The organism is Streptomyces sp. NPDC000941 (assembly GCF_053599555.1).
Genome location: NZ_JBSFMM010000038.1, coordinates 1 through 54,579, shown reverse-complemented (window position 1 = coordinate 54,579; position 54,579 = coordinate 1). Strand labels below are relative to the sequence as shown.

Genomic DNA, 54,579 nt, shown 5'->3' with positions numbered 1-54,579 from the left:
ACTCCCGCACCGCAGAACAGCATCACCTTCCGAGCCGCGTTCACCTTCTCGGCCAGCGCCCGAACCTGTGTGTCCGGCGCGACAACCCGGCCGCGCTCAGTGACCAGGTCGCTGCTTCCCGTGGGATGAGTCGCCACATCGTGCGCGACATCGCCCGGTATCACCAGGACCGACACCGCGCTGTTGCCAAGAGCCCGCTGCATGGCGATCCGCAGAACCCGGGGCATCTGCCCAGGCGTGCTGATCATCTCGCAGTAGTCGCTGCACTCTGTGAACAGCCTTTCCGCGTGGGTCTCTTGGAAGAAGCCGGTGCCGATCTGGTGGGACGGGATGTGCGAGGCGAGCGCCAGCACGGGCGCACCGGAGCGGTGCGCGTCGTACAGTCCCTGGATCAGATGCGTGTTTCCAGGGCCACAGCTTCCGGCACACACCGCGAGCCTGCCGGTCAACTGTGCCTCAGCTGCCGCAGCGAAGGCAGCGGCCTCCTCATTCCGAACATGCACCCACTCGATGCCGTCGGTACGACGCACCGCGTCGACCACCGAGTTCAAGCTGTCACCCACCACGCCATAGATCCGCTCCACGCCCGCCTGGCGCAGAATGTCCACCATCTGCTGGGCCACGGTCAGCTTCCGCATCGCCGGACTTCCCCCCTCGGGCTGCACACCCACCTCATGACTCTCGACAGCCAATATAGTTGACGGATCCACCTTAAAGGCATGAGCGCCAGGGCTCTCCACTGGGGACGGCTCAGCCGCCAGACCTTGCCAAGTGCCCCAGAACCCGGGACGGCGGCAGAAGCCGAGAGCCTTCAGGTCCTTGCAAGGAGGTGGCAGTGACGACAGGCAGGCCGACCACCTTCTCGGCGGCGGGGATGGCGACAGATAGGGCATCTGGAAGCAGTCACTGAGCACCACCGCGTCGGCGCCGTGAATGTCGAGGTGGTCGGCGAACTCGGACAGTCTGGTCGGGTTGAGGCATCGGCGAATACCTGCGCGCACCCGACACCGCGCAGTCCGGGAGCAACGCGCCGTGTCGCATGCGTATCCAGGGCCCTTGACGATGTGGCCGCAGCCGACGACGAGCGCACATCCGCCAGAGCACGCTGGGGCTACGGCCAGGCCGGGTAGATCTTCGGGGTGCCAGTCGCCCGACTCGGCGGATCCTGCTGACGCTTAGACGCCACTTCACTTGGCCAGTCGGCGGTGGCATATGAGAGTCGCGGCGATGTCAGTGAAGGCAAGGAAGTGTTCCGGCTTGCGCTGGTAGCAGCGATGGAGGCGTCGGCAGCCGATCAAACCAGCATGTTGATGCTCTGCGAGCCCTGAGTGACATTTGTAATGGGAACTGGTGACAGCCCGCCATGGCGAATGCGGGGTGCCCAGGAGATCGTAGAGCCATGAGGAAGCACCGCACACCTGCAGGAAGGGCGGCTGGCCGTGGGGACGCGATAGCTGGTTCAAGGAGACCGAGACCATGGCCTTCCACGACCGGTACCTGGCGGGCAAGAAGCCCACAAATGCCTATCCCGCCTACGCGGTGCAGGACGACACCGGTGCCTGGCGCGGCCAGAAGGCGTGGCCGGCTGCGGACAAGCCCCGTCACGCCCAGCCTCGGCGGCGGCAGCCAGCCGGAATGGAACCTGGCGGCCGGATACCGCCTCGTAGTGGAGATCGGCTCCGTCGAGACCCGGGACTGGCTCGACACTTCGTCCAAGCATCCGCCTTCCACCGTCAGAGCACCCCACCGCCCAAGGAGAATCAATGCAGGACGAGATGCTGATCGTCGAGGATCTGCTGCTCACGCTGATGGACGACAAATCCGGGGCGATCGCTGGCGAGGGTACGCTGTACTACACGCTCGGAGGGGCCGTGCTGGCCGAGCTCGCCCTCCGCGGCAATGTGACGGTTACTGAAGGCGACACGGGACTGACCGGCCTCAAGGTGCACGCCGTTTCCGGCCATTCGGTCGCGGATCCGCTGCTCCAGGCCGCGTACCGGAAGACCGCCGAACGCACACGGGGCGTCCAGACGCTACTTGTCGAGATCGGCGGGGAGCTGCGCAGCACGGTCCTCGACCGACTCGTCGACCGGGGCATGGTGAGCCGGGAACGAAAGCGGAGGCTGGGCCTTTTCCACACGACTTCCCTATCTGTCGCGAATACCCGGCACAAGGCCGAAGTCCTGCGGGAGGTGCGCGCTGCTTTGGTGGACGGGAGGACGCCTGGCGATCGCACTGCGGTGCTGATCGGGCTCATCTCCGCCAGTGGCAGCCTGCCCAGCCTCCACCGCACCATTCCGTGGTCGGGGAAGGTCTACGAGCGCGCAAAGGAATTCGAGAAGGGAGCCTGGGGAGCGGACGCGGTCAACACCGCCGTGATGCGTACGTTGGTGGCGATCTCGGTAGGAAGCACCGTCGCCGTGACCAGCGCTGCCGGCTGAGGCAGGATTCCGGCGCGGCCGGAGGGACCGGTGGAGATGTGGCCTCGGTGATGAAAGCAGTCGACCCCGAAGCTCACATGGCCTGCGCGACACCAGCACGCAGAACTGCAGCAGCGGTGCGGAGAGGACTCTCTTCTCCTCAAATGACTCTCCCCCAAGCAGCAGCCCTGAGTCGCTCAGGCCGCGCAGCGGGAGCTCGGAACGTCCGGAGCCTAGATAGAGCATGGAGCCGGAGTCGAGAGGCACCCCGTCGACCTCGGTGGCCCCGGACATCGTCAGCACGGTGTACTCGAAGTCCGGCTCCACGGGCAGCCGTACGTTTGCGCCTTCGGCGAGTGCGAGGTCGGCGCTGACGAGAGGTGTGTACGTCGTGCCCGGCGAGACCGCGCCGTCCAGTCCGCCCAGGACGACGGTGGCCTTCAGTCCCGGGGCCGTGACGACGGGCAGGTCGGCGTGGTGCTCGCGCTGGGTACTCGGCTGGTCGATGGCTCCGCACATGCGGACGGAGCTGGTCATCGACGCGCTGCAGATGGCGGTGGCCGCCCGGGGCGGAGACGTGGCCGGTGTGGTGTTCCACTCGGACCGCGGATCGCAGTACACCTCGGCGGCGTTCGCGCAGGTCTGCGGCCGGTTCGGGGTCCGCAGGAGCATGGGCAGGGTCGGCTCGAGCTACGACAACGCGGAGGATGCTTCGGCAGCACGAGGCGAGTCTCCGGTGGCGCATCGGCCCGACCGGCTCCGACTCCTCCCTCGACAGACACTGTTCGCCGTCGTGGCCGTCGACGCGCCGTGGGCGCGTACCCTACGAGTCAGACGCCAGAACGCCCGGAGGCCGGGTCGGGCCGCTGAGGCCGCTCGCCGAGGACCCGCGCGAAGAGCGCCTCCCGCAGCGCCACTTCACGAGGATCGTCCCAGAGCCGAAATCCGGTGCGGTTCATCGCGTACGCGAAGCCCGTACCGGTGTCCGGGTCTGCGAAGGCGAACGACCCGCCCAGGCCCATCGTCCCGAAGGCCCGGTCCGACTCGGAGCCGAACCTGAACGCGGGGAACGGCTTGACGTACCCCAGGGAGAACCTCGTCTCGACGCGCAGCACCTCGTCGAACAGTCCGCCCGTCGGAGGTGTGGCAGCGACGCGCAACGCGTCCATCGTGGCATCGGTGAGGCCCAGGGCGGCGCCGCCGGTCGCCACCTCGCCGTAGAGCTTGGCGATCGACCGCACCTGGCCCACGCCGTTGGCCGCCGGAATCTCCGCGGCCTGCACATCCGGCCGGTTGAAGTTCTCCACGGCACCCAGCACCCGCGGATTGCCGAACGCCCGGGAGCTCAAACTCCGTGGGTTCGCGTATGCCCGGACGAATGATGCCGGCATCGCTCTCAGGTGCAGCAACATCTCCCAGGAGCGAAATCCGTGGATACGGGCGACCCGATCGCGATCAGCGTCCTGCGGCAGACCGAGGTGGAAGTCGAGGTCGAGCGGCGTCGCGACCTCGTCGGCGAAGAACCGGCCGATACGACGTTTCCCAGGGTCGATCCGACTGATGAGCTCACTCTCGTACCATCCCAACGACTGGCCGTGGTAGCCATGCCGGGTGCCCGGCTCCCATGCCGGACGCTGTTCGGCAAGGGCCGTGGCGAGGGTGCGAGAGCCAGCAAGGTCGCCGAGCTCGAGCGGCCGGTCGATCACCGCCAGCCCGGCCTGATGAGCGAGCAACTGGCGGACGGTGACATCGCCCTTACCGGCGGCGGCGAACTCAGGCCAGTATGTCGCCACGCGCTCGTCGTGGTCGAGCAGGCCACGTGCATGCAACACCGCGAGCGCCACTGCTGCCACACCCTTGGATGTCGAGAAGACCGGCACCATCGTTTCCGCCTCCCAGGGGACCCGATTGCGGCCGTCCCGATATCCGCCCCAGAGATCCACGACCTTCCGCCCGCCGTGGTAGACGACGCAGGCGGCGCCGATCTCGTTGCGTACGGCGAAGTTCTCGCGAAAGGCGTCGGCCACTGCGCCATAACCTTCATCCACGTCACCACGAACCATGCGGGCTGGTACATCGAGCTTGAAGACCACTGCTTTCCCTTCATGTCGACCGGCTCCTACCCTGGCGCGTCGGGTGACCGGCTGGGAGGGACTGGCGATCCCTCCCTATCGGGGACAGGATGAGCACGTGGATCGATCGAGACTGGCGGATTTCCTCCGGCGCCGCCGCGCCGCTCTGGTTCCGGACTGGCCGTCGGCTCGACGGGTTGTCGGCCTGCGTCGCGAGGAGGTCGCCGAGCGCGCCTTCATTTCCACGGACTACTACACGCGGCTCGAGCAACGTCGCGGACCACGCCCGTCCGAGCAGGTGACGGCTGCGCTCGCGAGCGCGCTCCAGCTCACCGCCGACGAGCGAGACCACCTGTTCGCACTGATCGGGCACAACCCACCGATCCGCGCCACCGGCATCGAGCAGATCGATCCGGCACTGGGGCTGGTTCTGGATTCACTGGATCACGGGGCGGCGGCGCTGGTGACATCCAACATCGGCCAGACCCTGCTGCAGAACCCATTGGCTCGAGCCCTGTTCGGCGACCAGACACAGTTCACCGGACTCGACCGCAGTGGCTACTACCGCTGGTTCGCCCGCCCCGAAGAGCGCGACATCTATCCCGCCGACGTCCACACCGCACAGAGCCAGACGTACGCGGCCAGCATCCGCGCGGCGATGGACATCGAGCCGGACGCCGCCGAGATGACCGCCACGGTGACAGCGTTGCTCACCGTCAGCGCCGAGTTCGCCGCGTTGTGGAGCCGTCACGAAGTGCATGTCTGCCAACAAGAAACCACCGCGGTCCTTCATCCGGTGGCCGGACGCATCAACCTTGACTGTCACGTCGTCTTCGGCGAAAGCCGCCGCCAGAAACTACTCGTGCTGAAGCCGCGGCGCGACATCGACCTTCGCAAGATCATGGGGCATCCAGCTGTACCTGAGTGAGTGCTCGAGATACTCACGGGCAGTGATGGTTACGGGTCCGCCTGTACTGGGCACAAGGCCCGGACACCCACGAACGTGGAACCAGCCGGCCGACTGGAGGCCACGCCGCCGGAGGCGGCAGATTCAACTGGTGATCGCAGCACCGGGTTTTTGGGACGAGTGGAGGTGGTCGTCGAGTGCGGCCGGGACTTCCATCCGAGCGGTCTGCGGCACCGGCAGCAACATCGACGCACTGTCCCCACACCGGCACCGCTTCCACAGCGACTGGAACTACACCATCCACCCCAAGCCTCACGACACTGCCCGCGCAGCGAAGAACGCCCGGTCGGCCGGCACCCCGTTTCCCGCAGCATCGTCACGGGTGTCTGCCACAACCCGGAGCTGGCCGACATGACCCCTCACGGGCGCTGGACGAACTGGTCGACCGACTGGCCCAGGAAGATGGGCGAGGCACGTGAGCAAGGCCGACTACAGCACTCTACCTGCGCAAACTCGGCACCCGAAGCCTGTTCGCCCAGCTCTTCGGAGTCAGCGGCGGCACCCTCACCAGGGCCGTCCACCTCGGTGTGGATCTCGCGGATCTCGGCCACCAGGGCGTCATCCGCCGCCTGCCGGGCGGCCCGCGCGTCCGCGCCGGCCAGCCACCGGTAGTAGCCCGAGCGGGAGAGGCGAAGCACCCGGCACAGCCGCTGAACGCCGAACTCGCCGACGTGTGCGGAGATGAAGTCCCAGCGGCGGGAGGTCACTTCATCTCCTTGGCAAAATACTGGGCCGCCCGGCGCAGGATCTCCCGTTCCAGCTGCCATTCCTTCTCGGCTTTCAGCAGCCGGGCGTTCTCGGCACGCAGCCGGGCCACCTCGGCCTCCTGGGACCCCGCCTGCCCTGAACCGCCCGCCGCGGCCTGGCCGCCGCCCTCGGCCGCTCGCACCCACAGCCGCAGCGTCTCGCGGGTGATGCCCAGGTCAGCGGCGATGGCCTTCATCGTCCGCTGTCCCGCCGAAGCCCGCCACAACGCCACCGCGTCCGCCCGGAACTCCGGGGTGTATATCCGCCCTGCCATGTGAACCATCTTCCCGGACCATCAAGATCCGCCATCAGAGTGTCCACACCGCGGGGGTCACCTCAGTCTTCGCCATCACCGACGCCTCGGGCGGTGCCTCGAAGGAAGCCCACGACATGGCCGTGCAGCGCATGATCCAGGCGGGCGTGGTACCGATTACCTGGATGGCCGTAGCGAGTGAGTGGCAGCGCGACTGGGCCCGCGAGAAGACCATCCCGGCCATGACCGAGGTCCAGCTTGAGCACGGGGGCGCCACTGGCGTCGCCTTCGGCTGGGAGATGCAGCTGCTCGCCGCAGGACGCGCTGGAAGCGACGTCTGACATGGCCGCGGAACAAGCTCCCGTCCGCATTGGGTACTGCCTGTCGCTGACCGGTCCCCTCGCGGACAACGGCCGGTCAGCCCGGCTCGCCCATGAGATCTGGCGCGAGGACATCAACGCTCGCGGTGGACTGCTCGGCCGTCCAGTCGAGTTCGTCCGCTACGACGACCAGGGAGACGCCTCCCTGGTTCCCGGGATATACGAACGGCTGATTGACGAGGACAGGGTTGACCTCGTCATCGGTGGATACGGCACCAACACTCTGCTGCCGGCCATGCCGTTGGTGATGGAGCGGCAGCGATTCTTCGTCGGGCTCATGGGCCTCGGAGTCAACAATGCGCTCGTCTATCCGAACTACTTCGCCATGATCCCGACCGGGCCGGATCCGAACGCCGCGCTCACCGATGGGTTCTTCGAACTCGCCGCGCAGCAGAATCCGCGGCCCGCGACCGTGACGCTCGTCTCCGCGGATGCCGAGTTCTCCCGCAATCCAGTTCTCGGCGCCGGGGCCAACGCCGAGAAGCGACTGCCACCAGCGGAAAGGCCTCAGCGCTCGCCCGTCCCCGGGCTGGATCCGCCGCACGGCCCGACGACGCTGCCACTCTTTGAACGTGTCCCGGTTCCCGTTACTCGCTCGGCTCCGCCGCGCAGGCGAGGTCCTGCGGCGGGCGTTGCCCAGTGGTCAGGAATGCCGTCACCGCGTCGTTCGCGCACGTGTTGGGGCCGAACGGATAGACGCCGTGCCCGCCCTGGTCGGCCGTCACCATCGTGGCCCGCTTCCCGAACGCGTTCCGTAGCTTCCGGGCGCCGGCCAGCGGTGTCCCCGGGTCGCGTTCGTTCTGCACCATGAGCACGTTCGACGGGCCCCGGTCACCGATGCGCACCGGCGGTTCGACCCGCTTGTCCGGCCAGAACGCGCATGGTCCGATGCTGGCCGTGGACCCGCCCAGCATCGGGTACTTCAGCCGGTCGACCGCGACGTTGCGCTGATAGTCCTGGACCATCCCCGGCCAGCGGGTATCACTGCATATCACTGAAAAGCGGGAGGCCATGCTGTTCTCTATGTTCTCCGGCAACGGCAGTGCGGGCGGCAGAGGCCGGTCCCCCTTGAGCGCTTGCCAGGTGGCGGCCAGCAGGGGCATGGTCGCATCGCTGTAGAGGTACTCGAACGTGAGCCCGCGGAACAACGTCCCGTCGATGCCCTGGACCGGCTTCGCCTCCAACCGCTTCGCGAGGTCGAAGAACTCCGCGGTCACCTGCTCCGGCGTGGTGCCCAGACCGTACTCGGGACGGGCGGCCGCGAACGCCGCGAAGTCCGGGAACCGGTCCTCCATTCCACGGGCGAACAACCGCATGGCCGTAACGTCGTAACCGCCCGGGCCCAGGTTGCTGTCGAGCACGACCCGGTCGCCGCGCTTGGGGAACATCGTCGCGTACACCGCACCGAGGTAGGTGCCGTACGAATGACCGAGGTACGAGAGCTTCGGCTCGCCCAGCGCCACCCGGATCCGGTCCATGTCGCGCGCGGTGTTCGCGGTGGTGGTGTGCGGCAGCATCCACGCCGTCCGCGAGGTGGCGCACTGCTCGGCGACGGTCCGCGCGTACCTCGCCTCCCGCGCGACATCGGCCGCGGTGTGCGCGTACGGCGGGAAGTTGCGGCGTGCCTGCTGTTCCGGCGTCAGATCGCAGGTCACCGGCGCGCTGCGACCGACGCCGCGCGGGTCGAAGCCGATCACGTCGTAGGAGTCCAGCACCTTCTGGGGCAGCCCTGAGCCGGCGAGAAGGGCCGGGTAGTCGAGTCCCGTACCGCCGGGGCCGCCTGGATCGGTCAGCAGCACGCCGCGGCGCTGCGAGGGGTTCTGGCTCGCCAGTCGCGAGATCGCGATCTCGATCTGCCGGCCGTCGGGATCCCGGTAGTCCAGGGGGACTTCGAGCGTCGAGCACTCAAGACGGGGCGAGGCGATGTCCTCCGGGCACGGGCCCCACCGCACGGTGTCCGGCGTCGTCGCCAACGACACTCCCGGAATCGCGGTCACCGCCACCGCGGTGGCGGCAAGGGCGAGGGAGAGTGTTCTGCGCATCTGATGTCCTCCTGAAGGGGCGCATGGGGACGCCGGAACGAGGGCTCGGAACGCCCGCCGTCAGGTCCTGCCGGCCCGTGGAGGCCGACCGGACAGGACCTGGCCGCGTGCCGGATTGCGTCAGGCCGTTTCTCGGCAGCGGATTTCCCCGGAATCACCGGCCCGCCCGGCGTCCGGTTCCCGGTGGGTGTGTGCCCAGCCACCGAGCACCATCGCGACGAGCGCGATGGATCCGAGAAGAGTCATCCGGCCGGCAAGGCCGCCCGGGACCCAGTCGAAGATGCCCCACAGCAGCTCGGAGTCCCGGTTGAGCAGACCGCGGATCACCGCTTGGGCGGCCAGGGCCGTGATCACCATCCCCACCGTCTCAAAGGCTCCGAAGCCACCCTCGCGCATCGCGCTTCTCCGTCTCGTGTCCGGTTGTCTCGGCACGTGAACGAGTCTGTCCGTGCGGCGCGGCCTCCACATCAGCCCGACGGCTCACAAGGCCCTCGACCACAGGCGAGACGGTCATTCGACTCTGGTCCAGGGCGTATCATCCCTCGGTCCGACTCACCGGACATACGGTGTCGCGATAATGACCAGGTGGACACGGACGTCGCACCATGGCTCGGATGGTGGCCGCATGCCTGGCGGCTGGCAGCGGCCGCCGCAGTGGGCATACCGGTCTGGCTCGCCACCGGTGTGCTGCTGAAGTGGCAGGCGGCCGGAACGGGCTCCTGGTTCCTGATCGGTGATCCGCTGGTGGCGCTCGGCTGCTTGACGGCGCTCGTGTGGCGGCGGCGGTTCCCGCTCGCCGTCGCCATGACGGTCGCGATCGCGTCGACCGCGTCGGCACTCGCCACCGGCGCCACGCTCGTGGCGCTGGGTTCGGTCTCCACCCGTCGCCATCCGGTGGAGATCGGGGTCGTCGGGCTGGCCTACGTGACCGCGTCACAGTTCGCCGTCGGGCTCTACCCCGTCCAGGGGCCGAGCCCGCCCGGCCCGTGGTGGGTCCAGCTCGCGTTCTCGGCACTGACCGCGGGCATCGCGGCGGCCGTGGGCATGGCCATCGGCGCGCGGCGTGCCGAAGTGCGGTCCCTGCGGGACCGGGCGGAGAGCGCGGAACGGGAACAGACCGCGCGAGCGGCGCAGGCACGGGCCCTGGAACGCAACCGGATCGCGCGCGAGATGCACGACGTGCTCGCGCACCGGATCTCCCTGGTCGCCATGCAGGCCGGGGTGCTGGACCACCGCGACGACCTCACAGCCGAGGAGAACCGCGTACTGGTCCGCTCCATCGCCGACGGCTCTCATCAAGCCCTGGAGGAACTACGGGATGTCCTCGGTGTGCTCCGGGCCGACCCGACCCGCCCGGAACCACCACAGCCCTCCCTCGACCGCATCCCCGAACTGGCAGCCGACGCCCGCGCATCCGGGCTGGACGTCACACTCACCACCAGCCTGACGGCAGATCCGCCCGACGTCGTAGGGCGAACCTGCTACCGGATCGTCCAAGAAGGACTGACCAACGCCGCCAAACACGCCCCGGGCGCACACATACACATCACCCTCGAAGGAACAGAAGGCGACCAACTAGAGGTCAATGTCCGCAACTCCCCAGCCATCACAAAAAACGTGCGACCGCCGGCGTCGGGATTTGGCCTGCTCGGCCTCGGCGAACGAATCACCCTCGCCGGCGGAACACTCGACCATCACCCCACACCCGACAACGGGTACGTCCTCACCGCACGACTACCCTGGCCGAACCCCACCCACGAAAAGAGAACATGAGTGGACAGCGAGCGGGAGCCGGTGCGCGTCGTCATCGTCGACGACGACCAGCTGGTGCGCGTGGTGCTGCGGCTTGTCATCGACGGCGAACCGGACCTGACCGTCGTCGCGGAGGCCGCCGACGGGGACGCCGCGATCACCGTGGTAGATGAGCAGCGGCCGGACGTCGTGCTGATGGACGTGCGGATGCCCGGCCGTGACGGTCTCAGCGCGACCCGGGAAATCCTCACCCGCCGGGCGCCACCCCGGGTGCTCATGCTGACCACGTTCGACTCCGATGCTCTGGTGCTCGGCGCGCTGGACGCAGGAGCACTCGGGTTCGTCCTCAAAGACACCCCACCGCCGCGGATTCTCGATGCGGTGCGGACCGTCGCGGAGGGCAACCCCGTACTGTCTCCAGCGGCCACGGCACGGGTGATCGCCGCAGCCACCGGTCCACGGTCCTCCTACGCTCGCGACTCGACCCGCGAAGCCGCACAGAAACGGCTGGCCGCGCTGACCGAACGAGAACTCGAAACCGCCCGGGCCATCGCGGACGGGCTGGGCAACCCGGAGATCGCCCGGAGGCTGCACATCAGCATCGCGACCGTCAAGGCACACACGGGCAACCTGTTCGCCAAGCTGGCGGTCGAGAACCGGGTACAGATCGCGCTCCTGGTCCGCGACGCGGAGGAATGACGGACCCCGCGACGGGGTGAACCTTGAGCGGGCGCAGCCCCTTTCAGCGGCAGGCCGAGTTGCTGGCCACCATTCCCGGGGTGAGCGCGCACACCGCCGAGGTGATCCTCGCCGAGATCGGCGCGGACATCGGCCGCTTCCCCTCGGCCGGCCACCTCGCCTCCTGGGCAGGGGGGTGTCCGGGCAACCACGAGTCCGCGGGCAAGAGCCCGTCGGGCCGCACCCGCCCCGGCGACCCGTGGCTCAAGGGCGTCCTCGGACAAGCGGCGATCTCCGCCTGCCGCACCAAGGACAGCTACCTCGCCTCCCGCTACCGGCGCCTGGTCGGACGCCGCGGCCGCCGACGGGCGCCGGCCGCCCTGCAGCACTCCATCCTGGTCTCGATCTGGCACATGTCCGCCCGCGACATCGAGTACGCCGACCTCGGTGGCGACTACCTCATCGAACGCACCGGCAAGACCCGCGCCACCCCCCGCCTGGTCAGCCTGTGGGTGCCGGAAACTGTGTCACCCGAGGTGACCTGCGGGTTCGGATCTGCCAGAGCGCAGGAAGCCGGCGAGTGCTGTGCGGCATCATGCTGGGTCGTGGCGATACGTCTGATCTATCAGCTCGCGTGTCAGCTCTTCCGATGGCTTGCGCTGCTGGCCCGGTCGAGTGCGGAGAAAGACGTCGAGATCTTGATGCTCCGGCACCAGCTCACCATCGCGCAACGCATCCAGCCACGACCTCAATTTTCCTGGAGCGATCGGGCTGTCATGGCAGCGCTGCTCCGGATGGTGAATAAGCACCATCGTGCACGGCTGGCGTTGCTGGTCACTCCACGGTCGGTCCTGCGCTGGCACGCACGCCTCGTCGCCCGGAAGTGGACCTGTCCACACCGCCGTCCAGGCCGACCACCGACGCCGGAAGCACTGCGGCAGCTGGTCCTGCGCCTCGCACGGGAGAACCCCGGGTGGGGATATCGACGGATCCACGGCGAACTACTCGGCCTGGGACGCAAAGTCGGCGCCTCGACCGTCTGGGAGATCTTGCAGAAGGCCGGGATCGACCCCGCACCCCAGCGCACCAGCCAGTCCTGGCCCGTCTTCCTCAAAGCCCAGGCCTCCGCCATCGTGGCCACCGACCTCTTCCACATCGACACGGTCTTCCTGCGGCGCTGGTTCGTGCTGTTCTTCATCGACCACGGCACCCGCCGCGTGCACATCGCCGGCGTCACCCGGCACCCGACCGGCCCCTGGATCACCCAGCAAGCGCGGAACTACCTCATGGACCTCGGTGACCGCGCAGAGTCGATCAGATTCCTCATCCGGGACCGCGGCGCCTACTTCACCGACAGCTTCGACGCCGCCTTCCAGGCGGCCGGCATACGCGTGATACCCACACTGCCCGCCGTGCCACGGATGAACGCCATCGCCGAACGCTGGATCGGATCATGCCGACGCGAGGCAACCGACCGCATCCTGATCACCGGAGAACGCCACCTACGCCTCGTCGTCGGCGAGTACGCGAAGCACCACAACAGACACCGGCCGCACCGATCCCTCGGACAACGGCCACCAGACCAACTCACCAGCCCCGAGCCGCCTATCGCCAGGGACAACACTCGCATTCGTCGACGCGACCGACTCGGCGGCCTTATCCACGAATACTCGCAGGTCGCATAGGGTGACACAGATTCCGGCACCCACAGGCCCCTGGCTACACGCTGCTGCGCATCGACTACCTGGGACGGCACCAGAGCCCCGTCACCATGGCCAACGACGGCTGGGTTCTTACCGCCTTCAGCCGCTACTGCCCCGACTGCCTGCGTGACACCGCCGACCTCCCCGGCGGCCCCGTCTGGGACGGCACCTGGCGCCTCCCGCACACCTTCCTGTGCGAGCGACACAACCGAATCCTGGCCTGGCGATGCCCCGCCTGCCACGCGCCAGCCTTCTCCAACGGTTACCGCGCCGACGGACGATGGCGCCCCACACAGCTCGTCCCTGCCCCTGCACAGCGCCTGCACCCCATCCGCTGTCGCCACCCACCGCCCCGGCACCGGCCGAGCTGCCGTCTGCGGCCAGGCGCTCGACCAGCCCGCCGGACCGCTCGTACGGCCCACGTCGGCCGTGGCACACGCGCATCAGCCGCTCGCCGATGCCGCCGCCGGGGCCGATCACGAGGTGACGAGCCTGGGGCAGCACGTGTCCGCCCAGTGGTTCTTCAACGATGTTCGCGCGACCGTCTCAGCCGTACGCGGAACCTGGCCCATGGCCGGCGACCTCATCGCCGAGTTCGGGCCGATGGACACCGGCGCTGCGCACGTCGAGGCTCTGCGCCGCCCGCGCCCGGAACGCACGACGGCGCTGGGCGACGGGCGGGTGGCCCGGACCTTCGGACACCCGCCCGCAGACCCGCTCGCGGCTGCAGACCTGATGGCCATCACCGTGGCCATCCTCGACGACCCGTCCGGACACCACACCCTCGCGCGCCTCCTGTCCGCCCTGCCCTCGACCAGCACCGCCCACATCCGTCTGCGTCATCACGCCCAGCACTGCTCACCTGCCATGACCGCGGTGATCCGCAGCAGTGTCCGTTTCCCCCGCAAGGCCGCCGGCCCGCCCGCCCTCTTCCCACAGCCCGCCACCCACCGCGGCCGACTCGACCCACGCACCATCTCCACGCCCCTGCCCGAACACTGGGCTGTTCCGCTCGACGAACTCGACGCACCGAGACCGCAACTGCGCAGGGACGCGGCCATCCGCCTCGTCCAGATGGCCATCGGTCGCTCCCGCCGCTCCGCGGCCCTCTACCTCGGGATCCTTCTCGGCTCACTGCACTCCGCCACCATCAGCATCCGCACCTGGCAGAAAGAACCGGGCAACGCCACGGCGTACCGGAGAGCTCTCCACCGCGTCGCCGAGATCGCCATCGCGCAAGGCCAGGCCGAGGGGGGGCGGTGCCGGAGGCGGGTGACAGCGCCGTTTGACGTTGGTCCCGCGGAGAGCCTTGGTCTTGAGCTGTGTCTCGGGGGTGAGGCCGATTTTCCGGCAGGGCTCGGCGCCTCAGGCCCGTCAAATGACACTCGCGCAGCGATGTCTCAGTGGAAGGCGGGAAGGGGTGCCTGCCCGATATTGCCCGCGAGCCGCACGACAGCGTCGAGATCCGGTTGGGCGTCGTTGTCCACGACGATGTGCCGGGCTCCGGACCAGGCGCAGTCCTGGGCCCCGAGCCGTTGCCAGAATGCGGGCCAGTCGGCCAGCTTGGCCCGGTCTCGTGGCAGACCTCGTTGCGTCAGTCTCGTACGAACGGTCTCCGCGGAGGCCCGCACCTCGACCACGACGACAGGTGTTCCCGCCGGCCAGGAGGCCCGGTCGGCGGAGACAGTCAAGAAGTCGGGGTTGCCGAGGTACGCCGCGAAAGGCGCGTCCAGGACGATGGGGAGGCCCAGCCGCAGGTTGTCGGCCGCTGTGGCGAACAGCGCCTTGTACTCGGCCGGCATCAGCCGTTCGATGTAGGTCGGGTCGTCTTCGCGGCCTCCGGCCCGCCGGCCGACCAGTTCGAGTGCGGCGTCCACGAGGTCGCCGGCCAGGGAGTCCTTGTCGAGGTAGACGGCGCGGAGCCGGCGTGCGAGCTCGCGGGCGACATGAGACTTTCCCGAGCCTGCTGGGCCGATCGCGACGAATACCGGTGGTGTCCCGGACGTGGGGGCCAGCGGGTCAGGCGCGGGCATTGGCCACCGCCTCGAGGAATGTCCGGGCCGCCGCGCGGACCGGGTGCTGCTCTGTGCTTTCTCGCTGCGCCGCCTTGGTGATGAAGCTTCCGACGCCGACCGCCGCGACTCCGGCATTGAACCACTCGTCCACGTTGTCCGGGGAGACGCCTCCGGCCGGGACCAGGGGGATGTGGCCGAGTGGTTCGAGTACTGCACGGGCGTAGTCGCGGTTGAGGACCGAGGAGGGGAACAGCTTGACGAGATCGGCTCCTGCCGTGGCCGCCTGGACGATCTCCGTGGGTGTTGCGGCTCCGCAGATGCTGACGGCCTGGTATCGGCCGGCGGTTTCCAGCATGCCGGAATCGACCTGGGGGCTGACCAGGAAGCGCGCTCCGGCCTGGATGCTGGCGTACGCGGCAGTCGCGTCGAGTACGCTGCCGGCGCCGATCTCGGCCTCGGGGTACTCCGCGCTCAGCCGGCGAATCACGTCCAGGGCACCCGGCGTGGTGAGCGTCACCTCGACCGCTCGTATCCCTCCAGCGATGGCCTCGCAGGCCACTTTGTACGACGCCTCTGCGGTGGGCAGGCGCACGATCAGCACCGTTCCGGTGTCGCAGATGGCATTCAGCGTGCGCAGCTTGCGCATCGAGTCACCTCAAGGAAATCCGTTGTCGGGGGGTGTTGACAGAGCTTAGGACCCTCTGTTTCGGTAATGCAATCGATCTCAGCAATCGATCGCAGCGGCCGACCTCAGAGGGGACAATCGGCAGAAGTTGCTCCATACCGAAAGTGAGGAGGCGCGTCGTGAGACGTCCGCGAACGGCAGTTCTAGGCGCCCGCCACTGGCACGTACCCCTGTATGTCAGCGCCTGGGCGGACACTCACGATGTCGTGCTGGTCCAGGACGAGGAGCCCGACGGGGTCACGGACATCGCCCGACGCCTCGACGCGCCCGTCTGCGGGGAAATCGGGGAGGCTCTGGACGCCGGGCCGTTGGACCTGGCCTACGTCTTCGGGCCGCACGACCGCATGGTGGACACCTGCCTGGACCTGGTCGAGCGTGGCATTCCCTTCATGGTGGAGAAGCCGGGTGGCACGGGGCCCGAGGACGTGGAGCGGATCCGGGATGCGGCCGTCTCGGCAGGGGTGGCGGTGACTGTCCCCTTCGTTCAGCGTGGCGGCCCCGTGGATCACGCGCTGTCCCTGGCCGGCGCGCCGACGTACCAACGGGCGAGCTTCGTGGCCGGCCCACCGGAGCGCTATCACGCGGCAGGCTGCTCGTGGATGCTCGAGCCCGCGCGCTCGGGCGGGGGGTGTCTGGTGAACCTGGCGCCGCACTTCATCGACCTCTTCCTACAGCGGAGCCGGGCCCGGCGCGTGGAGCTTGTGGCCGCCAACCTTTCCGCGAGCCTGCACGGCGAGGCCGTTGAGGATCACGCCACGCTGGTGCTCGCGGGCGACGACGGCAGCGAGGCCATCATCGAGGTCGGCTATGCCTTCCCGTCGAGTCCCGCGAAGCGGTACTGCTCCTACACCAGCGCCGGCGAGGGGGGATACGTCGACGTGGGTACCTCCGGCGACGTCTCCTTCACGCGTGCGTCGGACGGTGTCACCGAGTCGAGCGCCATCGACGTGGACAGCGACCCGCTGTATGACGTGTTCGTTCGACAGGTGGCTGACACCTGGGCGGACGGCTTCGCCGGGCTGCCTACCCTGGCCGACCTTGCCGACACAATGAGGCTCGTCTGGGCCGCGTACAAGCGGTCTCCCATTGCGTCTGTGGAGGTCAGCCATGGCTGAGGTGAGCATCGACGACGTCGCCGCCCGAGCGGGCGTGCATCGTTCCACGGTTTCCCGCGCCTTCTCCCGGCCTGAAGCCGTGAATGCCGAAACCCGGAAGCACGTCCTGGAGGTGGCGAAGAGTCTCGGTTACCGGGTGAACCCGTTGGCGCAAGCTCTGCGCCGCCGTGCGAGCAAGCTTGTTCCGCTGCTCGTCCCGGACATCACCAACCCCTTCTACGGTGAGCTGGCGAGGACCATGGCGGCTGCGGCGGCCGACCGGGGTTATCAGTTGGTGTTGTGCGTGACCGGCGGCGAGGTGGCCCAGACCAATGCGTATCTGACATCGCTGCAGGAGATGTACGCGCCCTTCGGGATCGTCGCGCCGTCGACCACTGTGGACCTCGACGAGCTGCAGAACGTCGCGCTTGGCAGCAAGGTCGTTGTGGTCGACCGTGTCGAACAGGCGCAGGTGCCGACCGTGACGGTGGACAGCGCCGAGGGCATCGCACTCGCCGTGGACCATCTGCGCGGCCTGGGGCACCGGCGCATCGCCTATGTGTCCGGCATCTCCGGGGCGTACACGTCCAGGGACCGCCTGGCCGCCTACGAGGGGCTGGCCGCGGAGCTGGACATGCCGGCGGTGGTCCTGGACGGAGGCACCGGGCCCGACGTGGGTGAGCGGGCCGCCCAGCGTCTGGTGGACATGACACGCGAAGAGCGCCCGACAGCAATCATCGCGGCCAATGACATGGTCGCCTTCGCCCTCATCTCCGCTCTTGGTGTGCGCGGTGTGTCCGTCCCGGACGAGGTGTCGGTGATGGGCTTCGACGGCCTGGAGTTCGGCGCCCGGTTCAACCCACGGCTGACCACCGTCCGCCAGCCCATCGCCGACATGGGAGTGATCGCCATCGACCTCGCCGAGAAACTCCTTAAGGACGGGGAGACGAGCCATGTCGTTCTGGCCCCGGACCTGCTGGTCCGTGAGTCGACCGCGGAGGTGCCCCGATGAGCCTGCCCGCAGGGTTCCAGCACGTCGACCATGTCGCCTTCACGGTGCCCGACCTCGGCGAAGCGGTCACCTTCTTCACGGACGCCTTCGGAGCCGAGGAGCTCTACCGCTCGACGCGGGGGCCCGACGCCGACTTCATGCCCGCGCATTTCGAGGTCCCGGCCGATGCCCACCTGGAACTCGCCATGCTGCGCATGCCGCCGAACCTCAACGTGGAGCTTTTCCAGTGGTGGAGCACGGACCAGCGCCGCGACTACCCGCGCCACTGCGATGCCGGCGGCCACCACCTGTGCTTCACCGTGGCGGACGTCGACACCGCCGTCGAGCATCTCCGCTCGCACGGCGCCTGTGTGCTGGGCGGAACCAAGGAGGTCGGCCCGGACAGCCCGCGCGTCGCGGGCAACCGGTGGACCTACCTCCGGGCGCCCTGGGGCCTGTTGATCGAACTGGTCGACCGCTCCCGCGTCCACAACCCGCCACCGCTGATCGGGCCTGCCGACTGGACTGCCCCCTCCCGAACCGAAAAGGACCTGTAGTGCGGATCATTGGCCACACCCTCGGCACACCGGAACAGACCCTCCCCGAGGCGCTGGAACTCTTCGCCTCCGCCGGTCTGGACGGAGCGGAGGTCATCTACCAGAACGACTACCGCAGCGGACTGCCGATCGGGGACGATGCCGCCGCTGCCGAGGCGGCCCGCGCAGCGGACGATCTCGGCGTAGCGGTGGTGGGTCTCGCTCCGTACACCACGGGGCTCAACCACGAGGACCCGGCGCAGCGCCTCGCCGCGCTCGATGAACTGCGGTCGGCCATCGACTGCGCCCATCGCGTGGGCGCCACCCGGATCCGCGTGTACGCGGGTTCCTGGGGAGCGGATCGAACCGATCACGCCGCACACTGGGAGCGCCTGCAATCGGGGCTTTCGGAGCTGGCGCCGCTCGCCGCCGACGCCGGAGTACTCCTGTGCGTGGAGAACCACTTCGGAACCATGACGCAATCGGCGAAGGAGACCGCCCGGCTGATACACGAGGTGGACTCACCTGCCGTCCGAGTGCTCTACGACCAGGCGAACCTCACCTTCACCCACGACGAGGCATGGCCGGAAGCACTGCGGGAGCAGGGCGACCTGATCGGGCACGTCCACGTGAAGGACCTCGTCTTCACCGATCCGAACGCACCCTTCGTCGCCTCCGAGACGGCCCGGGTGAAGGCGGACGAGCGGGCGGTGCGCTCCCGCGTCGTCGGCGAGGGCATCGTGCCCTGGGCGGACATCCTGCAGGCGGTCAAGCAGCACGGATACGACGACGTCCTCAGCCTCGAATACGAGTACCGGTGGCACCCGCAGGACCTCCCGTCCCCGGCGGAGGGCTTCACGCGGTCCGCCCGCGCGCTGCACTCACTCCTCGAAGAGGCCGCCGGACTCGCACCCGCGGAGGTCTCCCAATGAGCCGGCCGCCGCTGCGTGTCGGAGTGGTCGGCGCCGGGAACATCGCACACATCGCGCAGCTGCCCACCCTGGCATCACGGGACGACGTCATCCTCGATGTCCTGGTATCCCGGCGCGAGGACCCCTCCGAACTGGTCCGCCGCTGGGGGTTCTCCACGGCGGTCCCGACCGTCGAGCAGGCACTCGAACGTGACCTGGACGCCCTGTTCGTGTTGACCCCGAGGTCAGAGCATGTCGTCGGCGTGAGCAGCGCGCTGGAGGCGGATGTGGATGTCTTCTGCGAAAAGCCCCTCGCGACCGCGACCAGTGACGCGGAGCGGCTCGCCGACCTCGCCGACGCGCGTGACCGCGTGCTGATGGTCGGCTTCAATCGCAGGTTCGCGCCGACCTACGTCGCCGCGCGTGACCAGTTCGGGGACGCCGGTGCCGCCTTCTGCGTCGCGCAGAAGAACCGCCGCGGCAGCGAGTACCGCGCGACCTTCGAGAACGCCATCCACATGGTGGATCTGCTGCGCTGGTTCTGCCCGGGCGAACCGGTCGACGTCTCCGCCCACGCCGCCGGTGACGACCCCTGGCAGGAGGACGGCGTCTCCGCCCTGGTCCGGTTCGCCGGCGGCGGCACCGGTGTCCTGACGGCGGCACGGACCGCTGGTGCGTGGGCCGAAAAACTGGATGCCTACGGCGCCGAGCGCTCGGCCGAGGTGGTGGCTCCGGACACGGTGACCCTCACCCGGGACGGTGCGAGCACGGTGCGCTCGATGAGCCCCGAGGCATTCGGCTGGGCCACGGCGACGAACACCTTCGGGTTCGCCGCCGCCGTTCACCACTTCCTCGACCGCGTACGAGACCGTGGAGCGCCGCTGACGTCAGGGCGGGAAGCCGCCCGCACACAGGCGCTCCTCGACGACATCCTGCAGGCCGCCGGTCTGCCCGTGAAGGAGCAGGAGGGCCGCACCTGGTCCAGCCACGCGACGCGCTGACCCTCCGCGAGCCTCGAACGGCCCCTCACGGAGCTGGCGCCGGCGGCGTCCCCTCTCGAAGAAGGCTTTCCGAACCGCCGACGTCGTCGACCGTCACAACCCGGTCCGCGGTGCCATGACCCGCCGACTGTTCGCACAGATCCCATCCCTCACTGCACTGAGGAGCGCTCAATGGCGAACGCACCAAGAATAACCTCACCGAAATCCCCCTCCGCAACGGCCAAACCGGCCACCCCACCCCGCGGAAGGCGGCTGAACATCCTGGCCGGTACTGTCGGCCACTTCATCGAGTGGTACGACTGGTACAGCTACGGCCTCCTGGCCGCCGTCTTCTCCAGTCAGATCTTCCCCGGAAACAGCCCGGCGATGTCGCTGATCGGCGCCCTGCTGACCTACGCGGTCGGGTTCGTGGTGCGGCCGCTGAGCGGCATCATCATCTCCCCCCTGGCAGACCGATACGGCCGCCGCGTCGTCCTGGCCACCACCATCGGCGGCATGGCCGCGGGCAGCCTGATCCTCGCGCTCACCCCGCCGTTCTCCGTCATCGGATACGCAGCACCGCTGCTGTTCCTGCTCGCCCGCGTACTGCAGGGCATCTCGGCCGGCAGCGAGATGCAGAGCGCCATCGCCTACATGGTGGAGAACGGCTCGACCGACCGGCGCGGCCTGTTCGGCTCGTTGTCGAATGTGGCCAGCGGCCTGGCGACGCTGGCCGCCACCGGCATGGGGGCGATCGTCACCTCGACCCTGAACACCCATGACCTGGAGACGTGGGGCTGGCGCATCCCGTTCGCCATCGGCGGCCTCCTCGGCATCGTCGGTCTGCTGCTGCGCTCGCGCGCCGACGAATCCCCGGAGTTCGAGGCCGCCGCCGAAGAGGCCGCCGCCGGCCGACAACCCGAGAACCTGCGACTGCGGGAACTGCTGCGCAGGCACCCCAAGGCACTGCTGCAGACCGCGGCTCTGTCCGCCCCGGCCGTCGCCTACTACACGTGGGCCACCTTCCTGCCCACCTACGCGCACCTGACCACCGGCCGTGACCTGGACTCCGCCTTGGCTGGCAACACCATCGGACTGGGCCTGCTGGTGATCATCGTGCCACTGTGCGGCTTCCTGTCCGACCGCATCGGCCGGCGCAAGCCCTTCCCCATCATCGGGGCCATCGGCATGGTGGTGCTCTTCTATCCGCTGCTGCTCTTGTTGCAGCAACCCGGGTTCGGCGTCTACGTGACGGTGACCGTCTCCGGCTGGGTGGTCCTGGCCATCTGGCAAGGGGTCTACCCGACCATCCAGGCCGAACTGTTCCCCGCCGCCGTTCGCGTATCCGGCATCGGTGTCGCCCACCAGATCGTCATCGCAGCCCTCGGCGGAACGGCCCCACTCATCGCCAGCGCATTCATCGAGGCAGGCCACCCTATGGGCGTAGCGGTATACATGACGGCCATCGTGCTGCTCTGCCTCATCGTCTATCTGACCCTGCCGGAAACGGGCCGCTCAGGCGCGCGCACCACCACACCACCCGCTGCGGAATCCGACACCGAGCACAGCCCTGCATCCACAAAATCCATGAAAGCCACGGAGGACACCCCATGACCGCCCCGTCCCAGATCGCCCTTGTCACCGGGTCCAGCGGAGGCATCGGAGCCGCCGCTGCTGAACGGCTGCACGCAGCGGGCACGGTGGTCATCGGCTGCGACCGCACGGCACCGGACAGCCGCCCGAAATGGCTCGCGGAATTCCGCGAGCTGGACGTCACCGACGAGCAAGCGGTGCACGACACCGTGACCGCGATCAAGGCGGAGTTCGGGACGATCGACGTCCTGGTGCACGCCGCCGGCATTCTCGGCAACGAACCGCACCTGCTCACCACCCCGAGCTCCGAATTCGCCCGGGTGATGGCGATCAACGCCACGGGGGCCTTCTCCGTACTGCGCGAAGTCGGCCTTGTCATGCAGGCCCAGCGCTCCGGCTCCATCGTCGCGGTGGCCTCGGTCGCCGCGAAGGAGGCCCGTCGCGCGTACGTGCCCTACAACGCCAGCAAAGCGGCCGTGCTGAACATCTGCTGGTCACTCGCCCTGGAACTCGGCCCGGACAACGTGTCGGTCAACGCCGTGTGCCCCGGACCGGTCAACACCGCCATGTGGAACCAGCTCGCCACCCGCGCCGGCGGCAGCGACCCCGACGGAGACCAGCGCGCCCGCCAGGCCCGGGCCGCTCAAATCCCGATGGGCCGATTCGCCGAGCCAGAGGAGGTAGCGGCGACCATCACCTTCCTCACCGACCCGGCCAACCGGTACCTGACCGGCCTGAGCCTGGATGTCGCCGGCGGCGCCCGGCTCGGAATGGGCAGCTGACGGAGCGACTCCGCCCTCGGAACGGGCGACAAGGGCCGACTTCTTGTGGGCCCAGCCGTCCGCGCTGTACCCGGCTGGCTCCCACACGTCCTCGGACACCAGCTCCAGCCGGGCGCGCATCTCCAGTTACTGCAAGGCGTGCAGGTAGATCGCGCTGGTGGTCACCGACCGGCGCCCCATCCTGATCCACACCCATCGGCGGGTCGCCCAACCCCCGCTGATACGTCGGCCACTGCTCACGGTTCATCTCGCCCAGCGCCTGCACGTGCCCGCGCCACTCCACGGCTGACCCAGCCGCGCAGACTCTCCGGACTCACCCCCAGATCCCGCGCGACCTCCGTGATCGCCTTGTCGGAGGAGCGAGCCAACGCGATCGCATCCCGCTTGAACTCCTCCGAATACCGCTTCGAGTACTGACTACCCACCTGGCACTACTTCCTCTGGAACCTCATGTCCCAGTCTCCAGGTGTCCAGTCACAAGGGGAAGCTTCACCCGCCACACCCTCGCCAGCGTGGGCCGCGAAGAAGCACAGGCGACAACACCGGCCTGATAGCCGTCCGACACTGCTGATGCAAGAACCGACCGCTAGCCAACATCGACGAGTCGGAGCACGAACAGGTCGAGCGGCGCGCGGCCCATGTCTTCGTCAGTCAGCCCGAACTTCGCGCTGATCAACGTCGTGCCCACCGGAGCCAGCCACCCACACATCGCCCCGTGTCCCCAGCACACAGCCACCCCACACCGGCCCCTGACCCCGACCGTACAAAACTGAGCACTGTAGTTGGCGAACCGTGCCAGATAACGCGCTCAGTCACACTCAGTTGGCCACTGCACAGCACGCCCCAGGTAATGGTGCTCGTCCAGCACCCTCCTACCCCCGGACCAGAAGACCCTGGCGGACATCAGGGCGAAGACCGGCACCGCGACGGCAGTAGAGACCTGCCCACCCCTCCCGGTAGCGTCCGTGAAGATCGTTGTTGACCGTCGGTACGCCCCGGACCCCATCGACTATGAGCGCCTCGTCTCGCTGGTCGAGTCCACCGGCGAAACCGTCGTGCTCACTGAGGGCGGTGTGCCGGTGAGTGTGCTGTTCTCGGAGGGGGTGATGGCCAGGCTGGAGCACTGGGCCCGCGCCGACTACTCCACACCCGCAGGGATACCGCAGGGCGAGGAAGAGGAGGACGCAAACGAGACGACGTGGGACGTCGGTCGGCTTTGGACCGAGCCGTTGGCCAGCCAGCCGGTCGTCGTCGACCGGGCCGGGAGACCGTGGACGGCTACGAGGACGGCGTCACGCTGCGCCAGGTGTTCTCCACACACTGGCAACGTGTCTCATGCCTGCGTCCAGGTGCCACTGCCGGAACCTCTCGGTTTCTGCGACCATCGCTCGTGTTTCGCTGTCTTGAGTGATCAGGTTCCGGCGGTGGCCCAGGCTGTGAGGACGGCCTGGATTTCTTCGGGTTGTGCCTGGTGGGGGTGTGGGCCGCGAAAACGGTGGGCGATGATCGTGCGGCGGAGCTTGGCTGTCATGTCCTCGAAGGAGGGCTGGGTTTTGGTGGTGTACCAGCGGGCTCTGGCGCGGTGCTCGTCGGTGTCGGCGGGCTGGCGGCCGGCCAGCGCGTACCAGGTGGTGACCACGGTGCAGGCGAGCAGACCGAAGGGGACGGTGCGTTCGACTGCGCGGCGGGTGCGGTTGCGGGCCTCGCCGACGCCGAGGGTCTGGCGGGCGTCGAAGAAGGCGGTCTCGATCGCCCAGCGGGATGCGTAGCGTTCCACGATCTGTTCGGCCGGTGTGGTGAGGTCGGTGGTGACCAGGGCGGCGGCCCGGGGACATCACGGAGATCGGCTATCCGCTGGGCAGGCCGACGTCACCGCTTACCCCACCGCACAGTGGACAACGCAGCAAGCACGCAACCTGACCCCCGCGACAAGGACAGCAAGTAGACCGAGTCGTTCAACACAGTCTTCGCCGGCACAAGCACCCCGCCACGCCTACCCCGCACGCACATCCCCGGCAACCTCATCAATGAGCACAGCCATGTAGCCTGACCAGCAGCGATGGATTTCTGAACGGCACACGATCGAATGTGTTCGCCCGCGGGTCAGCATGGAGGAAGGCCGCCGCTTGCAGCGGATCAGCCGGACGGCGAAGGACCCGGTGCGGCTGCGGCGGGCGATCGTGGTGCTGATGTCCGCCCAGGGCCAGACGGTCAAGGACACTACCCCGCTGATGCAGGAGCGTTGAGTTGCCAGTTGCTTGATCGGGGCCGTCGTTGGGCGGCTGCACTCCTCGTCCGGGTTCAGAGACGTGTTGCAACGCGGATGAGGTCAGCAACTGGACGAAGGCGGCTGTGCGGCGGCCAGGCGATCACCGTTGTCACGGGCGGAGCGTCCAGGACCGGCACGGCGGCGAGGTCTCGGCGCAGGTCGGCGCCGGCTGACTCGGGGATGACCGCGGTGCTGCGGCCGAGCGCGATCAGCTGGAAGAGCTGTGTCAGGTTCCGTACCTCTGCGCCAGGTCCTTCTGGATAGCTGCCACCGGGGCCGGGCCAGCGGGCCATCGGGAGCTTTGGCAGTGTGGTGACGTCGTCCATCCGGACCTGGGAGCGGCTGGCGAGCGGGTGTGAGGCCGGCAGGATCGCGACCTGCTTCTCGGTGTACAGGGTTTCGGTGTCGAGCCCGACTGCTGAGTCGAAGGGCAGGTGGAGCAGAGCCACGTCGGCTTGCCCGTCCTGCAGCAGCTGCTGGTGCTGGTGTGCCTCGCAGAGCAGCAGATCGACGGTGGCTGCGCCGGGTTCCGCAGCGTAGGCGTCGAGCAACTTTGTCAGCAGCTCGCCGACGGTGCCGGATTTGACGGCGAGGACGAGGCCAGGATGTGCTGCCGCGGCCCGTTGGGTACGCCGCTCAGCTGCGGTCACTGCGCTGAGGATCGCGCGTCCTTCGGCCAGCAGCACGGCTCCGGCCTCGGTGAGCGTGACCTTGCGGCTGTTGCGTTCCAGCAGTGCGATTCCGAGCCGCCGTTCGAGCTGGGTGATCGTGCGCGACAGCGGCGGCTGGGCTATCCCCAGGCGCTGGGCAGCCTTGCCGAAGTGCAGCTCCTCGGCGACGGCGACGAAGTACCGCAGCTCGCGTATTTCCATGAGCCCAGGCTAATGACGGGCAGACGGCTGATCGATATCGCTCTGGTATTGCTGCACTACCGAAGTGGTGTTGGTGCCCGGCTGCGGCGCAGGCATGCTCGCTGTCATGAGCGAGAAGACGATCGCGCTGGTCACCGGCGCGAACAAGGGAATCGGGTATGAGATCGCGGCCGGGCTGGGTGCGCGGGGCTGGAGTGTCGGTGTCGGCGCCCGGGACGAGCAGCGCCGGGAGGACGCCGTGGCGAAGTTGCGCGCTGCTGGTGCCGACGCGTTCGGTGTACCCCTGGACGTGACCGACAGCGCGAGCGTGACCGCCGCAGTCCAACTGATCGAGGAGCGTGCAGGACGGCTCGACGTACTGGTCAACAACGCCGGCATTGCCAGCGGCTGGCCGGAGGAACCCACCACCATCGACCTCGAGACCGTGAGGCGACTGGTGGAGACCAACGTCATCGGCGTCATCAGGCTCACCAACGCAATGCTGCCATTGCTGCGCCGTTCGGCGCACCCGCGGATCGTCAACCAGTCCAGCCACGTCGGCTCCCTGACACTGCAGACCACGCCCGGCGTCGACCTCGGGGGGAGCAGCGGGGCCTACGCGCCGACAAAGACCTACCTCAACGCCGTCACCATCCAGTACGCCAAGGAGCTGAGCGGCACCAACATCCTGATCAACAACGCCTGCCCCGGTTACGTGGCCACCGACCTCAACGGATTCAGCGGGACCCAGACCCCCGAACAGGGCGCGGCGATCGCCATCCGACTGGCGACCCTGCCGGACGACGGTCCGACCGGCCAGCTCTTCGACGACAACGGGGCCGTGCCCTGGTGACCTGACCTTCGGATGCCTTCCCCGTCGATCGCAGACCGCAGCCGCCCGTCGACCCCACGTGCACCCCGCCAAGATCGCTGCTGCTGGCCTTTGTCACGCAGCCTTGGCCGGGTATGCGGTCCACTGCCGGATGGGTGACTCGGATACGATGCGAGTCTTCGGCCCGGCGCGGGCGTTGTGCCAGCGTATGTGGGCGGCGATGGCGGCGTTCTGCTCGTCGTGCGTGCGGTGGAACGTCAGTCCCCTGCCCGCAGCCCGGATCAAACGCCGACAAGCCGTCGCAGGCCTCCTCAACGAATACCACCGAGCCAGCTGACCATAGAACAATCCCAGCTCACAACCGATGAAGCAATTCTGAAGCGCTACGGGTAGCTGGCGCACACCCGGTGATAGCCATCAGCTATCTGCAGAGGGTGGTCGAGGTTCAACTCGCCGCGTACCAGGAGGATCGGTGAGAGTGGCTTACCCTTCCTGGCATGTTTCAGGTCCTTTGCGACCTCGGGGTCATCTGCGGGAAGCAGTTGCAGTCGGGCCGCACGCAGGATGTCCTTGGCGCGATGCCGCACCGTCGGCGCCTGCGAGAACAGCGCGGTGAGGACATCCACGAGAGCCGGAGCGGCCGTCAGCCGCAGAAATGACTCGGCTGCCGGGTAGTCGTGCCCTGTCGGGGCATCGGCCCAGCTCACGGCTACATCCCTCGCCATAGCACGTCCCTCCGACATGTCGACGATCACCGAGCCGACGACTGCTGGTCGCAAAATGTCCGCCCACCGGCCCGTCCTCCACCTCTGAGGCAGTTCCCGAGCGTTGGCACCGTCCTCCACCGTCGCCTCAGGGCGAACGAGGCGAACTCCCGAAAATGCCAGAGGCGGGTAGCAGGTCGGGGCCGGGGGCCACGCGGGTGCCCGACGGTCGTGCGGGGCACCTGGCCACATTTTCGGCTACCAGTAGTGCCGTCGCCCGCCGACCGCATGCCCCACAGAGCCCAGGACCCACAAGATCGCTCCAATCACGACCAAGGCGATTCCAATGGTCCACAAAACGGAGATCCCGGCCAAAAAACCAATGACGAGAAGAATGACCCCCAGGACGATCATGGCGTCCTCCGATTTCGCAAGAATGCCCTCCTTCCCACTGTGGACCTCGGCTGTCCCCACGGCAACCGCTCCCAGATCAGCTGACCTCGTGGCGCCGCTGCTCGGTCCTCACACGGTTGGACCGTTACCCAGGAGGGAACATATATGAACAAAAGACCTAGATGTGGTGCCCGCGAGAGCCGCTGAGAGGACTGGTCATGAGGCTGGGCAAGAAGACCGCGCATTCCGCGGAAAAGGAAAAGGGAAAGGTGAAGAAAAAGACCGGAAAGGCCACCGGCGACCGTTCCCTGGAGGCCAAGGGGAAGGGTGAGCAGGCCAAGGGCGGTCTCATGCAGGCCGCGCAGAACATCAAGGACGCTTTCAAGCGCTGACAGAGCACTCCGGATCCCCGGTTGGCCAGAGTCTGCCGGAGGGATGCTGGACGGCCTCTGGCCCGGCGGGCCCGCTGGTGGCCGCCGCCCGCGCTGGAAGTCTGCGCGGGCGGCGGCCAGAGCGTGCCCGGGACTGCGACTGCGGAGTGCGCGGCGGGGCCGGTGGTCAGGTGTTGAGCAGGCGGTCGAAGAAGGACCTATATTGCTGGAGAGCTATGCGCAGGTCCTCGGTGGCGACGTCCTCGCCGCGGTGCCATTGGCCTTCGAGCCCGTGTTTGTGGTCGGCGAATATGGTGGCGAGCAGCTGCATGACCTCGGCGACGAGCCGTCCGCCGCGCGTACGGAGTTCTGTGGGTCGTCGACGAATCCTTGCTGGATCTCCTGCCACTGGATTCGGAGGTCTTCGGCTTGTTTGGGTTCGAGGAGTGGCGCGGCATCGGGCCGGTGCGGAGACATGTCGCGTTCGCCGGCCGCGGTGTCCGGTTTGCTTCCTGCCGCGTCCGTGGTTCGGGTCCTCGGAGCCGCCTGGCCGGCATCGGGGACCGCGGTCCGGTCATCACCTGCGGGCTGTTGCGGTGCTTGTGTCTCGGTCTCCGCGATGTCCTCGGTGGACAGGCCCTCTTGGACGGGCGTCGCTTCCTCACCGCGTCCGAATCCGCTTTCTCGTCGCATGTCTCTTCACCTCCATTGTGTGGTCTGTGGCGGTGTGCGGTCTGTGCCGGCCGTCCGCTGGGCGCTCATCAGCGGCTCCCGCCCGACGGAGCGGTGTCGTCTTTCAGCAGTTCGTCAAACAAGGCGCGGTAGTGGACCATGGCGCTCCGCAGTTCCTCGGTTGAGGTGTTCCTGTCTCCGGCGCGACGGTTGATCTCGTGGGCCATGCGGTAGTGCTACAGCGTTTCGGCGTGTTCAACCGAGAGATCGCGCTTCTTCCCTCGGTCGGGTAGCCGCGCTCGCCCATCAGCGTGGTCACGAGCTGGTCCGCCTCGCCCACGGCCCGGTCAGGACCATCCACGAAGTGCTCCTGCACGCTGTTCCAGTCCCGGGCGTACCGGCTCCGGACGGTCGAGGGCAGTGGCCTGATCTCCAGGTCTTCATGGCGCTGCTCTCTCGCGCTCAGGTCGCGCTCGGCCGCTCGACGGCTGTGCTCCGCCTGGACCGTGCGCTCGTATTCCGGCCCAAAGCGCTCCCGCAGGTGCCGACGCCGGATCGTGGCCCTCAGGGCCAGCGCCACCAGGGCCACGACGACCACAGCAGCCACGATAATGATGACAATGAGGGCTGTCGACATCGCATCCTCCACTCATTGACGGCAGACCCGTGAAGCTCAGGGGGCGAACGATCCCGGTGGATTGCTGACGAGGCGTGAAGGCCACCGGCCCCAGGGAGGGTTTGCCGGCAGCGGTCTTCGCTACTGCACCATCACACGCTGCGTAGTCGCATGACGCCCATGGCGAACGTGTCCCAGGTGTACGCCCGCGGATACGCAGGGTCGACCGCAGCCCCAGAGTGTCAGGGCCATCCTCGCCCTGCGTGGAGCACGCCCGGCGCGCAACCGAGAGATCTCGTGGTACCGGGGTACCCATCCGGGTGGCCGGTCCCTCATCACCTCGACGGCCCGCAGTCCCAAAGGAGCACCGGATGACCTTGCCGGCAGGGCGGGGAGAGCTGTCCACCGCGCTCGTCGACGCCCTCTTGGACGCGCCCGGGGCGGCGACGCTGCCCGCGGGCCGCCCGCTGCGGGAGGCGGATCCGTACGGGGACGACCTTCAGCTCGGGCTCTATCTCTGCTACGACCTCCACTACCAGGGTTTCGCCGGGGTGGACGACGGCTGGGAGTGGAATCCAGACCTGCTCCAGCTGCGCCAAGCGCTGGAGCGGCGTTTTCTCGCCGCGCTGCGCGCCGACGCCACCAGACACGACGAGGTGGCAACCGCCCTGGAGGGGCTGCTGGTGGAGTCGGGCGACGACGCGGGAGTGTCGCACTATCTCAGGAACGAGGGGGAGCCCTGGCAACTGCGTGAGTACATCGCCCAGCGTTCGCTGTACCAGCTCAAGGAGGCAGATCCGCATGTGTGGGTGATCCCGCGGCTGCGAGGTGAGGCCAAGGCGGCCATGGCGGCGGTGGAGTACGACGAGTTCGGCGCCGGACGCGGGGAGCGCGTGCACGCGGAGCTGTTCGCCAACCTGATGGCGGGCCTGGGTCTGGACCCGACGTACAACAGCTACCTGGACGCCGCGTCGGCGCAGATGCTGGCCGTGGTCAATCTGATGTCGCTGCTGGGGCTGCACCGCGCGTTGCGCGGCGCTCTGGTGGGGCACTTCGCGACGGTCGAGATCACCTCATCGCCCTCCTCCGACCGGCTGGCCCAGGCGCTGCGCCGCATGGGAGCGGAGGAGGCGGTCGTGTTCTTCTACACCGAGCATGTCGAGGCCGACGCGGTGCACGAGCAGGTCGTGCGCCATGGCGTGGTCGACGGCCTGCTGCGAGACGAACCCGGGCTGGCCCCCGATGTCGCCTTCGGAGTCGACGCCACCGTCTTCCTGGAGGACCGGCTCGCCAGTCAGCTTCTGGGCGCTTGGCGCGACGGCCGCTCCTCATTGCGTGTTCCGCTGTGACCTCGGCGGACGGCGGCGGTGGCTGGTGTCGCACCACGGATAACGCGCGCTGCGGCCGCACAGACACACGGCGGCCGTGAAGCGGTCGGAGCGGACCACGCGGCCGTCCGGCAGGGCCACCTCGACGGGACCTTCGATCAGCATCGGGCCGTCCGTCCCAAGCGTCACCCGCACGACAGGCTCAGGCCTGTCGTGCCTCCACCGCTCCGGACGCGTCCCGTCGCTGTCGTTGCGCTCGTTCGGCACGGATCACCACCAGCTCTTCCGTTTCTTCGCCCGGTTCGATCAGCCCGCGGCCCTCCAGCCACGCGGCCCGCTCGCGCAGCACCGGTCCGAACGGGATGAGGCGGCGGTCGACCACGGCCGCCCGCATCTCCGCCTGCCCCAGCCGCCTCACGGTTCCTTCGACGCCGCACAGCGCGGAGTGAACCAGAAGGAGCACACCTCCGGAGCGCAGCAGCGGTGGCGCGTCCCGGCAGATCCGGTCGACCAGTGCCCGGCCGTCGACACCGGCGTTCCACGCCACGGCGCGGCCATGGCGGGCAGCCGGAGAGGGCACGTAGGGGGGATTGGCGACGATGAGATCGAAGCAGCGGTCGGCCACCGGGGTCAAAAGATCCCCGCGCATCACCTGGATCCGCAGCCCCTCCAGCCGGGAGTGGAGCCACGCCGTCGCCACGGCCAGGGCCGAGACATCGACCGCGGTCACCCGCCCGGCACCGCGCCGGGCCGCAGCGATGGCCAGGGCACCGCTACCGGTCCCGACGTCCAGGACGGCGGTGTCCTCGGTGATGTTCTCGCGGCGCAGCGCTTCGGTCAGCAGCCACGTTTCATGCTGCGGCGCGTACACCCCCGGAGGAGTCATCAGCACCATGCGCCATGAGTACCCAGAGATGGCGCCGAGCCACCGGTTTCGCGTGGTCGGCCCTGGCGCGCGGCTCTATGTCCAGTGCCGCGTTCGCGGTAGGAGCCATCATTTCCGTGGGTAACACACCCAAGTGAACCGCTCTCACGCCCGATGGGGCCCGCGCGTACGTGGTCAACCGTGGCTCGAACACCGTAAGTGTGATCGACACCGCCGCCGGCGCCGCCACCATCGGCATCAGCGCCCAGTCGCGCTTCGTGGCCTTGAGCCCGGACGGCTCCCATGCGTATGTGGCGAACGCCGACCCTGACACGGTGGGTGTGATCGATGCCGCCACGCACACCATCGTCGAGAACATCGGCTTCGGAGACGGCCCGACCGGCATCTCGCTGGCGGTGTTCGAGCACGCCAGCCGACGCGTTCGGATCCTGGGTGCGACTGCGCACCCGACTGCCTCGTGGGTGGCGCAGGCCGCTAAGAACCTGGTCATGGACCTTGAGGACGCGGGCTGCCGGGCGCGGTTCCTGATCCGGGACCGGGACGGGAAGTTCCCCGCCATCCGAGGGCAGCCACTCACGGGGTGCCGGTGGCGGAATCGGCGTCCGCACCCGTGCGGTGGAATCAGGTGCGGTGGCGGCCGGCGGACCCGACGGGCCCCGATGCCGTACCTGCGGCTTCCTGCGGTCCTTGTTGAGGAGGAGGCTGCCGTCAACGGCGCGAGCGCCGCCGCGGTTTCTCCTTCTCTTCGACCTCATCCTCCACGTCCTCAGGCTCCTCTTCTTCCTCGGCTTCTTCTTCCTCGCCCTCTTCCTCCTCATCTTCCTCTTCTTCCTCGCCTTCGGGCTCTTCTTCCTCCTCCACGACCTCACCCTCGTGCACCGTGCCCCGCCAGCCCTCGATCTCGTCGGGTTCAAGCAGCGCCTCGGCCATGAGATGGCGACGGAAGTGCTTGAGCTCAAGACGCGCGCGGCGGCCCTGGGCCCGCCAGATGTTTCCGGTGCGCTCGAAGAAGCCCTGGGGGTAGTACTGGAGGACCAGCAGGATCCGGGTGAGATCTGGAGCTATCTCATGGAAAGTCACCGCCCCGTTCACATGGCCCTTCTCAGCCCTCGACTGCCAGATGATCCGCTTGTCCGGCACCTGTTCGAGGATCTCGGAGCGCCACTTGCGATGGGACCAGAAAACCTGGACCTTCCACTCCATTTCCGTGTCGGACTCCTGTTGGACGTCCTCGACCTTCTTCATGTAGCTGGGAAAGTCCTCGAACTGGGTCCACAGGTCGTAGGTGAGGGACACGGGGGCACCGACGTCAATCTGTTCGACGATGTTGGTGACCTTCAGCTTCTTGTCCTTGCCACCGCCGCCGCCGAGGCCCGGTATGGCCTCCTTGGCTTTGTCCATGGCCTTGTCCTTGGCCTTGCCCAATCCGGCCTTCACCATGGGTTTCACTACGGCACCGAGTCCGCCTCCGGAGCTGCCGTCCCCGCCGATACTGCTCACCGATGACAGGGCTTTCTCACCCAGTGCGGTGAGGAGATTCTGCGCTTCCTGCTTCAGACGGTCGGTGGGCAGCTGCTTGGCGAGGGTGCCGACCCCGCCCGTGTGCTGGTTGTCCGGTTTCTCAGCCATACCCCATCACCCTCGGCTCCGTCCGGACCCTCCGGCCTCGGTCTTCTTTTCGTGCTCGGCCGGATGGTCAGCTGACTTCTTCGATTTGCCGGCTCGGGACCGCCCCTCGTCCTCGGGTCCCTTCTGCGATTCGGCTTCATCCCCCCGTGCGTGGTCCCCCTGTGACGACGGCTCATCCGGCTCCTGGCCATTCGGGCCGGGACGCAACGCCAAGGCCCACTCCCCCAGGGCATCACTCATAGAATTCATTCGATTGCTTATTGTCGATATGGCTGCCGAGCGCCCCGCAGCCATCAACTCACCGCGAAGCTCCTGGCCGAGTCGGCCGAGCCCGGGGGACTTCGCCTGCCCCCCATCGGCCACATCGCCGCCGGACAGGAGGCGTCTCCCGGCCGTCAGTCCTGCGAGGGTGATAGCCCAGCGCATCTTGTGCGTGCGTCCGACGAGGTAACCGCCGGTGAAAACCAGGGCAGCCTGGATGTTCTTCATGCTCGCTTCTCCTCCCGCCACAAAGACGAGGCCGTCAATCAGGTCATATAGGTAAGTATGGTGCATATCATTCGATCGCGTCATATGGCCATGCCTCGGGAGCCATGGATGCACCACGCCGCTACCGGATCCGAGGCCGTCACACTCAGGCCGCAAGCGTCAAGGACGGCACCACGTTGCTACGTCCGTGATCCGCCGACCGACTCCCGGAGGGTCAGCAGTGCGCCTCTCAGCGGAGTTCGGGACCGGAGGGCACATACAGCTCTGGCACCACAGCAATTCCGAATGGCCGCACCGTGCCGACGATCGCGGCCTCCTCATGACTGGGTCACACACTCACAATCGTGCTGGGCGACCGGGAAGATGTCGGCCGCATGAGATCGGTCTCGAACTCATCGCTCCGGCTGGGCCAGCTACCGGCCGCTGACGTTCGCGTGGCGCACCGCGACTGCGGAAGAACGTTCCCACCGTGCCCCAAAGGACCCACTCCGCGACCAGACTGACAACGAGTCGGACAGTGGCGGTCGAGGGCCCCGAAAATATGACGCGCAACCACGCGGCCAAAGCCCCGTTCGCTGACCGGAGCTGTCGGCTCCGGTGGCGGGGTGTAACCGTCAGCAGGGAGAACAGCGACCGCTGCACGACAGATCATGACACCGTGTGTCGAGTGCGCAAGCGCGCCCAACGCAGGGCACGGCCCAAGGCGAGGTCGTGGTGGCCAGGCTTATGATGAAGCCGAGGGATCGTTGCGACCAGTCGCCACATGAGCCGGCTCCTCCCCCGTCCTCGACGAAGACGACCCGCGGGCACGTCAGCCCTGGCCGGCGCCGCTCACGCGCTAGCGGACTCCCACAGCGGGGACCTGCTGGAAGCGTTGCCGACTGAGAACACGGCATCCCCGTGACGTCCCGGCCCTGCCTCCAGACCGGCACACGACCCGGGAACTCGTTCGTTTCGTTCTCGAGGGCGTCCCTGGTCGTTTCGCTCGCCCCGCGCCACTCGCCACAGAGGGGGAACCCGGAGGTGACCCCGAGAGGGAACATCCTAAGGAGCAACCGTCATGATCAAGAAGCTGCACGACATGGGCCTGCGCAGCGAGCACGCCTACACCGCCGCCGTCGCCTCCATCGGACTCTCCGTGCTCACCTGGGCCGCCTCCCTGCGTGCCGAACCCGGCGCGGGACTCGACCGTGCCGACCGCTGGGGCATCTTCGTCGGCGAGTGGGCGCCCACATTCTTCGGCCTCGGCCTCGCCCTGTCGCACTACGAGCAGGAAGAAGGCTCGCTGTTGGAGAAGGCACACAGGGATGGAGAGCGAAGGCGGCAGATGACAGGCACTTCTTAGCAGGACCCCTCGGCCACACCAAAGCCGAGGGGGTAGGGGGCCGGTCGCCGCGGCGCCATGTGGGCCGACTCGAACCGGCGACCTCGGACTCACAGGACGCGCTGCCTTGACCGGCTGGCGGACGGGCACGCTGCGGCGCGGTACGGCTGGTTACGGCGCTAGCGTTGTGGGAGTGCCCCGCCGCGGGAAAACGCCAAGTGTTTTGCCGCGACTTGAGCTTGCGTCGATACGCCAACCCAGACAGCCAAGCAGGGGGCTCACTGTATCTTTCGCCGAATGGCGGGCGAGGGCGGCCGTCAAGTCTCTGCCCCATCTGACGCACTTGGCGCCGCTGCGGGTGACGCTGCTGGCGGCTGCGGCACGAGCGGGTGCGGGAGTGCCGGGCCCGCGCGTGCCAAGGATGTGACTATAACGCGGAGCCCGCTGGTCGCCGGCAGCCAGCCGCTTCCGGATATGGCGGATGGGCATTTGGTTGAAACGCCGGTCGACGGGCGCCCGCACGGGCCGCAGGACCCCGAGGAGGCGGTGACCCTCCTGCCCCATCAGCGAGACCGCCTCCGCGCGGAGCCGGCCACTGCCGCATCAGCACAGTCGGCTGCCCGCAGTGACCGCGTGCTCGACGCCGCGGACGCCACCGCGTGACATTGTCCGGAGGTCAACCACCGGCGCCCGCCGTACCCTGAGATGGATGTGCACTGCCCCCTTTCCGGACCCGGCAGGGAGTTGACGCATGGCTGTACGGCACCAGCTGATCCGCCGCAGTCCCGAAGCGGTGTGGGCGGTGCTGGCGGACGGTACCCGCTACGGTGACTGGGTCGTCGGTACCTCGCGGACCCATCCCACCGCCGGAACATGGCCCCGGACCGGATCACGCATCGTCTATACAGTGGAACTCGGCCCGTGGAAGGGCAGCGGAGAGACCATCGCCCGGCGCAGCGAGCCGCCGCACGTTCTGGAGCTGGAGGTCATCAGCGGATGGCTCGGCACTGCCAGGATCGCCCTCGAACTGCGCCCGTGGGGCGAGAACACCATGGTGATCTGCGACGAGCATCCGCTGCGCGGGGTCGCCGGGAAGCTACACAACGCGGTGGTGGACGCTCTGATGCAACTACGCCACCGCAGCATGCTCAGCCGGCTCGCCGAAGTGGTCGAACGTCACGAGCCTCCCGGACAGTGTGAACGCGGCCACGACACGTGCCACTCTACGGAGCGGTAACCGGTCGGCCGGGAGCAGCCGAATCGCTGGTAGACGCCGGTGGGCGGCAAGGATCTGGCGCAAACTGTCCGTGGAAGGCCTGGCTCACCTGGGCGTCAACGGCGGCTGGCCGGCACGGGTGCGCGCACGGCCAGATCTCCGACCTGACATCCGGCAGTGCTCGGGCCACATCGGCGAGCGCGCTGGTGTCACCGGCCGCAGAGCCGCCCCCCGTTGTCTTCTCCACGGCTCCGCAATGCAGCCCCCGGCCTCCGGGCCCGGCGTGACTTCTCCCCTCTGTTGATCATGATCTGAGGGGTGGCGTCACCGGGTGCCGGAGGCACCGGTAAGCCGCTGATAAGGGCAGGACCGCCGACTCGTCGGCAGGCTCTTCATAAGGCAAGGAAAGTCTTCGACAAGCGACTGCCCAACAGCGAACCCAAGCTCCGCGAGCTCTTGGACAAGCTCCAGTCCAACCACGGCACCGTGCTCGTGGTGGTCGACCAGCCCGCCTCCATCGGCGCCCTGCCCCTCACGGTCGCCCGTGACACACGCTGCCAGGTGGCCTGTCTGCCAGGGCTGACGGTGCGGCGGATCGCCGACCTCTACCCCGGCGAGGCCAAGACCGACGCCCACGACGCCCACGTGATCGCGGTCGCAGCCCGCGCCCCGGACGTGGACACCCGCGCGGTAGAGCCGGCGTGATCCTGGCTGGTGGCCAGCCGATCCTCCGCGGACGACCGCACCCAGACGGACGAACTCTGAAGCCGATACGTGGCCGCGCGTAAGGCAACCGGCACGCATCGCGGGCCAGGGCTGGTACTCAGTGGTCGGCTGGGGCGATGTGGATGCGGGTGGTGGCAGTGAGGCGGTCGCTTTCGAGGGCGTGGCGGAGTTGAGCCAGTGCCTGGTGGATGTGCCGGTTCGCGGCGCCTGGGTCGGTGTCGGCGGTGAGGGTGACGGTCAGTGTCAGTCGTGGAACGGTGGCGGCGCCGGTGAGGGTGGCCTTGGCCCGTCGCACGTAGGGGCTGGCGGTCAGGTCCTCCTCGAGTGCTTCGGTGGCGGCCCGGGCGGACAGATGCGTGGCGCCGTGGCGAGGGTCGGGCTCGGCATTGATGTGGTGGATGGCGTCGGTGTGGGCCTGGGCGGCGAGCCACCACAGTGCGAGGAGTGCGAGCAGGGCGGCGCACGCGGCGACGGCGGCCCAGAACCACCAGTGGTCCGCGGCGTAGCGGCGAGCCTGCTCGTCGATCAGTGGAGTGTGGGATGCCCCGAGCAGACCGGGACGAAGGTCGAGGCCGCGGGCGAGTGCGGCGGCGCCGCCCGCGGTGAGCACGAGGCCGGCCGCGAGGAGCGCGATGCGGTTGGCGCGGGCGGTGGGGCGGCGCATCGGGCTCACTCCTCTCGTCCTCGTACGGTGGTGCGGACGTGAAGTGGTCTCATGGGTGACAGTTCGTCGAGGCGGCCGGGGACGGCCTGCCGGACCCGCTGGGGGAGGTCGCCGATGTCGTGCAGCGGGCTGTCGGCGTTCACGTGTACCCGCCTCCGGCGCAGTCGTACGTGTGCGCGGTCGATGCCGTCCATGCCGCCGACGGCGGCGGTCAGACAGCGGCGCAGCCCGGCGCGGGTGATGCCGACCGTTGTGTGGGGATCCTCGGACCGCAAGGCGATCATCCGGGGACGGCCGGGCGCCAGCGCCAGCGCGATCAGCAGTACCCCGACGGCGAGGATCGTGGCGGCTGCGGCGAGCACGGCGGGATCGTCCCACCGCAGATCGCGGCCTGCCCGGGTCAGCCATGTCACCGGCAGCACCTGTGCGTCGCGGTTGATCAGGCTCGCGACGACCTGGATGGTGGCCAGGAGCGCGACGGCGGCCAGCAGGGCTGCGATCAGGACGGCCGGGAGGGTCCGCCTGGGCCGGAAGGCACGTATCGCTGCCCGTCGGCGCTGTCGGTCGACCGCCTGCGGGGGCGCGGACGGCGCTTCGTGGTCCACGGTGGTGCGGGGAGCCGCAGGGTGGGTGAGGCGGGCGACGTCGATGTCGACTTCGCGCACGTCCAGGCCGGTCAGCTCGCCGATGCGGGCAGCGACGCGCTCCCGCACGCAGCGGCTCACCTGGCGGATCGGCGCCGGGTATGCCACCGACACCGTCATCGCCACGGTGGCCAGGTGCCCGTCCACGTGGGCCGTGGCCTGGGGGGCGGGCGGGGCCTTGGCACGCCCGAGCGGCACCCCGAGCAGCCGACGCGGCGCCCCGCCGGCCTGGTCCACTTCGGTGACGGCGCGCACGGCAATCCGTTCCAGCACCCGATCGGCGATCTCAGTGTGCCCGCGGGTCTCCGGCGGCCCGAGCGCCGCCGGTGGCGTCGGCACCAGATCTGTGGTCACGACCGCCTCCGGCCGCCCAGCAGGCCGCTCAGATCGTGTTCACCAGCCACGGCCCGGCCCGCGAGGAGTCCGACGGCGCCGAGAACGAGCACGATCAAGAAAGCGGTGAAGCCGCCGAAGGCTCCGGCGAAGCCCAACGCGGTCCCGAATCCCAGGCCGATCGCTGTAGCCCACTGCGTTCCGTCCATGTCACTCACTCATTTCCCTCGTCTGAACTTGTGCCGCATCGCGTCAGCGCACGCGCCGCGCTCGACGGCGCCGGTGGCGCCGCCACCACCGGGCGGCCAGCCAGAGTCCGCCCCGGCTGCGGAACACGCTCACCCGCACCACCTCGGAACAGCGCGGGGCCGCGACAGCGGTGCGCCAGCGGCTCAACCCTGCGATGAACTCCTCTGGATCGCCGCCGACGTCCGGGTGGTGCAGGCGCACCCAGTCCCGGAACGCCTGCCGCTGCGGTGTGGGGTGTGCGCTCATCTGAGCGTCCCCCGAGCGGCGCTGTCGGGGAGTTCGATGTCGTCGATGCACACCTCCACCTGTGTGTCGGGCACCAGCCCGTGGACCGCGGCGCGCACTTGTGCGGCGACCTCGGTCACCGGCGTACCGAAGACCGCGACCACCTCGACCTTTACCTCGGTGTCGCGGACGGCGACCCCGGCCACGGTGCTGCCCGGCAGGTAGGTGGCAACCGGCCCGTCGGCCAGGGCCGCTACCGCCGGGCAGTCGGCCACCGCGGTGGCGATCCGGCCGGCCAGTCGGCCGACCTCGCCCGTATCCCGGCCGGGGGCCGGACGTGTCGGATGTGCGCGATGTGCCGGATGTGTCATTGGACGCGGGACTCCGCCGACTCGGCCGGCTCATCACCGGGCATGTGGATGTCGCCGACGGTGATGTTGGCCTCGGTGACCTCCAATCCACACATCTTCTCCACCGCGGTGACCACGTTGCGGCGAACCCCCGCGGCCAGGTCCGGGATGGACACCCCATAATCGACGATCACATCGAGGTCGACCGCGGCCTGGCGTTCACCCACCTCGACCGCGACCCCCTGGGTGATGCCGGGGCCGACCACTCCGGGCAGACGCTCGCGCATCGCGCCCAGCGCACGGGACACGCCGGCGCCCATCGCGTACACGCCCGGCACCTCACGGGTCGCCATCCCTGCGATCTTGGCCACGACCACATCCGCGACCGACGTCCTGCCCTGCTCGCTCACCAGCTCCGCGGACCCCCGCGCCGTCACGGAACGGGCCCCTTCGGACTGCTCACTCGACTTGGCCGTCGTCTCTTTCATCTGTGTGTTCACGGCGCCGTTCTCCGTTCCGTGCGAGCTCATTACCCGCATCACTCAAGAAGACACAGCCGACCCGGGGATCCTCACGCCCGTCATGGGATGTACCTCACGCGAATGTGGTTCGTAGCCTCCCGCCGGGGCACTCGCACAAGGTGACCTCCGAGGCGGAGGACGGCATTCTTGTCGCCCGCGCCCGTGACGGTGACACCGCAGCCTTCGAGGACCTGGTGCGCCGCTACGCCACTCGGGTGTACCGGATTGCGCTGCGCATCGTGGGAGACGCCGACACCGCGGAGGACGCCGCCCAGGATTCCTTCATCACCGCCTGGCGCTGCCTGCACGAAATCCATGCGGAGCAGGCGTTCGCCGCCTGGCTGTATCGCATCGCCGCGACCCGCGCCGTCAACGTCGCCCGCGTCCGACGCCCCGAGATCAGCCTCGAAGAGGAGGCCTTGCCGCCGTCCCGCACAGCTGGCCCCGCACAGCAGGCCGTGGCCGCCGAGCTGCGTGCCGCGCTGACTCGCGCCCTCAGACGGCTCACCCCGGAGCAGCGCGCATGCTGGGTGCTGAGAGAACTGGAAGGCATGTCCACCAACGAAATCGCCCACACCGTCCACACCAGCCCGGATGCCGTCCGTGGTCGCGTCCACCGCGCTCGTGCCCGGCTTGCTCAGGAGCTCACGCCATGGCGATGAACCATCCAACTGCTGACCGGTTGCCGAGCGGCACCGCCATCGACACACTCCGTGAGGCGACCGCCGCGCTGACCGCCGAACCGGTCGAGCGCCCCCCGGGCTTCGTCGCATGTGTCATGGTCCGGATCCGCCAAGAACCGCGCCGCTTCCGCAAGCTGCCGCTCCCCGCAGAACCTCCGCACCGTCTGTCCATCACCGAACACGCCGCCGCTACTCTCCTGTCCGCCGCCACCAGCAGCGTCCCCGGCACCACCGGCCGAGGCTGCCGCTTCCCCACCCCTGGAGACCCCACCCACGTGGCCGTCAGCATCAGCCTCCGCTACGGCCAGCACGCCTCCACCACCGCCCACCGGGTACGCGCCGCCCTGCACGCAGCCGCGGCCACCCAGCTCGGTCTTCGCCTCCTCCGCATCGACATCACCATCGATGACGTCCACCCACGTCTCTGACCGCCATAAGCATGATCACCAACCCCCGCAGACGATCAGGTTCTTGCAGTCAGGCAGATGGGCCAAGAATCCCTTGATACAGCAGGTCACCGCGCCGGGGCCCGGCCGGCCGGACCGTACACTGCTCGCCGCCCCGACCCAATTCCTCCCCCGAGCCCTGCGAGAACACCGGATCGTCTCACCGCGCACCCTGCCGGCCTGGCACCAGCGCCTGGTGAAGCAGAAGCGGACGCAGCCGCCGTCCGCCGGCGGGCGCCCGACCCTGACTGTCCGAAGTGACGGTGCAGTACGACTGGTGGGTGCTGGACGAGTCGGAACTGGCCCGGGAGCTCGCCGAGCACCGGCTGGCCCTCCGCTTGGCCGGACATCCCGATCTCGGCCTGTATGTCGTTTCCTCGGTGACAGACGGCTCCTCCACCAAGGGCTGATGTGGAAATGATCTCTGCTGATCGTTTCAGAATGAAGTTCGGAGTCGTCTCAAGTAGATGATGCTGCAGGCGAGTTGGAGCAGTGCGAGGTGGAGGTCGGCGTGTATCCCGTAGCGGATCCGAAGTCGCTTGAACTGGTGGAGCCAGGCGGTTGGGTCGGCCGCGCGGTGAGGCGCTCGTCGTGGGGCGAGTCCTGTTCCGCGCGGCCTCCCGCCGAACCGGACATGACGGTTTCCCGGTCATCCGGCTCTCCAGTGACTACTGCGTGAGTGGTCTGGCTGGCCGTTCTGAGTGGATGCGGTCGTGGCAGATGCCGCAGGCGACGACGGATTTGCGTCGACGGTGCAGCATGACGCGCGCCCAGTCGGAACGGCTGCCATCCGGCATGTGCGAGGTCGGCGAGAGCGCGGATATGGTGCACTTGCATGTTGCCCTTGCTTCCGCAGATCTCGCAGGTGTCGAGAAGGCTCAGACATGGTCCCCGATTCCCATCCTGAGGTGTGTCTCCTGGGCCCATTCGGCCGCCGCGCTGGCGCCGTAGCGGCGGGGCATGTCATCGGAAGTCCAGCCGAGGAGCAGCATCAGGTCGCCGCTGTCGCCGCCAGCTCGTTCCATGCGTGAGCGAAAGTGTGCCACCAGCGGTGGGCATGGATGCCTGGCAATCCGGCGGCCAGTCCGCGTCGCTTGATCATGATCTTGATGCCGTTGGGAGCCAGTGGTCGGCCACCGCGATCGGCAAGCCACAGGTCCGGCAGCTTCTCTCCGTTGTGCTGGGCACGGGCCCGTAGATAACGGCTGAGTGCCCGAGCGGTACGGAGGCCGGACCGTACACGGCGGTCTTTGCTGCCCTTCCCGTGGTAGTGCACCGAGTCGGTGTTCAAGTCGATGTCCTCCATCTGGAGGGCGCCACCCTCTGACATTTGCAGGTAGCAAGTATCTTGGAGGCGTCGTCGTCTCGGATGATCGGAACAAGTTTGCCAGCCAGCCCCACTCAGCGAGGCGCTTCAGCTTCGCCCGGACCGCCTCGACCTGTCCGGGCGTGTCCCCTTGCCGAGCTTCACACTGACCTCTGCGGCCTTGACCGGCTCCGCCGCACCCTGAAGGACTCTGTCGCCCGATTCGGTCGACCTGGCGAGACCGGTGAACCGCTGGCGGGGAACGCGCAGGTGGTGCTGATCGAATCGGCCGAACAGGACGAACAGCGGCCGGACATGGCTGTAGGGGGTGTCCGCGCCGACCGTGGTCAGACCCAGGACGGCGAGGGCGCCGAGCAGCAGGCCGAGCGTCAGGGGTGCCTTGAAGCCGGTACGCCGGATCACCCTGCCGGTGAGGAACGCCGTGACGACGTAGACGCCGAACAGGGGCAGCATGCGCCAGCTGGTGTCCAGCGCGTTCAGGTGCTGGACGTTGTTGTAGAACATCACGACGAGCACGGCCACGCCGGTGAAACCGAACAGCGACACCGCGGCGATGACCATCACGGCGCTGAACGACCGCGATGCGAAGAGCGTGATGTCGCCGCACCACTTCTCGTCCAGCCGACCGGCGGAGAAGTTGCGGCTCACCAAGTCCGGGGCCGGCGGCGCGAGCCGGTCGGGGACCGTGGTGCGCTTGCGCCGCCGCAGGTGCCGGCCCTCGATCTGGTTGATGCGCATCAGCCGCTCGACGCGCTTGCGGTTGACGGTGTGCCCGAAGCCCCGCAGTTCGGCATGGACGCGGCGGACTCCGTACGTCCCCTTGTGGTCGGTGTGGATCTCGCGGATCTCCTCGACCAGGGCGTCGTCGGCCGCCCGGCGGACCACGCGGGCCTTCGTGCCGGCAAGCCACCGGTAGTAGCCCGAGCGCGAGACCTGAAGGACCCGGCATATCCGCTGCACGCCGAAGTCGACGCGGTTGTCGGAGATGAAGTCCCAGCGGCGGGTCATGCCCTCATCTCCTTGGCGAAATACTGGGCCGCCCGACGCAAGATCTCCCGCTCGAGCTCCCATTCCTTCTCCGCCTTGCGCAGCCGGCCGTTCTCCGCGCGCAGCCTCGCCAGCTCGTCATCCTGGCTTTCCACCGCCTCGTCGCCGCGGCTATGACTGCGACCCGCCAGCTCGTCGGCCTGGCGCACCCAACTCCGCAACGTCTCGCCGGTCACCCCGACATCCGCCGCGACCGCGGCATACGTGCGCTTCCCGCCCGTCGCGCGGTACAACGCCACCGCATCGTTCCTGAACTCCGCCGGATACGGAGACCTACGTCCCACCAGGACACCCTTCCTCGGATCTACAAGATCCATTGTCAGAGTGTCCACACGAAGGGAGTCACCTCACTCCAGGACGGATCCGTATGCCAGGACATGACGGCCCGTGAGACCATCGGAGACGAGAAGGCCGAGTGGTGGGAGCGCGCGATCGCCCCGTATCCGCCATACGCCGAATACCAGGACAAGACCAACCGTGTGATCCCCGTCTTCGTGCTGGAGCCCGCGTCCGTGGCAGGGACGGCAGACGCCCCACCGTCGTGAACGAGGACCTGATCCGCACGGCCCACGACCTGCCGCACAACAGGATCCGACAAAGCTGCCGGACCCTCACGCAGGATCGAGGCTAGTCGAACCAAGGCTTACCGTCCCCCACGGCATGAATCTTGACAGGCTTCTCGAGGGTGACGGTCATCAATTTTGAATACACTATAAAGTCGCGACCCATCTGCTTCTTTGTGCGGAATTCTCGAAAGGTACTATTCTCGATCTCCGCCCAGTTTTCTGGGCAGAATCGACCAAAGAAAGCACCTGGCCCCTTTAGGGATACCGAGACCGATTTCGGGCTGCGCCGCCAGAAACCGAGGGGTTGGAAACCATTGAAGTCATAGGAGTCTCGTACGTAAAAGCTTCCCTGTGTGACGGTGACGTCAATGCGTGAATCCTTGCCGGGTCCCTGAACCGCCGACCCCGTAGCGCTCCAAAATGGCTTCACCGGGCCTGACCTGAGGCAACGCACCTGACCAGCAGGTACCCTGCATGATCAGTCCTCGTGCTGGTTCGACTTGTCTACCTCATCGGCACGCGAATCTTCGCGTGGCTGTTCCTGATGTCTCGATCTTCTGCGGCCAAGAGCGCGGAGATACTGATCCTTCGACACGCGCTCGCGGTTCTACGTCGGCAGGTCGCCCCGCCCAAGCCCGGATGGCCGGACCGCGCACTGCTCGCCGTCCTGACCCGACTGCTCCCCCGAGCCCTGCGCGAACACCGGATCGTCTCACCGCGCACCCTGCTGGCCTGGCACCAGCGTCTGGTGAAGCAGAAGTGGACGCAGCCGCCGTCTACTGGGCGGCCGCCGCTGCCGGAGGAAATCCGCGACCTGATCATCCGGCTCGGCGCCGAGAACCCCCGATGGGGCTTCCGACGCGTACACGGCGAACTGCACCGCCTCGGGCACAAGGTCAGCCCCGCCACCGTCCGGCGTGTGCTGCGAGCCGCCGGTCTCAGCCCCGCCCCGCGCCGCCAGCCGGCGCCCGGTGAGTGGGCCGCGTTCCTCAAAGCCCAGGCCAACGGCCTGCTCGCCACCGATCTCTTCCATGTCGACACCATCAACCTGCAGCGCCTCTACACGCTATTCATCATGGAGGTGCGCACCCGCACCGTCCACATCCTCGGCGTCACCGCCCGCCCCACCGCCGCATGGGCCACTCAGCAGGCCCGGCAGTTTCTGTGGCAACTCGGCGATCGGGCCGCAGAATTCACCCACATCATCCGCGACCGGGACGCGAAGTTCACCGCCACCTTCGACACCGTGTTCGCCAGCGAGGACATCACCGTGGCCAAGATCCCTCCCCACAGCCCCAACTGCAACCCACACGCAGAACGCTTCATCCGCTCAGCACGGGAAGAGTGCACCGACCGTGTCCTGCTCTTCGACCGTGGCCACGCCGAGAAGATCCTCCACGACTACGCACACCACTTCAACACTCACCGGCCCCACCAAGGGCGAGGCCAGCTCGCGCCCAGCGACAATCCGAACGTCATCCCCCTGCCCGCAGCCCGGATCAAACGCCGACAAGCCGTCGCCAGCCTCATCAACGAGTACCACCGAGCCAGCTGACCATAAGGAAAAATTCCAGCTCACAACCAGTGAAGCCATTCTGAAGCGCTACGGGTGCGGCGCACCGGCACCCGGCGTACTCGCTACCGCGGCCTCGCCAAGACCTCACTGGCCCAGGTCCTGACCGCGGCCGCCCTCAACCTCTACCGACTCGACGCCTGGTGGAGTGGAACCCCTCTGGGCACGACACGGGTCTCCCACTACGAACAACTTGCCCTCAGTCTCGCGGCCTGATCGACAAAAGCCCAGATCACATCGACCAACAGAGTCCTGAAGGGTGTCAATATTCCGATGAGGCTGCTGAGCTGGGCGTTTCCTGTGGATGGTGAGGTAGCCGGGGTGGCATGGTGTGGTACTCGTTGAGCAGTCCGCCGAGTACCTGCTGGCGCCTGACCGTGGCGGCGGGTAGGGGGATGACGTTCGGGTCGTCGTCGGGTGCTCGTAGGTCGAGGCTGCGGTGGGCTCGTCCCCCGTTGTAGTGCTCCGCGTACGTGGTAAGGACCGTGCGCAGGTGTCGTTCGCCGGTGATGAGGAGGCGGTCGGTGCATTCGGCTCGGGCTGTGCGTATCCATCGTTCGGCGAACGCGTTTGACCGGGGGCTTTGCGGCGGTGTCGGGATGACGGCTGTGCCGTTGCTGGTGAAGACGGCGTCGAACGCGGTGGTGAACTTGCTGTCCCGGTCCCGGATGAGGAACCGGAAGCACCCAGCCCTCTACTCGAGATCCATGAGCAGGTTGCGGGCGAGCTGAGTGACCCATGCGCCGGTCGGGTGAGCGGTGACACCCAGAACGTGAACGCGCCGGGCCTTGATCTCCATGACGAAGAAGACATAGAGACGTCTGAGGAAGACGGTCTCTATGTGCATGAAATCGCAAGCGAGCAGCGTGTGGGCTTGGGCCCGGAGGAAGGAGTGCCAGGTCTGCTGAGATGCGCGCTGCGGAGCGGGCGGTAGACCGGAGCGGCGCAGAACCCGTCGGATAGTCGCAGCGGCTACCCGATGACCAAGCCGACGCAACTCCCCTTGGATCCTGACGTACCCCCAGGTCGGGTTCTCTCTGGCCAGGCGCTGGATGAGCGCGACCGTCTCTTCCGGCAAAGGTGGCCGACCGGGTCTGACCGGTGCTTGGCGCCACCTCCAGCGCACCAGACGGCGGTGCCAGTTCAGCAGTGTGCCCGGGGTGACCAGTCGATGGCGACGTAAGACGGGTGGCAGATGCCGTGCGAGAGCGGAGAGCACGGCACGATCAGCCCATGAGAGCCGCGGCCGCTGGACCTGCCGACGCAGCACGGCGACCTCATGACGAAGAGCAAGGATCTCTGCGTTGTTCGCGGCGGTCGAGCGGCCCAGCAACAGGAAGCAGCCCAGTAGTCGACAGAAGATCAGGTAAAGCAGTCGCAGACCCACGATCACTGATCATGCCCACACTTGGGCGATCGCAAAGTCCCAGGTCAACCACCATACGGCAATAAAGACACCCTTCAGGCACCGCCCTCAGCGGGGAGGGAGCAACGCCAGCGAGGTCATCGATGTCCACACCACTCGACTGCTGCGCATCGCGCAGCTCCGCGTAGGCATCCATGAAGTCGCCGCCCATGAACTCCGGTTGGAAAAGCAGTTCCGTTCCGGCGATGTCTGCGACGTGGGGATCAGTATTGAGTGCGAACGTCTTCTTGGCCACGGGTGTGCCCTTGTCTCCCGCGCGGTCGCCCGGCCCAAAACCAGCGGCGTGACGGAGAGGGTAGCGGCGTGTGGACCACTTTCCGCCTATCACCACCCCAAACGAACAGCAACGGCAAGCCGCTTACAGCAAAATGTGATCATGAATCTTGAAGGAGTCGGTGCCATCGCCGCCGCTGCCGTCGCCGCAGTCGGCATCCCTTCTGCACTGATTGTCGGCCGATGGCAGATGCGCGCAGCCCTACGTACCGCTGAGGAGACGGGCCGTGCCGGTCTTGCACAAGCAGAGTCCAACTACCGCTCTGGTCTTGCCCAGGCAGAGTCCACGTACAGCGCTGCCCTCGACGCTGTGCGCGCCGAGGCAACCAACGCACAGATGCAGTGGCGCAGAGGAGTCCAGCGAGAGGCCTTCGTTTCGTATCTCCTCGCAGCCAGGCACGTAACTGAGATCGCCAAGAAGATGAATCACACTTACGTCTATGACGAGGTTCCTATTTCGGAAACAACGAGTCTCCGCACAGAATTGTCGGACGCCAGGATAGCGCTGCGCAGTGCGTCCCTCATCGTCTCCTTGGAAGCGCCCACCTCTTTGAGGACAACCGCCGATCGCATCAGTTACTGGGTCGGTGAATTGGCAGATGCTCTAGAGGAAGAGATCGTTCTGTTTGAAGCCGAGAAGGCCTTGACTTGTCTTTGTGAGATCGAAGCAAGGCAAGGAAGTTCTGACAGGCCGGCGAGTGAACTCAGGGCAGCACTCGATGAGCTGGGACGCCAGGTCAGGGCTCATGCGCAAGGGAGCGATCCTCGCGACCTAGGAAGAGACAACATGCCTCCCGAAATCGTCATGGCATGGGATTCCGTCCAGCAAGCGTTCCAGGAGCACGGGTCAAGGACGCCCTTGAGTTTGGTCGAACGGGTGGCACTGGAAGATTTTCAGTGCCACGGGCTGGGGGAACAGATCCAAAAAGCACAAGAAGCGGAGGAAGAGTTGAAGGCATGGGAAGAGCAATTCCTGCCTGAGGCTCGTACCGTGCTTGACGAAACGCCCAGAGCCTGACTCCTTGGCCATTCTCTCGCCTGCCTATCTACCCTGGCGGAGCGCCCGCGCAAGGAAGTTATTCGGCCGAGTGCCGGGATGCCGTACGTACGCAGCGAACACGGTCCGGCCGTCGACATCAAAACGGAGGACCTTCGAGCGGCGGGGGCGAATGATGTGCGGTCGGGTGCCGTTGAGGACATAGCGCACGGCCGGGTGGTCGCACACGATAACTCCTCGGAGTCCTCCTGGGCCGTCCTGGATCTTCCAACTGATGTACCGGCCCATGCTGCCGGGGGCTTCGCGCTCAGCGATGTTGGTGACGCGTTCGGTGCGTTCGCGGAGCCGCCGCTCAACCCGACTACCGCGCACGCGGAGCAGCCGGGTGAGGCACCCCTGGTCGATGTGGACCTCAACGCTCATGACGCCCCCTCGTCGAGGCATCCTCAGCCCGACAGGGCTAGGCAGGACCGGGTCCCGGACCCGCCAGCGGGCGTTCGCCGCTTCGGCGTGTGACGGGCGGACCGTCCAGCGCCGTGCAGACAGTGCCGATCCGACCCACATGCGGGCGGGCAGTGCGTGAATGACAGCAGTGGATCGCCCGGATCTCGACGGCCCACGAGCTGAGGCCGGGCCACCACAACCGGCACAAGTTGAGAGGCTCAACCGACAGTCACCGCGTCACGACTACACCAGACTTGTCGCAAATAGCCTGGCCAGCCGCTCGTCACTTCGCACGCCGCCGTCCAGGCACGGCCCGGCCATCCCACCGACCTTCCAGCCCAAGGACGACCGGGCCAGAGCCTTGCCCCCCTTCCGGAGACTATCCACGGCCCAACTCAGCAGTCGCTTGGCACACTATTTTCTACGGTGAACGCGCCTGCCGACTGTCTCGCTACAGCGCCATAGAGCCCGATAGGGCGCTCACGCCCTGGGAGTGCCCCGTCTGCTGGCGGACGCCAAGGGGCATTACCTCGTCTTGACGCGGCAGGCACCTTGCGGCCGGGACACCCGAGCACCGGCTGCCTGCGGAAACACCCCGACCGAGGCCCTCAGCCCACAGCTCCCCCCTGTCGCATGGGGAGCACGAGATCGCGCTCCCACCCCGAAAGGGGGTCGAAAGCCGACAAGGGGTCCTTATACCTCTCGATGCAGAGAGCATCCGAACCGATCGGATGACATCGGGGGCCCCTGGTTGACGACGGCGCACAGGGACTCGGTACGGCGCTGTAGGTCTACCTGATCGAGTGACGGACGAATCGGGCACCGTTGACACGTCTGCGAGTTGGGAGCACGAGGGCTCCCAGCGGGCTCCCACTTGCTCCCAGCCCGGACACGGTTAAGGCCGCCCCCGCTACCCGCGGAAACGGCCTCCGACCTGCGATGATGCTGGTCGGGACGACAGGATTTGAACCTGCGACCCCTTGACCCCCAGTCAAGTGCGCTACCAAACTGCGCCACGTCCCGGTGCTTGTCCGGCTTCGGCTTTCGCTCTAGCCGGTCGCGCAAGAGAACAATACCGCACTTCAGGGGGTGGTCGCTGCCACCTTTCGGTGGGGGTGCGGCGGGTCAGGGATGAGCCTGTGGTTACGTTGGGTTCGCAGACGATGGCGGGGTGTGCCCAGGTGTGGCTGCGCCTCCGTTCGGACGGGGTAGGAGGGCGGCAAAGCGCGGGGGGCTCAGGTGTGGGCGTTCAGCCAGGTCAGTAGGTCTTGCTGGACCTGGTCGCGGTTGGTTTCGTTCAGGATCTCGTGACGGGCGTCGGGGTAGCTTTTCCAGCTCAGGTCGTGGGTGCCGAGGTAGCGGAAGTCCTCGAGGAGTTCGTGGACCAGTGTCAATCGCTGGTTGCAGGGGTCCTCGGCGCCCACGGCGATGTGGACGGGCAGCCGGGGCGGGGTGCGGGATTGGTTGTGCGGGTTGTTGATCTTGCGGACGGCGCGGACCCAGTCGAGTGAGAGGCCGGCGCTGAAGGGGAAGCCGCATCGCTCGTCCGCCGTGTAGGTGGCCACCTCTGCGGGGTCGCGGGAGAGCCATTCGTAGCCGGTGCCGGGTTCGTAGGGGTCGTTGAAGGAGGCGAAGAGCTCGGGGGTGAAGCTGGACAGGGCGGTGCGGCCGTGCTTGGCGATTTCGGTCTCCAGGCGGGTGATGGCCTCGTCTGGGTCTGTCGCGGGCAGTGAGCGGAAGGTGCCGGAGAGGATCAGGCCGGAGAGGTCGTCACCGTACTCCTGGGCGCAGTCGCGGGCGAGCATCGAGCCCATGCTGTGACCCAGCAGGAACAGCGGCGTCCCGGGGAGGTCCTGCCGGGCGCGGTCGCCGACGGCTCGCAGGTCCTTGACGATGGCCCGCCAGCCGTCGCCCTCCTCGCCCACGACGCCGAGGCCGCCCGTGGAGGCGGCGGTCGCGCCGTGGCCGCGGTGGTCCGAGGCGACCACGGCGTAGTCGTGGTCGCGCAGGAAGCGGGCGAAGCGGTCGTAGCGCTGGGCGTGTTCCGCGGCGCCGTGGGCGATCTGGACGATCGCGCGTGGGGGGCGGGACTCCGGGAGCCAGGTGTAGGTGGCCAGGCTTACGCCGTCCTGGGTGGGGAGGTGGTTGGTGTGGTACGTGATGCCGTCCGTCGGCATGCTGTCTCATCTCCTGTGTGGGAGGGAGGGATCCACCGCGGCCACCCCGTGTTCGCCGAGGCGTGGGACGCCGTGGCTGCCGCGATGGGATCACTCCTTCCCGACAGTGGTACGCCCATCCCTCCGGGCCGGGGCACGTTGTTCCTGCCAGGGCACGGTCTTTCCGCCCGGGGCAGGGGCACGTTATTCCTGCCGGTGCACGGTCTTCCCGCCCGGTCGGGGGCACGCCCTTCCCTGTCTCCTGCCTCCGCGTCTTCCTCCCGACGCAGTGTTGACCCCGGGCCCGAGGCCTATGAAACGATCAAGTGCTGCACGCACCACTGCCCACTCCTGCTCCGCACAACTACGTGTTCCAGGAGGACCGTTGGAGACCGCAGACACTGCCGCCACAGCCGAGCCCGCCCCAGCCCTCTCCCCCGAGCCCGCCCCCGGCGACGCCGCGTCGCCCTCGCTCTCCCGCCGCCGGTTCCTGCAGACCGCCGCCGGTACTGCTGCCGGGGCCGGGGCGGCGGCCGGGTTGCCGGCGCAGAGCGCCGCCGCCTCGGCGCGGCGGGGCTCGCTCGCCTTGTCGTTCACCGGGGCCACCAACGGCGCCGCGACGCTCTCCCCCTCCGGTGACCGGCTGGTCGCCGAGGTCCAGAATGTGCTGTGGTCCCTGCCCCGGAAGGGCGGCGCCGCCACCGCGCTCACCCCGCCCGATCTGGAGCCCACGCGGCCGGTCTTCTCCCCCGACGGGAAACTGCTGGCGGTCTGTGCGTACCGGGGCGGCGGCTTCCATCTGTGGACGCTGCGACCGGACGGCTCGGATGTGCGTCAGCGAACGGACGGGCCCTGGGACGACCGGGGTCCGGCCTGGTCGCCCGATGGCACCCGGATCGCCTTCGCCTCCGAGCGCGGCGGCGACACGGTGGCGGGCAGCCCGTACCGGGTGTGGGTGCTGGAGGTGGCCACCGGGGAGCTCACCCGGCTGACCGGGGTGCCGGGGCAGGACGGGCCGCTGCAGGACGGCGCCTGGGAGGACTTCGACCCCGCGTGGGCCCCCGGCGGCGAGCGGGTGCTGTTCGTACGTGGCCGGCTCGCCGGGGCCGCGCTGGACGCCCGTACGGTCGCCTCGGTACGGGCCGACGGCAGCGGGCCGGTGACGGTGGAGCACACCGAGGCGGCCGCCGGGGTGCAGGTGCTCGCGCCCTCGGTGTCGCCCGGCGGCACGCTCGCCTATCTGCGCACCACCCCCGCCCCCGAGGCCTCCTGCACGCTGGTCGTCGACGGTGCGGCCGTCACGATGGAGGGCGACGTACAGCCGGTGCCGCCGCGCTGGACGGGCGGCGGAGAGCTGCTGCTCACCGTGGGCGGGCGGTTCCGGCTGGTGCGGCCCGAGGTGCCGGGCGGCGGGGAGGAGATACCGTTCAAGGCCGCCTTGCCGGTCAGCAGGCCGCGTTACCGCGTCAAGCGGTACGACTTCGACAGCGGCGGCGGGGCGCGGCCGGTGCGCGGGGTGCATCTGCCGGCGCTGTCCCCCGACGGGCGCAAGGTGGCCTTCGCCGCGCTGAACTCCCTGTGGGTCGCGGAGACCACCGGCGGCCGTGCCCCGCGCCGGATCGTACGGGCCTCGCCCACCCGCTATCTGCTGGGCCCGACGTGGACGCCCGACGGGCGGGCGCTGATCTACGCCGACGACCGCGACGGGCTGCTCGCCGTACACCGCCGGGATCTCGCCTCGGGCGAGGAAACCGAGCTGGCCTCCGGAGGGCGGGTACATCCGGCGCTGTCCCCCGCCGGCGATCGCCTCGCCTGTATCGACATGTCGGGAAACCTGGTCCTGCGCGACCTCGCCGCCGGCACCGAGCACACCCTGGCCGCGCCGCTCGGCGGCGGTGGGCTGCCCGGCAGACCGAGCTGGTCGCCAGATGGTCGCTTTATCGCCTATTGCGATCGCAACCGGCTGAACCAACGGTTCCGCGAGGGCTACAACCTCATCCGGATCGTGGCCGCGAACAGCGGAAACAGCGGCGCGGCCAGGCTGTACGCGCTGGCGCCGCACACCTCGCTCTCCGACCGCTACGACTCCGGCCCCGTCTGGTCCCCCGACGGCCGCCATCTCGCCGTGATCGCCGAGTCCGCCCTGTGGCTGCTGCCCGTACGGCCCGACGGCACCCCGGACGGCGAACCGCGCCGGCTGACCGAGGAGAGCGCCGACCACCCCTCCTGGTCGGGGGATTCGCGCTCCCTCCTGTATCTGTCGGCGGGCAAGCTGCGGCTGCTGGACGTCGAGGCCGGCACGGCCCGTACCGTGCGCCTCCCGCTCGACCACCGGCGCCCGAGCCCCGCCGACACCGTCGTCCACGCAGGGAGGTTCTGGGACGGCACCGGCGACGACGGCACGGTGCGCGAGGACGTCGACATCGTGGTGCGCGGCGGACGCGTCACCGCCGTCGAGGCGCATCGCGCCGGGCGGCCCGCGAAACGCCGCGTGGACGCCTCCGCGCGCACCGTCGTGCCCGGTCTCTGGGATGCCCATACGCATCCTTGGCAGTACACCTACGGTGCCCGGCAGACCGTGCTGCAGCTCGCCTACGGCATCACCACCGCCGTCTCGCTCGGCGGCTTCGCGTACGAGCAGGCGCGGCTGCGCGAGGCCATCGCGGCGGGCGCGCTGGCCGGGCCCCGGCTGCTGGCCACCGGTGAGCTGCTGGACGGGCCGCGCGTCGCGTACAGCATGGGGCGGGCGCACCGCACCCGCGAGGGGCTGCGCCGCTCGCTGGAGCGCGGGGCGGCGCTCGACTGGGACTTCGTCAAGACGTACGTACGCGCGCCCGGCTGGATCATGGAGGAGGCCGCCCGCTTCGCGCACGACAGGCTCGGGGTGCGCGCCGGCAGCCATCTGTGCTCGCCCGGCGTGCAGCTCGGCCAGGACCTGACCACCCATCTGCAGGCCACGCAGCGCCTGGAGTACGGGCACGCCACGACGGCGACCGGGCAGTCCTCCCAGGACGTGACGGAGATCTACACCGCGACCGACTTCCGTCTGATAGCCACGCCGTTCACGGCCTCGCCGCTGGTCGGGGCCGACCCGTCGCTGGCCGAGGACGAACGGGTCACCCGGCTCATGCCGCCCTGGGACACCGCCCTGGTGCGGCAGTTGGCCCAGGCCCCGCCCACCGCCGCCCAGCTCGCCACCCTGCGCACCGAGATCGGGGTCTACCGGCGGATCCTCGCCGGCGGCGGGGTGGTCGCCCTGGGCACGGACGCGCCGCTGGTGCCGGTGGGGCTCCATCTGCACATGGGGCTGCGGGCGCTGCACAAGTACGGGCTCTCGGCGGCGGAAGCGCTGCGCACCGCGACCCTGCTGCCCGCGCGGGCGTTCGGCGCGGACCGGGACCTCGGCACCCTGGAAGTGGGGAAGCTGGCGGACCTGACGGTCGTGGACGGCGATCCCTTCACGGACTTCGACTCGCTCGTGCGCACGGTCTCGGTGCTGCGCGGCGGCGTGCCGTACGAGCAGGACGAGCTCGTACGCGCCTTCCCGGAGGGCGGCCGGGCTCGGCAGGGGAAGTCGGCGGAGCACTGGCTGGAGGTGGGGCGGCTGCTGCGGCGGGACACCTGCTGCGACGGGGAGGGGTGACAGGGCGTACGGCGACGCGCGTCGGTTGTGCGGGGGGGGGGGGGCGACGGCCCCCGCCCGCCCCCTGGGCGCGGGGCGGCGCCGCGGGGGGGGGGGGGGGGGGGG

53 protein-coding genes, 1 tRNA gene and 15 pseudogenes (1 of these 69 only partly in view) are annotated in these 54,579 nt (G+C 68.3%); 33 read left to right on the top strand and 36 right to left on the bottom strand.

Annotation, left to right across the window (positions count from 1 at the left end; all coding sequences use genetic code 11):
• Both ACWDSL_RS15120 and ACWDSL_RS15115 read right to left on the bottom strand, forming a co-directional pair.
• Positions 1-638: the beginning of a pyruvate dehydrogenase gene (locus ACWDSL_RS15120; RefSeq protein WP_450485400.1), read on the bottom strand. It extends 1,102 nt beyond the left edge of the window; the window shows 638 of its 1,740 coding nt (coding positions 1-638); it begins with the start codon at positions 636-638; its stop codon lies beyond the left edge, outside the window.
• Positions 639-1,187: 549 nt separating this feature from the next.
• A pseudogene (locus tag ACWDSL_RS15115) lies at positions 1,188-1,298 on the bottom strand (IS5/IS1182 family transposase); the annotation flags it as partial.
• Positions 1,299-1,763: 465 nt separating this feature from the next.
• On the opposite strand from ACWDSL_RS15115, the gene ACWDSL_RS15110 reads away from it, so the two are divergent.
• A complete protein-coding gene (locus ACWDSL_RS15110) occupies positions 1,764-2,441 on the top strand; it encodes a GOLPH3/VPS74 family protein (RefSeq protein ID WP_450485383.1) in 678 nt (225 codons plus the stop codon).
• A 123-nt stretch (positions 2,442-2,564) separates the two neighbouring features.
• On the opposite strand, the pseudogene ACWDSL_RS15105 reads toward ACWDSL_RS15110, so the two are convergent.
• Positions 2,565-2,903: pseudogene (locus ACWDSL_RS15105) on the bottom strand (pirin-like C-terminal cupin domain-containing protein); the annotation flags it as partial.
• A gap of 22 nt (positions 2,904-2,925) precedes the next feature.
• Here ACWDSL_RS15105 and ACWDSL_RS15100 point away from each other — a divergent pair.
• Positions 2,926-3,051: pseudogene (locus ACWDSL_RS15100) on the top strand (IS3-like element ISRhosp1 family transposase); the annotation flags it as partial.
• A gap of 199 nt (positions 3,052-3,250) precedes the next feature.
• Here ACWDSL_RS15100 and ACWDSL_RS15095 read toward each other — a convergent pair.
• The gene (locus tag ACWDSL_RS15095; RefSeq protein ID WP_450485381.1) at positions 3,251-4,513 is read right to left on the bottom strand and encodes a serine hydrolase domain-containing protein; all 1,263 of its coding nucleotides are present in this window, start codon (positions 4,511-4,513) and stop codon (positions 3,251-3,253) included.
• 43 nt (positions 4,514-4,556) lie between these two features.
• On the opposite strand from ACWDSL_RS15095, the gene ACWDSL_RS15090 reads away from it, so the two are divergent.
• Positions 4,557-5,420, top strand: a complete 864-nt coding sequence (locus ACWDSL_RS15090) for a helix-turn-helix transcriptional regulator (RefSeq protein ID WP_450485379.1) — start codon at positions 4,557-4,559, stop codon at positions 5,418-5,420.
• 184 nt (positions 5,421-5,604) lie between these two features.
• Positions 5,605-5,980 (top strand): annotated as a pseudogene (locus tag ACWDSL_RS15085) (ISAzo13 family transposase); the annotation flags it as partial.
• A gap of 182 nt (positions 5,981-6,162) precedes the next feature.
• Here ACWDSL_RS15085 and ACWDSL_RS15080 read toward each other — a convergent pair.
• On the bottom strand, positions 6,163-6,480 hold the full coding sequence (locus ACWDSL_RS15080; protein WP_450485377.1) for a transposase: 318 nt from the start codon (positions 6,478-6,480) through the stop codon (positions 6,163-6,165).
• Between the two features lie 65 nt (positions 6,481-6,545).
• On the opposite strand from ACWDSL_RS15080, the pseudogene ACWDSL_RS15075 reads away from it, so the two are divergent.
• Together ACWDSL_RS15075 and ACWDSL_RS15070 are read left to right on the top strand one after the other, a co-directional pair.
• A pseudogene (locus ACWDSL_RS15075) lies at positions 6,546-6,800 on the top strand (hydrolase); the annotation flags it as partial.
• Between the two features lies 1 nt (position 6,801).
• Positions 6,802-7,260, top strand: a pseudogene (locus ACWDSL_RS15070) (ABC transporter substrate-binding protein); the annotation flags it as partial.
• Between the two features lie 166 nt (positions 7,261-7,426).
• On the opposite strand, the gene ACWDSL_RS15065 reads toward ACWDSL_RS15070, so the two are convergent.
• Positions 7,427-8,881 (bottom strand): alpha/beta hydrolase, encoded by a 1,455-nt coding sequence (locus ACWDSL_RS15065; RefSeq protein WP_450485376.1) that lies wholly within the window; start codon positions 8,879-8,881, stop codon positions 7,427-7,429.
• Positions 8,882-9,001: 120 nt separating this feature from the next.
• Complete coding sequence (locus ACWDSL_RS15060; protein WP_450485374.1) at positions 9,002-9,277, bottom strand: hypothetical protein; 276 nt, start codon at positions 9,275-9,277, stop codon at positions 9,002-9,004.
• A gap of 189 nt (positions 9,278-9,466) precedes the next feature.
• Between ACWDSL_RS15060 and ACWDSL_RS15055 the strand changes: the two genes are divergently transcribed.
• From ACWDSL_RS15055 to ACWDSL_RS15040, 4 genes and pseudogenes are all read left to right on the top strand, one after another.
• On the top strand, positions 9,467-10,654 hold the full coding sequence (locus tag ACWDSL_RS15055) for a histidine kinase (RefSeq protein ID WP_450485372.1): 1,188 nt from the start codon (positions 9,467-9,469) through the stop codon (positions 10,652-10,654).
• Positions 10,655-11,332, top strand: coding sequence for a response regulator (locus tag ACWDSL_RS15050; protein ID WP_450485370.1), 678 nt, complete (start codon positions 10,655-10,657; stop codon positions 11,330-11,332).
• A gap of 38 nt (positions 11,333-11,370) precedes the next feature.
• A pseudogene (locus tag ACWDSL_RS15045) lies at positions 11,371-11,817 on the top strand (transposase); the annotation flags it as partial.
• Between the two features lie 195 nt (positions 11,818-12,012).
• Positions 12,013-12,996, top strand: a complete 984-nt coding sequence (locus tag ACWDSL_RS15040) for an integrase core domain-containing protein (protein ID WP_450485399.1) — start codon at positions 12,013-12,015, stop codon at positions 12,994-12,996.
• Positions 12,997-13,560: 564 nt separating this feature from the next.
• Here ACWDSL_RS15040 and ACWDSL_RS15035 read toward each other — a convergent pair.
• The 3 genes from ACWDSL_RS15035 to ACWDSL_RS15025 all read right to left on the bottom strand — a co-directional run bounded on the left by ACWDSL_RS15035 (position 13,561) and on the right by ACWDSL_RS15025 (position 15,675).
• Positions 13,561-13,857, bottom strand: coding sequence for a hypothetical protein (locus tag ACWDSL_RS15035; RefSeq protein ID WP_450485368.1), 297 nt, complete (start codon positions 13,855-13,857; stop codon positions 13,561-13,563).
• Between the two features lie 557 nt (positions 13,858-14,414).
• Positions 14,415-15,047: an AAA family ATPase gene (locus ACWDSL_RS15030; RefSeq protein ID WP_450485366.1), complete on the bottom strand. Its 633-nt coding sequence runs from the start codon at positions 15,045-15,047 to the stop codon at positions 14,415-14,417.
• Complete coding sequence (locus ACWDSL_RS15025) at positions 15,034-15,675, bottom strand: bifunctional 4-hydroxy-2-oxoglutarate aldolase/2-dehydro-3-deoxy-phosphogluconate aldolase (protein ID WP_450485364.1); 642 nt, start codon at positions 15,673-15,675, stop codon at positions 15,034-15,036. Before ACWDSL_RS15025 ends, ACWDSL_RS15030 begins: the two co-directional genes overlap by 14 nt.
• 143 nt (positions 15,676-15,818) lie before the next feature.
• On the opposite strand from ACWDSL_RS15025, the gene ACWDSL_RS15020 reads away from it, so the two are divergent.
• From ACWDSL_RS15020 to ACWDSL_RS14990, 7 genes are all read left to right on the top strand, one after another.
• A complete protein-coding gene (locus ACWDSL_RS15020; RefSeq protein ID WP_450485397.1) occupies positions 15,819-16,829 on the top strand; it encodes a Gfo/Idh/MocA family protein in 1,011 nt (336 codons plus the stop codon).
• Entirely contained in the window at positions 16,822-17,820 is a 999-nt protein-coding gene (locus ACWDSL_RS15015; RefSeq protein ID WP_358646461.1) for a LacI family DNA-binding transcriptional regulator, read from the top strand. Before ACWDSL_RS15020 ends, ACWDSL_RS15015 begins: the two co-directional genes overlap by 8 nt.
• The gene (locus ACWDSL_RS15010) at positions 17,817-18,356 is read left to right on the top strand and encodes a VOC family protein (protein WP_450485362.1); all 540 of its coding nucleotides are present in this window, start codon (positions 17,817-17,819) and stop codon (positions 18,354-18,356) included. The genes ACWDSL_RS15015 and ACWDSL_RS15010 overlap by 4 nt, the downstream gene beginning before the upstream one ends.
• Positions 18,356-19,267, top strand: coding sequence for a sugar phosphate isomerase/epimerase family protein (locus ACWDSL_RS15005; protein ID WP_450485360.1), 912 nt, complete (start codon positions 18,356-18,358; stop codon positions 19,265-19,267). The genes ACWDSL_RS15010 and ACWDSL_RS15005 overlap by 1 nt, the downstream gene beginning before the upstream one ends.
• Entirely contained in the window at positions 19,264-20,247 is a 984-nt protein-coding gene (locus tag ACWDSL_RS15000) for a Gfo/Idh/MocA family protein (RefSeq protein ID WP_450485358.1), read from the top strand. Before ACWDSL_RS15005 ends, ACWDSL_RS15000 begins: the two co-directional genes overlap by 4 nt.
• A gap of 171 nt (positions 20,248-20,418) precedes the next feature.
• Entirely contained in the window at positions 20,419-21,840 is a 1,422-nt protein-coding gene (locus tag ACWDSL_RS14995; RefSeq protein WP_450485356.1) for an MFS transporter, read from the top strand.
• Positions 21,837-22,601, top strand: coding sequence for an SDR family NAD(P)-dependent oxidoreductase (locus ACWDSL_RS14990; protein ID WP_450485354.1), 765 nt, complete (start codon positions 21,837-21,839; stop codon positions 22,599-22,601). The genes ACWDSL_RS14995 and ACWDSL_RS14990 overlap by 4 nt, the downstream gene beginning before the upstream one ends.
• Before the next feature lie 236 nt (positions 22,602-22,837).
• Here the strand turns inward: ACWDSL_RS14990 and ACWDSL_RS14985 are convergent, their stop codons facing one another.
• From ACWDSL_RS14985 to ACWDSL_RS14975, 3 genes are all read right to left on the bottom strand, one after another.
• Entirely contained in the window at positions 22,838-23,026 is a 189-nt protein-coding gene (locus tag ACWDSL_RS14985) for a transposase (protein WP_450485353.1), read from the bottom strand.
• 986 nt (positions 23,027-24,012) lie between these two features.
• Positions 24,013-24,378, bottom strand: a complete 366-nt coding sequence (locus ACWDSL_RS14980; RefSeq protein ID WP_450485351.1) for a hypothetical protein — start codon at positions 24,376-24,378, stop codon at positions 24,013-24,015.
• 524 nt (positions 24,379-24,902) lie between these two features.
• Entirely contained in the window at positions 24,903-25,742 is an 840-nt protein-coding gene (locus ACWDSL_RS14975; RefSeq protein WP_450485349.1) for a LysR family transcriptional regulator, read from the bottom strand.
• A gap of 94 nt (positions 25,743-25,836) precedes the next feature.
• On the opposite strand from ACWDSL_RS14975, the gene ACWDSL_RS14970 reads away from it, so the two are divergent.
• Positions 25,837-26,574, top strand: coding sequence for an SDR family oxidoreductase (locus ACWDSL_RS14970; protein ID WP_450485395.1), 738 nt, complete (start codon positions 25,837-25,839; stop codon positions 26,572-26,574).
• Positions 26,575-26,936: 362 nt separating this feature from the next.
• On the opposite strand, the gene ACWDSL_RS14965 is transcribed toward ACWDSL_RS14970, so the two are convergent.
• Both ACWDSL_RS14965 and ACWDSL_RS14960 read right to left on the bottom strand, forming a co-directional pair.
• Positions 26,937-27,260, bottom strand: a complete 324-nt coding sequence (locus ACWDSL_RS14965; protein WP_450485347.1) for a hypothetical protein — start codon at positions 27,258-27,260, stop codon at positions 26,937-26,939.
• A gap of 255 nt (positions 27,261-27,515) precedes the next feature.
• On the bottom strand, positions 27,516-27,671 hold the full coding sequence (locus tag ACWDSL_RS14960; RefSeq protein WP_450485393.1) for a DUF6131 family protein: 156 nt from the start codon (positions 27,669-27,671) through the stop codon (positions 27,516-27,518).
• Positions 27,672-27,868: 197 nt separating this feature from the next.
• On the opposite strand from ACWDSL_RS14960, the gene ACWDSL_RS14955 reads away from it, so the two are divergent.
• The gene (locus tag ACWDSL_RS14955; RefSeq protein WP_450485345.1) at positions 27,869-28,042 is read left to right on the top strand and encodes a CsbD family protein; all 174 of its coding nucleotides are present in this window, start codon (positions 27,869-27,871) and stop codon (positions 28,040-28,042) included.
• A 166-nt stretch (positions 28,043-28,208) separates the two neighbouring features.
• Here ACWDSL_RS14955 and ACWDSL_RS14950 read toward each other — a convergent pair whose 3' ends face one another.
• A complete protein-coding gene (locus tag ACWDSL_RS14950; protein ID WP_450485343.1) occupies positions 28,209-28,352 on the bottom strand; it encodes a hypothetical protein in 144 nt (47 codons plus the stop codon).
• A 430-nt stretch (positions 28,353-28,782) separates the two neighbouring features.
• Positions 28,783-29,330, bottom strand: a pseudogene (locus ACWDSL_RS14945) (hypothetical protein).
• A 350-nt stretch (positions 29,331-29,680) separates the two neighbouring features.
• Here ACWDSL_RS14945 and ACWDSL_RS14940 point away from each other — a divergent pair.
• A complete protein-coding gene (locus ACWDSL_RS14940; RefSeq protein WP_450485341.1) occupies positions 29,681-30,658 on the top strand; it encodes an iron-containing redox enzyme family protein in 978 nt (325 codons plus the stop codon).
• On the opposite strand, the gene ACWDSL_RS14935 is transcribed toward ACWDSL_RS14940, so the two are convergent.
• Positions 30,638-30,832, bottom strand: a complete 195-nt coding sequence (locus ACWDSL_RS14935; RefSeq protein ID WP_450485339.1) for a CDGSH iron-sulfur domain-containing protein — start codon at positions 30,830-30,832, stop codon at positions 30,638-30,640. The genes ACWDSL_RS14940 and ACWDSL_RS14935 overlap by 21 nt on opposite strands.
• 7 nt (positions 30,833-30,839) lie before the next feature.
• Positions 30,840-31,532, bottom strand: a complete 693-nt coding sequence (locus ACWDSL_RS14930; RefSeq protein WP_450485338.1) for a HemK2/MTQ2 family protein methyltransferase — start codon at positions 31,530-31,532, stop codon at positions 30,840-30,842.
• A 152-nt stretch (positions 31,533-31,684) separates the two neighbouring features.
• Between ACWDSL_RS14930 and ACWDSL_RS14925 the strand changes: the two are divergent.
• Positions 31,685-31,900 (top strand): annotated as a pseudogene (locus ACWDSL_RS14925) (IPT/TIG domain-containing protein); the annotation flags it as partial.
• 12 nt (positions 31,901-31,912) lie between these two features.
• A pseudogene (locus tag ACWDSL_RS14920) lies at positions 31,913-32,083 on the top strand (integrase); the annotation flags it as partial.
• A 148-nt stretch (positions 32,084-32,231) separates the two neighbouring features.
• Here the strand turns inward: ACWDSL_RS14920 and ACWDSL_RS14915 are convergent.
• A complete protein-coding gene (locus ACWDSL_RS14915; protein ID WP_450485336.1) occupies positions 32,232-33,152 on the bottom strand; it encodes an SRPBCC family protein in 921 nt (306 codons plus the stop codon).
• 6 nt (positions 33,153-33,158) lie between these two features.
• Positions 33,159-33,641, bottom strand: a complete 483-nt coding sequence (locus tag ACWDSL_RS14910; protein ID WP_450485334.1) for a hypothetical protein — start codon at positions 33,639-33,641, stop codon at positions 33,159-33,161.
• 1,060 nt (positions 33,642-34,701) lie between these two features.
• Between ACWDSL_RS14910 and ACWDSL_RS14905 the strand changes: the two genes are divergently transcribed.
• The 3 genes and pseudogenes from ACWDSL_RS14905 to ACWDSL_RS14895 all read left to right on the top strand — a co-directional run.
• On the top strand, positions 34,702-34,986 hold the full coding sequence (locus ACWDSL_RS14905; RefSeq protein WP_450485332.1) for a hypothetical protein: 285 nt from the start codon (positions 34,702-34,704) through the stop codon (positions 34,984-34,986).
• A gap of 730 nt (positions 34,987-35,716) precedes the next feature.
• Entirely contained in the window at positions 35,717-36,202 is a 486-nt protein-coding gene (locus ACWDSL_RS14900; protein ID WP_450485330.1) for an SRPBCC family protein, read from the top strand.
• Between the two features lie 381 nt (positions 36,203-36,583).
• Positions 36,584-36,871, top strand: a pseudogene (locus ACWDSL_RS14895) (IS110 family transposase); the annotation flags it as partial.
• A 133-nt stretch (positions 36,872-37,004) separates the two neighbouring features.
• Here ACWDSL_RS14895 and ACWDSL_RS14890 read toward each other — a convergent pair.
• From ACWDSL_RS14890 to ACWDSL_RS14865, 6 genes are read right to left on the bottom strand one after another with little or no spacing between them, the layout of a single operon-like run.
• Positions 37,005-37,571: a hypothetical protein gene (locus ACWDSL_RS14890; RefSeq protein WP_450485328.1), complete on the bottom strand. Its 567-nt coding sequence runs from the start codon at positions 37,569-37,571 to the stop codon at positions 37,005-37,007.
• Between the two features lie 5 nt (positions 37,572-37,576).
• Positions 37,577-38,569 carry a DUF6286 domain-containing protein gene (locus tag ACWDSL_RS14885; RefSeq protein ID WP_450485326.1) on the bottom strand — a complete coding sequence of 331 codons (993 nt, stop codon included), beginning with the start codon at positions 38,567-38,569 and terminating at the stop codon, positions 37,577-37,579.
• Positions 38,566-38,757, bottom strand: coding sequence for a hypothetical protein (locus tag ACWDSL_RS14880; RefSeq protein ID WP_319695366.1), 192 nt, complete (start codon positions 38,755-38,757; stop codon positions 38,566-38,568). The genes ACWDSL_RS14885 and ACWDSL_RS14880 overlap by 4 nt, the downstream gene beginning before the upstream one ends.
• A gap of 43 nt (positions 38,758-38,800) precedes the next feature.
• Positions 38,801-39,043, bottom strand: coding sequence for a hypothetical protein (locus ACWDSL_RS14875; RefSeq protein ID WP_450485324.1), 243 nt, complete (start codon positions 39,041-39,043; stop codon positions 38,801-38,803).
• Positions 39,040-39,393 carry a hypothetical protein gene (locus tag ACWDSL_RS14870; RefSeq protein ID WP_450485322.1) on the bottom strand — a complete coding sequence of 118 codons (354 nt, stop codon included), beginning with the start codon at positions 39,391-39,393 and terminating at the stop codon, positions 39,040-39,042. The genes ACWDSL_RS14875 and ACWDSL_RS14870 overlap by 4 nt, the downstream gene beginning before the upstream one ends.
• Positions 39,390-39,872 carry an Asp23/Gls24 family envelope stress response protein gene (locus ACWDSL_RS14865; protein ID WP_450485320.1) on the bottom strand — a complete coding sequence of 161 codons (483 nt, stop codon included), beginning with the start codon at positions 39,870-39,872 and terminating at the stop codon, positions 39,390-39,392. The genes ACWDSL_RS14870 and ACWDSL_RS14865 overlap by 4 nt, the downstream gene beginning before the upstream one ends.
• Positions 39,873-40,012: 140 nt before the next feature.
• Between ACWDSL_RS14865 and ACWDSL_RS14860 the strand changes: the two genes are divergently transcribed.
• From ACWDSL_RS14860 to ACWDSL_RS14850, 3 genes are all read left to right on the top strand, one after another.
• Positions 40,013-40,555 carry an RNA polymerase sigma factor gene (locus tag ACWDSL_RS14860; protein ID WP_450485318.1) on the top strand — a complete coding sequence of 181 codons (543 nt, stop codon included), beginning with the start codon at positions 40,013-40,015 and terminating at the stop codon, positions 40,553-40,555.
• The gene (locus ACWDSL_RS14855; protein ID WP_450485316.1) at positions 40,546-41,004 is read left to right on the top strand and encodes a hypothetical protein; all 459 of its coding nucleotides are present in this window, start codon (positions 40,546-40,548) and stop codon (positions 41,002-41,004) included. Before ACWDSL_RS14860 ends, ACWDSL_RS14855 begins: the two co-directional genes overlap by 10 nt.
• Before the next feature lie 275 nt (positions 41,005-41,279).
• Positions 41,280-41,432, top strand: coding sequence for a hypothetical protein (locus ACWDSL_RS14850; protein ID WP_450485314.1), 153 nt, complete (start codon positions 41,280-41,282; stop codon positions 41,430-41,432).
• A gap of 26 nt (positions 41,433-41,458) precedes the next feature.
• Here ACWDSL_RS14850 and ACWDSL_RS14845 read toward each other — a convergent pair.
• From ACWDSL_RS14845 to ACWDSL_RS14835, 3 genes and pseudogenes are all read right to left on the bottom strand, one after another.
• Positions 41,459-41,581, bottom strand: a pseudogene (locus ACWDSL_RS14845) (IS5/IS1182 family transposase); the annotation flags it as partial.
• A gap of 432 nt (positions 41,582-42,013) precedes the next feature.
• Positions 42,014-42,352 carry a tyrosine-type recombinase/integrase gene (locus ACWDSL_RS14840; protein WP_450485312.1) on the bottom strand — a complete coding sequence of 113 codons (339 nt, stop codon included), beginning with the start codon at positions 42,350-42,352 and terminating at the stop codon, positions 42,014-42,016.
• A 588-nt stretch (positions 42,353-42,940) separates the two neighbouring features.
• A pseudogene (locus ACWDSL_RS14835) lies at positions 42,941-43,680 on the bottom strand (IS3 family transposase); the annotation flags it as partial.
• A 66-nt stretch (positions 43,681-43,746) separates the two neighbouring features.
• On the opposite strand from ACWDSL_RS14835, the pseudogene ACWDSL_RS14830 reads away from it, so the two are divergent.
• Positions 43,747-43,941, top strand: a pseudogene (locus ACWDSL_RS14830) (nitroreductase/quinone reductase family protein); the annotation flags it as partial.
• Positions 43,942-44,023: 82 nt separating this feature from the next.
• Here ACWDSL_RS14830 and ACWDSL_RS14825 read toward each other — a convergent pair.
• Positions 44,024-44,392: a DUF6402 family protein gene (locus ACWDSL_RS14825; RefSeq protein ID WP_450485311.1), complete on the bottom strand. Its 369-nt coding sequence runs from the start codon at positions 44,390-44,392 to the stop codon at positions 44,024-44,026.
• 57 nt (positions 44,393-44,449) lie between these two features.
• On the opposite strand from ACWDSL_RS14825, the gene ACWDSL_RS14820 reads away from it, so the two are divergent.
• A complete protein-coding gene (locus tag ACWDSL_RS14820) occupies positions 44,450-45,517 on the top strand; it encodes a transposase (protein ID WP_450485309.1) in 1,068 nt (355 codons plus the stop codon).
• Positions 45,518-45,571: 54 nt separating this feature from the next.
• The gene (locus tag ACWDSL_RS14815; RefSeq protein ID WP_450485307.1) at positions 45,572-45,751 is read left to right on the top strand and encodes a hypothetical protein; all 180 of its coding nucleotides are present in this window, start codon (positions 45,572-45,574) and stop codon (positions 45,749-45,751) included.
• Positions 45,752-45,797: 46 nt separating this feature from the next.
• On the opposite strand, the pseudogene ACWDSL_RS14810 reads toward ACWDSL_RS14815, so the two are convergent.
• Positions 45,798-46,922 (bottom strand): annotated as a pseudogene (locus ACWDSL_RS14810) (integrase core domain-containing protein).
• Positions 46,813-47,196 carry a hypothetical protein gene (locus ACWDSL_RS14805; RefSeq protein WP_450485404.1) on the bottom strand — a complete coding sequence of 128 codons (384 nt, stop codon included), beginning with the start codon at positions 47,194-47,196 and terminating at the stop codon, positions 46,813-46,815. Before ACWDSL_RS14805 ends, ACWDSL_RS14810 begins: the two are co-directional and overlap by 110 nt.
• On the opposite strand from ACWDSL_RS14805, the gene ACWDSL_RS14800 reads away from it, so the two are divergent.
• On the top strand, positions 47,122-48,252 hold the full coding sequence (locus tag ACWDSL_RS14800; protein ID WP_450485305.1) for a hypothetical protein: 1,131 nt from the start codon (positions 47,122-47,124) through the stop codon (positions 48,250-48,252). The two genes, ACWDSL_RS14805 and ACWDSL_RS14800, sit on opposite strands and share 75 nt — an antisense overlap.
• 24 nt (positions 48,253-48,276) lie before the next feature.
• Here the strand turns inward: ACWDSL_RS14800 and ACWDSL_RS14795 are convergent, their stop codons facing one another.
• From ACWDSL_RS14795 to ACWDSL_RS14785, 3 genes are all read right to left on the bottom strand, one after another.
• Positions 48,277-48,654, bottom strand: coding sequence for a hypothetical protein (locus ACWDSL_RS14795; protein WP_450485303.1), 378 nt, complete (start codon positions 48,652-48,654; stop codon positions 48,277-48,279).
• 967 nt (positions 48,655-49,621) lie between these two features.
• Positions 49,622-49,698, bottom strand: a tRNA-Pro gene (locus ACWDSL_RS14790).
• Between the two features lie 212 nt (positions 49,699-49,910).
• Positions 49,911-50,852, bottom strand: coding sequence for an alpha/beta fold hydrolase (locus ACWDSL_RS14785; protein WP_450485302.1), 942 nt, complete (start codon positions 50,850-50,852; stop codon positions 49,911-49,913).
• Positions 50,853-51,216: 364 nt separating this feature from the next.
• On the opposite strand from ACWDSL_RS14785, the gene ACWDSL_RS14780 reads away from it, so the two are divergent.
• Positions 51,217-54,474 (top strand): amidohydrolase family protein, encoded by a 3,258-nt coding sequence (locus ACWDSL_RS14780; protein ID WP_450485300.1) that lies wholly within the window; start codon positions 51,217-51,219, stop codon positions 54,472-54,474.
• Positions 54,475-54,579: the final 105 nt, after the last annotated feature.

Bases quoted from the DNA above. Each gene is read 5' to 3' on its own strand.
- ACWDSL_RS14875 (WP_450485324.1), bottom strand. From the start codon at position 39,043: ATGAGCGCACACCCCACACCGCAGCGGCAGGCGTTCCGGGACTGGGTG.
- ACWDSL_RS14840 (WP_450485312.1), bottom strand. From the start codon at position 42,352: ATGTCAGAGGGTGGCGCCCTCCAGATGGAGGACATCGACTTGAACACC.
- ACWDSL_RS14870 (WP_450485322.1), bottom strand. From the start codon at position 39,393: ATGACACATCCGGCACATCGCGCACATCCGACACGTCCGGCCCCCGGC.
- ACWDSL_RS15000 (WP_450485358.1), top strand. From the start codon at position 19,264: ATGAGCCGGCCGCCGCTGCGTGTCGGAGTGGTCGGCGCCGGGAACATC.
- ACWDSL_RS14995 (WP_450485356.1), top strand. From the start codon at position 20,419: ATGGCGAACGCACCAAGAATAACCTCACCGAAATCCCCCTCCGCAACG.
- ACWDSL_RS15030 (WP_450485366.1), bottom strand. From the start codon at position 15,047: ATGCCCGCGCCTGACCCGCTGGCCCCCACGTCCGGGACACCACCGGTA.
- ACWDSL_RS14785 (WP_450485302.1), bottom strand. From the start codon at position 50,852: ATGCCGACGGACGGCATCACGTACCACACCAACCACCTCCCCACCCAG.
- ACWDSL_RS15010 (WP_450485362.1), top strand. From the start codon at position 17,817: ATGAGCCTGCCCGCAGGGTTCCAGCACGTCGACCATGTCGCCTTCACG.
- ACWDSL_RS14900 (WP_450485330.1), top strand. From the start codon at position 35,717: ATGGCTGTACGGCACCAGCTGATCCGCCGCAGTCCCGAAGCGGTGTGG.
- ACWDSL_RS15080 (WP_450485377.1), bottom strand. From the start codon at position 6,480: ATGGCAGGGCGGATATACACCCCGGAGTTCCGGGCGGACGCGGTGGCG.
- ACWDSL_RS14905 (WP_450485332.1), top strand. From the start codon at position 34,702: ATGATCAAGAAGCTGCACGACATGGGCCTGCGCAGCGAGCACGCCTAC.
- ACWDSL_RS14915 (WP_450485336.1), bottom strand. From the start codon at position 33,152: ATGGCTGAGAAACCGGACAACCAGCACACGGGCGGGGTCGGCACCCTC.
- ACWDSL_RS14990 (WP_450485354.1), top strand. From the start codon at position 21,837: ATGACCGCCCCGTCCCAGATCGCCCTTGTCACCGGGTCCAGCGGAGGC.
- ACWDSL_RS15035 (WP_450485368.1), bottom strand. From the start codon at position 13,857: ATGACGCAGACGGATGTGGGCGGTGCTGGTCGAGGGCAGGGCGGACAG.
- ACWDSL_RS14930 (WP_450485338.1), bottom strand. From the start codon at position 31,532: ATGGTGCTGATGACTCCTCCGGGGGTGTACGCGCCGCAGCATGAAACG.
- ACWDSL_RS14880 (WP_319695366.1), bottom strand. From the start codon at position 38,757: ATGGACGGAACGCAGTGGGCTACAGCGATCGGCCTGGGATTCGGGACC.
- ACWDSL_RS14970 (WP_450485395.1), top strand. From the start codon at position 25,837: ATGCTCGCTGTCATGAGCGAGAAGACGATCGCGCTGGTCACCGGCGCG.
- ACWDSL_RS15025 (WP_450485364.1), bottom strand. From the start codon at position 15,675: ATGCGCAAGCTGCGCACGCTGAATGCCATCTGCGACACCGGAACGGTG.
- ACWDSL_RS14940 (WP_450485341.1), top strand. From the start codon at position 29,681: ATGACCTTGCCGGCAGGGCGGGGAGAGCTGTCCACCGCGCTCGTCGAC.
- ACWDSL_RS15040 (WP_450485399.1), top strand. From the start codon at position 12,013: ATGCTCCGGCACCAGCTCACCATCGCGCAACGCATCCAGCCACGACCT.
- ACWDSL_RS14855 (WP_450485316.1), top strand. From the start codon at position 40,546: ATGGCGATGAACCATCCAACTGCTGACCGGTTGCCGAGCGGCACCGCC.
- ACWDSL_RS15065 (WP_450485376.1), bottom strand. From the start codon at position 8,881: ATGCGCAGAACACTCTCCCTCGCCCTTGCCGCCACCGCGGTGGCGGTG.
- ACWDSL_RS14910 (WP_450485334.1), bottom strand. From the start codon at position 33,641: ATGAAGAACATCCAGGCTGCCCTGGTTTTCACCGGCGGTTACCTCGTC.
- ACWDSL_RS14795 (WP_450485303.1), bottom strand. From the start codon at position 48,654: ATGAGCGTTGAGGTCCACATCGACCAGGGGTGCCTCACCCGGCTGCTC.
- ACWDSL_RS14950 (WP_450485343.1), bottom strand. From the start codon at position 28,352: ATGCAGCTGCTCGCCACCATATTCGCCGACCACAAACACGGGCTCGAA.
- ACWDSL_RS14960 (WP_450485393.1), bottom strand. From the start codon at position 27,671: ATGATCGTCCTGGGGGTCATTCTTCTCGTCATTGGTTTTTTGGCCGGG.
- ACWDSL_RS14955 (WP_450485345.1), top strand. From the start codon at position 27,869: ATGAGGCTGGGCAAGAAGACCGCGCATTCCGCGGAAAAGGAAAAGGGA.
- ACWDSL_RS15060 (WP_450485374.1), bottom strand. From the start codon at position 9,277: ATGCGCGAGGGTGGCTTCGGAGCCTTTGAGACGGTGGGGATGGTGATC.
- ACWDSL_RS15110 (WP_450485383.1), top strand. From the start codon at position 1,764: ATGCAGGACGAGATGCTGATCGTCGAGGATCTGCTGCTCACGCTGATG.
- ACWDSL_RS14890 (WP_450485328.1), bottom strand. From the start codon at position 37,571: ATGCGCCGCCCCACCGCCCGCGCCAACCGCATCGCGCTCCTCGCGGCC.
- ACWDSL_RS15015 (WP_358646461.1), top strand. From the start codon at position 16,822: ATGGCTGAGGTGAGCATCGACGACGTCGCCGCCCGAGCGGGCGTGCAT.
- ACWDSL_RS14975 (WP_450485349.1), bottom strand. From the start codon at position 25,742: ATGGAAATACGCGAGCTGCGGTACTTCGTCGCCGTCGCCGAGGAGCTG.